The sequence below is a fragment of the Pseudoalteromonas sp. MMG013 genome (genome assembly GCF_018100885.1).
In the GTDB taxonomy this organism is placed as follows: Bacteria; Pseudomonadota; Gammaproteobacteria; order Enterobacterales; family Alteromonadaceae; genus Pseudoalteromonas; species Pseudoalteromonas aurantia.
The window spans coordinates 1-57,671 of sequence record NZ_JAGJEE010000017.1 but is presented as its reverse complement, the minus strand read 5'-3'; the positions used below and the strand labels follow the sequence as shown (position 1 = coordinate 57,671).

Sequence of the window (57,671 nt, the reverse complement as noted above, 5' to 3'; positions counted from 1 at the left end):
AGGATATATTCCACATACAGCCTTCCCTTCGTGATGAATTTGTAACATCACATCAGTTGCTCTTTCGCTATCCATATTAAAAAATGTCACTAAAATTTCGATTACAAAATCCATTGGAGTGTAATCGTCATTGTTTAAAATGACCTTGTACTTACGCGGAGGGCTAAGCTTTTGCTTCTCACTTTCACGTACCGTGTCTATAACACCTGAATCTTTTGTCCCACTCATAATTAAATATAGTCTTGTCTTGGTAACTCAAGCAAACTTGAATTAGAAAATAAATAAAATGTTAAAAAAAATAGTAAATAACTTGACTGACTGCCTATTTAAACTACAGTCGTACTAGATTGCTTTATATGGGCAGTCTAGCAAATTATAAAGTTTAGATTAACTAAATTTAGTCACTTATAGAAGGATGTAGAAGTATGGCTTGCGGAAAAGTCAAGTGGTTCAATAACGCCAAAGGGTTTGGTTTCATCGTAGAAGACGGCAGCGAGGAAGATATCTTTGCCCATTACTCGACGATTGTAATGGATGGATACAAAACACTTAAAGCTGGTCAAGGTGTAACATTCGAGCTGCAAGAAGGCCCGAAAGGGTTGCACGCTACCAACATCGCGCCAAGCGGTGAATTGTTAGTGTAACAGCAGCGATGACTATATAAAGCGAGTCGCATTCGCTGCTCGCTTCATTTTCTAAAACTTCCTTATATTTTTTCATTCTGGAACTTTAATTTTTTGAATTAGCCCCAATATGTAATGATTGATACAATTGCTACGTCTATTAGGTGGGTTAGATATTATTATTTTACCTAAAGTAAAAATATCTAACAAACTTGCTATACCCTTTTGCCTTAGGCAACATAGCGTTCCCTTTGCATTGTTGAATGGCTTTTAGAGGCCACAAATTCTAGGAATGATGATGACATCAAAAATTATTTACACTAAAACAGATGAAGCTCCAGCTTTAGCAACTTACTCTTTACTCCCTATTATTCAGGCGTACACTAACGTAGCCGGTGTAGAAGTCGAGACTCGAGATATTTCATTAGCTGGCCGTATCATTGCTAATTTCCCTGACTTTTTAACTGAAGAGCAACGTATCGGTGATGCACTTGCTGAACTTGGTGAGCTTGCTAAAACGCCTGAAGCAAATATCATCAAACTGCCTAACATCAGTGCATCTGTACCACAATTACATGCAACCATTAAAGAACTTCAAGCAAAAGGCTATCCACTTCCTGATTACCCAGCTGAGCCACAAGATGAAAAGCAAGCTGCGATTAAAGCAACTTACGATAAAATCAAAGGCAGCGCAGTAAACCCAGTACTTCGTGAAGGTAACTCTGACCGCCGCGCACCAGCATCAGTAAAAGCATATGCACGTAAAAACCCACACTCAATGGGCGCATGGGCTAAAGATTCACAGTCTTATGTTGCAAGCATGACTGATGGCGATTTCTTCGGTTCAGAGCAGTCAACTACGGTTGAGCAAGCCACTAATGTGCGCATTGAGCATGTTGCAAGTAATGGTGATGTAACTACGCTTAAAGCAAGCACTGCATTGTTAGCAGGCGAAATTATTGATGCTTCGCGTATGAGTGTTTCTGCATTGCAAGACTTCCTTGCCGCGGAGATTGCATCAGCAAAAGATAAAGGCGTACTATTCTCATTGCATATGAAAGCAACAATGATGAAAGTATCTGATCCCATCATTTTTGGCCATGCTGTTAAAGTATTCTATAAAGACGTATTCACTAAACATGCTGCACTATTTGCAGAGCTAGGTGTTGACGTAAACAACGGTTTAGGTGATGTATATACAAAAATACAACAACTAGATGACGCAAAGCGTGCTGAAGTAGAAGCTGATATCGCAGCCGTATATGAAAGTAGCCCAAGCATTGCAATGGTTGATTCCGATCGTGGTATCACAAACCTACACGTCCCAAGTGACGTGATCATTGATGCGTCAATGCCAGCAGCTATTCGTACAAGCGGTCAAATGTGGAACACAGCAGGTAAGCAGCAAGATACCAGCTTTGTTATTCCTGACCGTTGTTATTCTGGCGTTTACCAAGCAACTATCGACTTCTGTAAAGAACACGGTGCGTTTGATCCTCGTACAATGGGTACTATCCCGAACGTGGGCCTAATGGCACAAAAAGCAGAAGAGTATGGTTCTCATGATAAAACATTTGAAGCACCATCAGCAGGTACAATTCGCGTTGTAGATGCAAATGATACCGTGCTACTTCAACATGATGTTGAGCAAGGCGATATCTGGCGCATGTGTCAGGTAAAAGATGCGCCAATTAAAGATTGGGTTAAACTTGCTGTAAACCGTGCTCGCGCAACCGGTGTTCCAGCTGTATTCTGGTTAGATGCAAACCGAGCTCACGACGCTCAGCTTATTGAAAAAGTAAACACATACCTTGCAGATCATGACACTGCTGGTTTAGAGCTGCTGATCAAAGCACCTGTTGCAGCAACAGAGTACTCGTTAGCGCGCATGAAAGAAGGAAAAGATACCATTTCAGTTACAGGTAACGTACTACGTGATTACTTGACTGATTTATTCCCAATTCTTGAGCTAGGTACCAGCGCAAAAATGCTGTCTATCGTGCCACTAATGAATGGTGGTGGCCTATTTGAAACTGGCGCGGGTGGTTCAGCACCTAAGCATGTGCAACAATTTGAAAAAGAAAACCACTTACGTTGGGATTCTTTGGGTGAGTTTTTAGCGCTAGCGGCGTCACTTGAGCACCTGAGTCAAACTACTGGTAATGCCAAAGCACAAGTACTTGCTGATACGCTTGATCAAGCAACAGGCAAATTCTTAGATGAAAATAAATCACCTTCTCGCCGTGTAAATGAGCTGGATAACCGAGGTAGTCATTTCTTCTTGTCACTTTATTGGGCTCAATCTTTGGCGGCTCAAACAACTGATACTGAACTTCAAACTACATTCGCTGCTTACGCTGAAACACTAACAGCACAGGCACAAACAATCGTTGACGAGCTAAACAATGCTCAAGGCGTGGCTAAAGACGTTGGCGGTTACTTCCAGCCTAATGACGATATTGCCTATGCAGCAATGCGTCCGAGCAAAACATTTAACGATATCCTGGCAACCCTTGTATAATTGTTAATATTTCTTAATTTAAAGGGTAGCCATTGCTACCCTTTTTCTTTGATAGACTATACGCCTTGAGCAAGTCATATTTTACCTGTAAAAATTAAATCTGCGACCAAAGTCACAAAATGTGGGCACTCTTGCACGTCAATTGATATAATCTAGCTCCTCGACTTTCACGCTCGGTTATAACATGGTATACAAAGCACGTTCATCTTCTCGAAACACACCAAAATCCTCACGACCAAGTCACCGAAAAACAACAAAACCAAGCATTGCGCCAGAAGATGTCAAAATTGTTTTGTTCAATAAGCCGTTCGATGTGTTGTGTCAGTTCACTGATGATCAAAACCGTGAAACACTTGCACAATATGTGAAAGAAAAAGGAGTGTATGCTGCTGGCCGGCTGGATAGAGATAGCGAAGGGTTATTGCTACTCACAAATTGTGGTAAATTACAGCACAAGCTCACCGACCCAAAGAAAAAAACCGACAAAACATACTGGGTTCAAGTTGAAGGAGTTCCTGAGCAAAAAGACATTGATGCGTTATGTTCTGGCGTCGAGCTCAAAGATGGTTTGACACGCCCTGCGAAAGTAATAATAATTCCTGAACCGAGTATTTGGCCACGTAACCCACCAATAAGAGAACGAGCAAATATCCCAACGACGTGGTTAAGCGTCACCATTAATGAGGGAAAGAATAGGCAAGTTCGCAGAATGACCGCACATATTGGTCACCCGACACTACGACTAATTCGCTCCCAGATCGGTAAATTTACGCTCGACGGATTAAAAAACGGCCAATATAAAGTACTAAATAACCGATGATATTCATCTCGACTTTTAGCCACACACATTTGCGTGCTATAATCACGGCCTTTAAAAATCACATAGATTTACAGCAAAAATTATGAGCGATAATAGTCACATTAAAGTCATCGTTGGTATGTCCGGCGGTGTTGATTCTTCAGTTTCAGCTTACCTATTAAAAGAACAAGGCTACCAAGTAGAAGGCCTATTCATGAAAAACTGGGAAGAAGATGATAATGATGAATATTGCGCTGCTGCTGAAGACTTAAAAGATGCCCAAGCAGTATGTGATAAGTTAAATATTGAACTCCACACTGTTAACTTTGCCGCAGAGTATTGGGACAATGTATTTGAGTACTTCCTCGCTGAATATAAAGCAGGCCGTACACCAAATCCTGATATTATGTGTAACAAAGAAATTAAATTTAAAGCCTTTTTAGAGTTTGCCGCACAAGCACTTGGTGCCGATTATATTGCCACAGGGCATTATGTACAGCGTGAAGAACGTGACGGTAAATTTGTTATGTGTCGTGGGCTCGATGACAACAAAGATCAAAGCTACTTCTTATACACATTAAGTCATGAACATATCGCACAAACCCTTTTTCCGGTCGGCGAAATAGAAAAACCAGAAGTGCGCCGCATTGCTGAAGAACAAGATTTAATTACCCATGACAAAAAAGACAGTACCGGTATTTGCTTTATTGGTGAGCGCAAGTTTAAAGACTTTTTGCAAAAATTCTTACCAGCACAACCTGGTAAGATAGAAGACACGGATGGACTAACCGTCGGCGATCATGAAGGCCTTATGTACCATACCCTTGGTCAACGAAAAGGCTTATTAATTGGCGGCATGAAAGAAGGTAACGGCGAGCCATGGTATGTGGTAGATAAAGACATTGAACGCAACGTTTTAGTGGTTGGCCAAGGTAAAGACCATCCTCGCCTATTCAGCAACGGTTTAAATGCTGATCAGTTACATTGGGTCGATAGAGTTGGCCCACAAGGCACACTACGCTGCACGGTAAAAACTCGCTACCGCCAAACCGATATTGCATGTACCTTGCTCGTTGGTCAAGATGGGTTGGCTCGCGTGTTATTCGACGCGCCTCAAAAAGCTGTCACACCAGGCCAATCTGCCGTTTTCTATTTAAATGACGTATGCTTAGGTGGCGGCATTATAGACTCGGTGATTAAATAATGGCAGCAGAATATGTCATGCCGCTTGCGGCTATGTGTCAAATTACCAAGCTAGTTCAAAAGGTCTCTAAATATGGACAGTTTGCTGAAACAGATGTTGCAAGCTTTTTAAAAAGTATTGTGAATCTTTCCCCAGAAAAACCTTCCGATGTCTATGAAGACAGCTTTGCTCTGAAGTCTGGTTTACGGACTTTGGTTGAGCAATTAACCCCAGCTGGTGAAAAAGACGTTGAAATGGTCAAGTATGTTGGTGGGCTAATGCAATTAGAAAGAGCGCTTGCTAATAACCCTCAAGCGTTAAGTGAGCTGGCTCGCCGTTTAAAAGATGTAGAGCGTCAATTACAACACTTTGAGGTGTGTGATAGTACTATCATCGCCGCATTTGCTGACATATATAGTGAAGTATTGAGTCCGTTAGGACAAAAAATTCAAATCTTTGGCAAACCAGAGATTTTGAAGCAACCTGGCACTCAACAAAAAATTAGAGCGCTGCTCCTTGCAGGGATCCGCAGCGCAGTACTTTGGCGACAACTAGGTGGCAAACGCCGTCAGTTTTTCTTTGGTAAAAAGAAAATTATCGCTGAAGCACAAAATAGAATTTAAATATCGTTCAAAACCAATTAGTTTAGGAGAAATTATGGAGCTTTCAGCGTTAACCGCTATCTCTCCAGTAGATGGTCGCTACGGCAGTAAAACTGCTGAGCTTAGAGGCATCTTCAGTGAGTTTGGCTTAATTAAATACCGTGTAACGGTTGAAGTACGCTGGTTGCAAGCTTTAGCGAAAGCTGAAGGCATTGCAGAAGTGCCTGCATTTAGTGATGAAGCAAATGCGCTTCTAGACAGCATAGTGACCAATTTTAGTGAAGCCGATGCTGCACGCGTAAAAGAAATTGAAAGCACAACGAACCACGATGTTAAAGCCGTTGAGTATTTACTAAAAGAAAAAGTTGCTGATAACGCTGAATTACACGCTGTAAACGAATTCATTCATTTCGCTTGTACCTCTGAAGATATCAACAATCTATCTCACGGCCTAATGCTAACAGAAGCGCGTGATGAAGTATTGCTACCTTATTGTGACAAATTGCTTGCTGCAATCAAAGAAAAAGCGATTGAATACCGCTCAATCCCAATGATGACTCGTACGCACGGCCAACCTGCGTCTCCATCAACTATGGGTAAAGAGTTTGCAAACGTGTATGTACGCTTACAACGTCAGCGTAATCAAATTGCGGCAGTTTCTATTCTTGGTAAAGCCAATGGTGCTGTAGGTAACTACAACGCACACCTAAGTGCATACCCTGACTATAACTGGCATCAACATGCAGAACAGTTTGTGACAAGCCTCGGTTTGACCTGGAATGCATTCACAACTCAAATTGAGCCGCATGACTATATTGCCGAGCTTTTTGATGCAGTAGCCCGCTTTAACACGATTTTACTCGATTTTGATCGTGATGCATGGGGTTATATAGCACTAAATCACTTTAAGCAGAAAACCATTGCTGGTGAAATTGGTTCATCAACTATGCCGCATAAAGTAAACCCAATTGACTTCGAAAACTCAGAAGGTAACTTAGGACTAGCCAATGCGATTTTCTCGCACCTAGCACAAAAATTACCCGTATCTCGCTGGCAACGTGACTTAACGGATTCTACCGTGTTACGTAACCTAGGTGTCGGTATGGGTTATACGCTGATTGCATACCAAGCTACCCTTAAAGGTGTGAGCAAGCTTGAAGTAAACGCTGATCGTTTACTCGAAGAGCTAGACCAAAACTGGGAGCTACTTGCAGAGCCAATTCAAACTGTGATGCGTAAATACGGTATTGAAAAGCCATATGAAAAGCTAAAAGAACTGACCCGTGGTAAGCGTGTTAATCAAGAGATCATGGCTGAGTTTATAGACGGTTTGGAACTGCCTGATCACGCTAAAGCTGAAATGAAATTAATGACACCAGCAAACTACATTGGTCGTGCTGAAGCATTTATCGACGAACTAGTATAACTCGCTCGTAAGTTAAATTTTAAAGCGAAAGAGCTCCTCTTTCGCTTTTTTTATGGAATAACCATGTACGAATTGACAATAAACCAATTAAGCCAAGCTGAGTTTCTCTCACAATATTGGCAAAAACGTCCTTTACTGATCAAAGGTGGCTTTACTGAATTTGAAGACCCTATCGAGCCTGAAGAGCTTGCGGGGCTTGCGATGGAAGAAAGTATAGAGTCACGTTTAATCACTAATCATAATAACGATTGGCAATCGTTCCATGGGCCATTTGAAGATTTTGCTAAACTGACAGACCAGCATAGCACGTTACTTGTTCAAGCCGTTGATCATTGGCACCCAATTGCTGCGCAACTACTTGAACCATTTCGCTTTATACCTAACTGGCGCATAGATGATTTAATGGTCAGCTACTCTACACCTCACGGTGGTGTGGGACCACATTTAGATCAATATGACGTGTTTATAATTCAAGGACAAGGAAAACGCCACTGGCGTGTAGGTTTACCTGATGCAAGCCTAAAGCAATTTGCACAAAATAAAAGCCTACTTCAAGTTGAGCAGTTTAATGCCACTATTGATGCTGTGCTAGAGCCTGGCGATATTTTATATATACCACCAGGATGCCCCCATGAAGGCTATGCGGTAGAAAATGCACTTAACTACTCCGTTGGTTTTAGAGCACCGGACCAGAAAGATTTTTTATCCGGCTTTGCCGACCACCTCATTGACTCTGAAACTGGAAATACGCGGTATTCCGATCCTATGTTGTCTCTTCGTGATTCAAAGGGTGAATTGAGTTCACAAGAAGTAGCTGGTATTCAGGCACTTATGCAAGATGCCCTGAACGACCCTGACCAGCTAAAGCATTGGCTTGGTGCTATGCTCAGCCAACCTAAGCATGATATGGACTTGGCACCACTTGAAACCCCCCTACAACATACAGAGCTGGAAAGTTACATTACACCGAATGACATAATAGAACGTGCTGGTGGCGTCAGAGCAATTTATCAAAAACTAGCTGACTCTATCGTTTTAAGTGTTAACGGAGAAACCTTTAACCTAGCACTAAAGCACTTAGAAGCAATTAAGTTACTGACTGATTTTCCTTGCTTTTCAGCTTCTATGTTGGAAGAATCATTAAATTGCATTGAATTTGCACAAATGTTAACTAAACTAATAAATGAGGGAACGTATTTCTTACAAGAAGATGACTGATCTCGTATTACCTTACTGTATACGGATCACAGGTTTCCCCTGCTTTTTTAAGTTTAACTTATTCATCATTATGAATAAGTGTGGCTGTTTGCACTTAGTTAGCAGGTTAAAGCCATGGTTTTGTGCTTTGCGGAGGAATCATGAATTACCACGTCGACAGAGTCAATTGGCAGCAAACTCAAAAACAGTTAAAGCAAATAAGAGAGCGTGTCTTTGTCTATGAATTCCATATGCCTATGGAAGTAGAATTTGATGGATTAGACTCACATTCAGAACATGTAATAATCAGCGATGAAAAACATGAACCCGTTGGCACTGGTCGATTGTGTCCTGACGGACTGATCAGCCGTATTGCAGTGATACAGGCCCATCGAAATCGCTCTGCGTACAGCTCTCTCCTTAACTTCCTTGTGTACATCGCAAAAGAGAGAGGCTTAAATGATATCTTTGTGAATTGTATACTGCAAGAAGTGCCCAACTTCATTGAAAGTGGGTTTTTAAAGCAAGGTTGTGTTTTTATGGAAGCAGGGATCCCAAGACAAAAGCTCAAGTGCCCTATTTCTTCATTTAAAACGGACCCTTTTACGATGCTTCATTAGCCCATAATTGGTCATTATCGGCCACATCATACAAGCCATGGGCACGGCTAATTAGCAAGTTTGCAAACTCAACTTGAGATGGATCGTGCCCAGCATTCGCCATTATTGAATCCGCTTTTATTTGCCATTGGTATGAAAAGTGTTTCATCACCGCGCGTGCCGACGTCGCAGCTGTTACTTCAACATGATCTGTAGGTAACCTGCCCGTAATCACCCAATATGTTTTACCATTTTGTGCTTTCATTTTCCATACGGCACACAGTGGTGCTAAAAAACGACTGTCTTTGTCTATGACAGCATTGGGAATAATACCTTTTTCGGCTAGGTGTTTTTGGGCATTTTGAAAACACTCTCTTTGCCATTGAATTTCTCTTTGTTGTTTTTGTTCTTTTGTTAGTTCAGGTTGCTGCTGTTCACTCATATTATTACTTCTTAATACTAATTTAATGACATTAATGTAAGGGTTTGCCTAGCTACTTGCAACCAAAATGGTGCCATATATTTATCAGAGTTTTACTTTTGACAATATTTATACGCCACAAAACCTAATTTTCAGTAAATAACCTGAGCCAAAACGAGGCTAAAATCATAATAAGTGCGTTATATTCAGTATATAGCAGCATTTTATTGGTTCTTATGCCAACTCACATTAATGCGTTAAATTAAATACACAATCGCCAGCATCATAGTATCGGACATTAATGTCATCAAAACGGATAGCAGCTTTTGGTTTATAACCATACAAATAGCTCAAAGTGGCCTCGCTTTCAAAGCACTATTCAGTAGCGTTACCATCTGCTAGCTTGTCGGTATATGAGTAAACTTACCAGCACGTAATCCAAATCTTAACAAGCCTATCAGTATCGCTAACCGCTTGGACACAGAGTGTAACAAACTCAAAATTCCCATTCATTCGTTAGCAATACCGTCAGAAATAAGCATCTTCTGCTTGTTTTTAATTCTATAGTCGCGCCAATAAAAACGTAACATATACCCGAAGCAGCATGACAGAAAACCACCTCCAAAGGCAATGTTCATACGAGCTCGTAGCAGCTGAGTTATTAGTAAACTACTCAGCCTAATCCACGCTTTAGCCGTTGCCTAATACAGAGGCTGGTGCTGTTTTAGTTGCTTGCCAAGCGGGATAAACACTCGCCAGTAATGCCAAAATAAAAGTTACTCCTAACGTGACTAAAATATCAGACCAAATCAATTTAGACGGTAAAAATTCAACAAAATAGACCCCTGCCAACGGGTTATTATCAGTTTGAGTGAATATGGCATTGAATAAGTCAGGCAAATTAATCGCCAGTAATACCCCTATGATAGTGCCAAACAGGGCACCAATTACTGCATAGCCAACTCCTTGTAAGGCAAATGTTGCAAATATCGTTCGATCTTTGGCGCCCATCGTTTTAAGTATCGCTATACTTGCTTGTTTCTCTTTCACTTCCATCACCATTGAGGAAACAATATTAAAACTCGCAACTGCGATAATCAAAAATACCACCAAAAAAACGATGGTGCGTACCATTTGAATATCTTGATATAAGCTCCCTTGGGTTCTAAACCAGCTATTCACATACACTAAATCAGGCAAGCTACTACCAGCCGTCATGGCTATTTGATGTGCATTGAACACGTCTTGTACTTTCGCCCTTAGCCCTGTTGTTTGGTTCGGTTCCAAACCCAATGCGCTCTGTAAATCAGCCAAATTGACCAATGCAATAGATTCATCGATTGGACCACCCATTTTAACCAAGCCAATAAGCGTGACACCAATACGCTTTGGTGCTGAAAGTGGCTGCTCAGCCTGTTTATTGGCGACCAGTAACGTTACTTTATCGCCAAGTGTCAAATTCAAGCTCGCAGCAATACGACTACCTAAAATCAGCGTGCCCGCATCTAATTCATCTAAGTTACGTCCCTCAATATAACGCGATACTGAGGAAACCTTTGCATGAATATTCGGCTCCACACCTTTGACTTTTGCGGCTTTAAGTTGCCCTTTAAATTGCACCATAGCCGTTAAGTTGATTTCAGGCGCCGCAGCCGAAATAGCCTGATGCTGATTTAATAACTCGACTTTAGCGTGCCAATCATTAATGGGATCATAGGGTGCTTCGTAACTAACATGGGGCACAACAGACAATAATCGTTCTTCTAGTTGTTGTTCAAAGCCGTTGATAACCGACAATGCAATGATCAGTACCGCAACCCCCAGCATCACACCTAACGTTGATGCTTTACTTAACAAACTAACAAACCCAGTTTTTCGCTTAGATTGACGAAACCGCTTACTTAAATAAAGACTAAGCATGCTTAACTCCGGGTTTAACCGCAGCCTCTGACAGTACTCCATCATCCAGCTGTACACTTCGGCCTAACTTTGCCGCTAATTCCAAATCATGCGTCACCACCACAAAACTGGTTTGTAATTCACGATTCAATTGTGATAAAAGCTCGTATATTTTCATCGCGTTATGCTTGTCTAAATTGCCCGTGGGCTCATCCGCTAATACTAAAGCCGGTTTAGTCACTAAAGCACGTGCAATCGCAACCCGTTGGCGCTCACCACCAGAGAGTTCCGATGGTTTATGATCCGCCCTGTGCGCTAGTCCTACCTTATCTAGCATCTCATTTGCGCTGAGTTGTGCTTGTTGCTTTTTTATCCCTTGGATCAGAAGCGGCATCGCCACATTTTCTAACGCAGTAAATTCCATCAGTAAATGATGAAACTGATAAATAAAACCCAAATATTGATTTCTAAATTCAGCTTGATTGTTGCGAGATAAGGCAGCTACTTCTTGACCCTTAATTTTTACGTTGCCACTTGATGCTTTATCTAAAGTACCCAGAATATGTAAAAGTGTACTTTTACCAGACCCAGAGCTGCCCACAATTGCCAACATTTCACCTTGTGTCACTGATAAGTTAACGCCTTTTAAAACCTCAACTTGATTTTTCCCATCTTGATACGACTTACCCAACTGCTTACATTCAATTACCAAATTACTCATATCTCAAAACCTCAGCGGGTAATACGTTAGCTGCTTTTTTAGCAGGATATAGCGTTGCAATAAAGCTCATTGCAATGCTGGCGGTCGCCATTGAAATCAGTCCTATTGGCGAAAATAATACCGGAAGCTTAGCGCCACCTAATAAAGACAAGCCTAAAATATCCAACACTTCGTTGATATTACTTGCAACTATCAGTCCCAAGATCGAACCAATTACAGTCCCTACTAAACCATTATAAAGGCCTTGTACCATAAAGACTCTGCCAATCATGTTGGGTGTAAATCCAAGCGTTTGCAATATTGCAACTTCTCCTTGTTTCTCTCGAACCATCATAGATAGCGCTGATAATATATTAAATACTGCGACAATGACGATTAAGCCCAATAACATTGACATGACGCGCTTTTCCATCGCAACAGCTGCAAACAAAGCCCCTTGCTGAGTCTGCCAATCATCCTTTTCATACCGGCTCAATAAGTCCGTAACTGAAGCATAAAAAGGTACTAATGCAAATGCATCTTTTAACGTGATGCTTATATCCATGTCACTATTATCGGCTCGCCTCATCAATCGCCTCAAGCTTTTGCCATCTGAAAATGCCAAATGCATATCAGCTTCACTTTTTGAATTATATAAAGCGGCTACTGTAAATAAACGCTGCATCGGCACTCGACCTAATGGCGTATAACTGGTTACTTCGGGTAAAATTACCCGAACCTTGTCGCCGACACCAATGCCAAGCTTATTCGCTAAATATCGACTCAGCACCAATTGATACTTTTTTTTATCGAGTGTTTGTAATTTACCCAATTCAATATGCTTACTTACTGCATTATCATATCCGCTAAATAGTCCCTGTAATCTAACTCCCATTAATTCTTGGTTGGTTTGTAAAATCACATCAGACGTAATATAGGGTTGAGCACGCTCTACCATTGCATGTGTGTTTAATCGCGATAAGACTTGTTCTATTTGTGCATTCTCAGCATTATCTGCTTTTAATTGCACATGAGGAATGAGATCTAACATTGCACTTTTTAACGACTGCTCAAAACCATTCATAACTGAGCTAACCGTGATCAGAGACATTAAACCTAACGCAATTCCTGCGATAGAAAAAAAAGAAATGAAAGAAATGAAAGCATTTCCCTTCGCTGCTTTGGCATATCTTAACCCAACAAATAGGCTAACTGGTTGAAACATGGTTGATTATGTCTACATTCAAGGCTAATAGTAAGCGATACTACCACAAAGCAATATGGCTTGGGTACGCGGCAAATTGTAAAAAAATATTGAAGTTCTGATAGTTAAAGGGACAATTTAGTGTAAAATGCGTGAAATCTCGCGGTATGGAAGTCCAATGTTGTCTTTATCTCGATTTAAGCACATGAATTTAAAGGGAGATTTATTCGGTGGTGTAACCACTGCGATAATTTCTCTACCTCTGGCCCTAGCATTTGGTGTTGCCTCAGGTGCTGGCGCTGAAGCCGGTATGTGGGGAGCGATCCTCGTAGGCCTATTTGCTGCCTTATTTGGCGGCTCCACTTCTTTGATCTCAGAACCAACAGGTCCGATGACGGTTATTATGACCGCGGTGCTCACAACCATGATGGCCACCTATCCTGAAAATGGCTTGGCAATGGGTTTCACTGTGGTCATGATGGCTGGCGCATTTCAAATACTGCTCGGTACGCTCAAACTTGGTAAGTATGTAACATTAATGCCCTATAGTGTTATTTCAGGATTCATGTCAGGTATTGGCGTAATACTTATCATCTTACAACTAGCGCCATTATTAGGCCATAAAGCGCCTATGGGCGGTGTGATTGGTACCCTTGAAGCACTTCCAAGTTTACTGTTAGATTTACATTTTTCTGAATTGTTTCTCGGTATTCTAACCTTAGGGATTCTGTTTTACTTACCGCAGAAATACCGTCAGTATGTACCTGCTCAACTGGTAGCCCTCGTTGCTATTACTTTAGTCTCGATTATCTTATTTGATACTGACAGTATCCGTAGAATTGGCGAAATCCCCAGTGGACTCCCCTCTATCGTTTGGCCAACTTTTACCGCCGATTTGTTTACTGAGATGGTGATTGATGCGTTGGTCTTAGGTACATTGGGGTGCATTGATACCCTATTAACCGCTGTTATTGGCGATAGCTTAACGCGTACCGAACACGACTCCGATAAAGAACTTCGCGGTCAAGGTATTGCAAATATGATATCCGGTTTGTGTGGTGCACTCCCAGGCGCAGGCGCAACCATGGGCACCGTCGTTAATGTACAAGTTGGCGCACGTTCTCCACTGGCTGGGATTTTTCGTGCGTTAATTTTAATGGCTGTTGTCTTTGTTGCTGGTAGTTTAACCGAACCCATTCCGATGGCCGTACTCGCAGGTATTGCCGTGTACGTTGGTTTCAATATCTTAGATTGGAGCTTTATCCAACGTGCCCACAAACTTAGTCTAATGCAAATGGCTATTATGTACGGTGTCATGCTATTGACTGTTTTCGTTGACCTAATTGTCGCAGTTGGTCTCGGTGTGTTTATATCAAACATTCTGGTGATCGAGCGCTTAAGTCAAGTACAAGCCGAGCAAGTGAAAGCCATTAGTGATACCGACGACGATGTGCCAATGACTGAACTAGAGCGCAACTTATTTGAACAAGCCAAAGGACAATTGCTCTATTTTTATCTCTCTGGCCCCATGATTTTTAGTGTCTCTAAAGCGATTGCACGCCAACATCGTGATATCAACAAATACCAGGCTATGGTACTTGATTTAAGTGATGTTGCGATGCTTGATGTCACCGTAAGCTTAGCACTTGAGAATGCAATTAAGGATGCACTCGATGCCAATTGTAAAGTCTTTATTTTCTCACCAAACAAAGAGACTTGCGATCGCCTTCATCGATTTAACATTCGTGAAAAACTCGGTAGCGATGCTTTTTGTGATAGCCGTGAAGATGCGCTCAATCAAGCCCTCTCTGCGATGGAGTTTGCGGGTCAAAATGTGCAGCCAAATAATCCAGCAGCAAGCGTAAGCTAGTCGGCATATATTGTCTGGGCGGATAAACCGCCCAGATCCCTTCACGCTTTGGTTTAAAGCTTGGTAATATCTCTATCAGCTGCTTGTTTTCTAATGCTTTTTCGACATAGTAATGTGGCAGCTGGACTAACCCTAAATCTTTACACGCAGCATCGAGCAAAGCCCAACCACTATTACAGCTCAACGGTCCGCTGACTTTAATATTTCGCTCTTTATTCTTATCGAAAAAACGCCAATAACTGCTATTTCCCACTAAACAAGCATGTTCCGCCAATTCATTCAAGCTATGCGGTTGCCCATGATGATTCAAATACTCAGGTGACGCACAAACTAACGTATTTCGCCACGAAAGCCGCCTTGCTTTCAAGCTTGAGTCTTTCAAATGACCCAAACGAATTGCAATATCAAAGCCCATAGCCACTAAGTCTAGTTGCTCATTCGACAGTAACATTTCCACTTTTACTTTAGGGTAACTTGCCATAAAGTCGTGAACAATCGGCATTATATAGTGTTCACCATACATTACAGGCGCGGTCAGTTTAAGCGTGCCTGTTGGTTGCTGGTCTCTTTGGCGCAGTGCCAATGTGGCATCATCATATGCATGCTGTAAATGTCTCGCATGGGTTAGAAACACTTCACCCTCTTGCGTTAATGCCAATTTTCGAGTGGTTCTCGTCAGTAGCTGATGATCTAATTGCTGCTCTAGCTCTTTGACCCGTCGACTCACTTGTGCAACCGAAGTATCTAGGATCTTAGCCGCCTGTGTAAATGAACCACTTGTTGCAACCGCAACGAATTCATCAATACCAATCCATCTATCCATTATTACAAATCTGTAAAAGTATTTTTTATAATTAAAGATTATCAAAAATAATAAAGTAATTATACTGTTTACAAAATCAATGTAGATGGAAGTAATTATGTCTGAGTTTATTAAATCTAAAGCCGCTATTGCCTGGGGTCCGGGTCAACCACTGAGTATTGAAGAAGTGGATGTTATGATGCCTAAAAAAGGGGAAGTATTGGTTAAAATTATGGCTACGGGTGTATGTCATACTGACGCATTCACCTTATCAGGTGAAGATCCTGAAGGCATATTCCCAGCCATTCTAGGGCATGAAGGTGCGGGCATTGTCGAAGCCGTTGGTGAAGGTGTAACCAGTGTTGCGATTGGCGATCATGTTATCCCTCTATACACGCCAGAATGTGGTGAATGTAAGTTCTGTACCTCTGGTAAAACTAACTTATGCCAGCAAATCCGTGAAACGCAAGGTAAGGGCCTAATGCCTGATGGAACAACCCGCTTTTTTAAAGATGGTGAACCAATTTACCATTATATGGGCACATCCACCTTCTCTGAATTTACGGTATTGCCTGAAATTTCATTAGCAAAGGTAAACCCAGAAGCGCCATTAGAAGAAATCTGCTTGCTTGGATGTGGTGTAACCACAGGTATGGGTGCGGTCATGAACACCGCCAAAGTACAAAATGGCGACACCGTTGCTATTTTTGGCTTAGGTGGCATTGGCTTATCAGCCATCATTGGCGCAACAATGGCTGGGGCTAAACGTATCATTGGTGTTGATATCAATGAAGATAAATTTGAGCTGGCAACCAAACTTGGCGCAACCGATCTTATCAATCCTAAAAACTACGATAAACCAATTCAAGATGTAATCGTAGAAATGACAGATGGTGGCGTTGATTTCTCGTTTGAATGTATTGGTAATGTAGATGTGATGCGCTCAGCACTAGAGTGTTGCCATAAAGGTTGGGGCGAATCTGTTGTTATTGGTGTTGCAGGAGCTGGCAAAGAAATTTCTACTCGCCCATTTCAACTTGTTACTGGCCGAGTATGGCGCGGCAGCGCATTCGGTGGCGTTAAAGGCCGTTCAGAGTTACCTGAAATAGTCGAACGCTACATGGCCGGTGAATTTAAACTGAATGATTTTATCACTCACACCATGAAACTTGAAGGGATCAACGATGCATTTGATTTAATGCATGAAGGCAAAAGCATTCGTTCAGTCATCCACTTTTAGAGGGATAAGTTATGGAACTAGTCGCCAGCAATAAAGTCGTTGGCGGCTGGCATAAGCGATATCGCCACGCCAGCCAAACAACGCAATGTGATATGACCTTTGCCATATTTTTGCCAGAAACTGCGAACTCAGGTAAACAGCTTCCCGTTTTATATTGGTTATCAGGGTTAACCTGCACCGATGAAAACTTTATGCAAAAAGCGGGGGCGTTTAAAGTTGCCAATGAACTCGGTATCGCTATTGTCGCGCCAGATACCAGCCCTAGAGGCGAAAGTGTGCCAGATGACGAACATACGGCCTACGATTTTGGGTTAGGTGCAGGGTTTTATCTGAATGCTACACAGCCTCCTTATCATACCCATTACCAAATGTATGATTATGTGGTTAAAGAACTCCCTAACCTCATTGAAAATCATTTCCCAGTCAGTAAAGCGCGCGCAATTAGCGGCCATTCAATGGGCGGCCATGGAGCATTAACTTTAGGGCTTAAGAACGCAACGCGTTACAGCAGTATTTCAGCTTTTAGCCCGATAGTTCACCCTTCAGCATGCCCTTGGGGCATCAAAGCGCTGTCCGGTTATTTGGGAGATGATAAAACTCACTGGCAAAACCACGATGCGGTTTTACTCATAAAGAATAAGCAATATGCGCGCCCTCTCCCCATGCTAGTCAGTCAGGGGACCGCCGATAACTTTTTAGATGAACAATTACAGCCTTGGCATTTGCAAAAAGTGGCCACAGAGCAAAATTACCCTCTGCAACTAGAAATGTGTGACGGGTATGATCATAGTTATTTCTTTATTGCCAGTTATATTGAAAAACACCTAAAATTTCACGCTAAACACTTTTAACAAAAACCAAGAGTAAGAGCATTTATTAGCAATGCTCTTATTTTTAGAATCTATCATTACGCCACGCCTGCCCTCTTAATATTTTTTATTAATATCTGTGCTATTATATAAGTCCTTTTACCTTAAAGCTTTTTGCTTCTTTAGACTCTACAAACTCGCAACAGAGTCTGTCAGTAATACACATGGGGAACACTATGTCCGAACATGGCGTCAAAGCAAAGTTGAATCCACCGGTTTTCTACTGCGCGTCTGGTTTGATCATTTTCTTGGTCATCTTTACGGCATTTATGCCAAAAACCGCAGATACCTTATTTCAATCTTTACAAGCCAGTATTGTCCATACTGCCAGCTGGTTTTACGTTCTTACTGTCGCCATTATTCTTATTACAGTGGCGTACTTGGGGTTATCTAGGTTTGGCAACATCAAACTTGGGCCCGATCACTCAACCCCTGATTACAGTCATACAACCTGGTTTGCCATGCTATTTTCAGCCGGTATGGGGATTGGTCTGATGTTCTTCGGGGTTGCTGAACCGGTTATGCACTTCCTCTCTCCTCCCGTGGCGGAGTCTGGCAGTGTCGAAGCGGCGAGAGAAGCAATGAAAATAACCTTCTTTCACTGGGGTCTGCACGCATGGGCAATTTACGCCATTGTGGCCCTGATCCTCGCGTTCTTTAGCTACCGACATGGCTTACCACTGACGCTTCGTTCGGCACTTTATCCTCTGATCGGCGATAAGATCTATGGCCCAATTGGTCATGCGGTCGATATTTTTGCTGTAATTGGCACTGTATTTGGGGTTGCAACTTCTCTGGGTTACGGTGTTCTACAAGTCAATTCCGGTCTAAATTACTTATTTGATGTGCCTGTGGGCTTGACAACTCAGGTTGTCTTAATTGCCGTAGTGACTGGTTTAGCTATTTTGTCAGTTACCACGGGTCTAGATAAAGGGATCCGTCGTTTATCAGAACTCAATATGGGTTTAGCTGTGCTCATGTTGCTATTTGTGCTCATACTGGGCCCTACTATTTATTTACTACAGGCATTTGTCCAAAATGTAGGCGCCTATACCGCTGATATAGTGCGTAACACCTTTAATTTGTTCGCTTATGAAAAAACTGAGTGGCTAGGTGGCTGGACAATCTTATATTGGGGTTGGTGGATGTCTTGGGCACCCTTTGTGGGACTTTTTATCGCCCGGGTGTCTCGCGGTCGAACTATCCGTGAATTTGCCATGGGTGTGCTCTTCATTCCAACAGGCTTCACGCTCATGTGGATGACCTTTTTTGGTAACTCAGCCATTGATTTAATAATAAATAAAGGCGTGACAAGTTTAGGCGATGCCGTTTCAAAAGACGTAGCTGTCTCTATTTTTGTATTTCTTGAACAATTTCCCATGTCAGGAGTACTTTCATTTGTCGCAACGTTAATGGTGATTATATTCTTCGTAACGTCATCTGACTCTGGTTCAATGGTTGTAGATATGCTGTGTTCAAACGGTAACGACAATACGCCTATTTGGCAGAGAATTTATTGGGCAGGCGGTGAAGGCGTTGTTGCTGCAGTACTGTTAATTGCCGGGGGTCTTGGTGCATTGCAAACAATGACAATCGCCAGTGCTCTGCCCTTCGCTGTCATTCTACTTATTGCCACATGGGGCTTAATTAAAGCACTCAGAGTTGATGTCGCCAAACGTGAAAGTTTACAGCTTAACATTGCTCAGCTAACACCTGCTAACGGTAATACCGCAACCAGTTGGCAAGAGCGCTTAGGTAACATCGTAGATTTTCCAAGTAAGCCCAACGTTAACAAGTTTATCAATAATGCTGCTTTGGCGGCCGTTAACTCCGTAGCAAGTGAGTTAAAACAACATAATATTGAAACGCAAATAGAACAAGATGAAAAGCTTGGCCGAATTAGCTTATTAGTACTACTTGGCGAAGAGCTTGATTTCAAATATGAAGTACGTAGAAGATCATCAGATAAACCAAGCTACGTTGAAGAAGAAGATGATGATAGCGAAGATAAATATTATCGTGCCGAAGTACATTTACGTGAAGGTGGGCAAGACTACGATATTATGGGTTGGTCAAAAGAGGCCGTTATTAACGATGTTTTAGATCAGTACCATAAACATATGCATTTTTTACATACCGTACGTTAACGCGCATGAACTTTAATAAGCAAAAAGGCGCTCATTGTGAGCGCCCTGCTTTGCTTAACATAGTTCTTCAAAGGTTACTTTAAATCACCATATTGATTATTTACATTGAGCTTCACTGCCTTACTAAAGCCCGGAAGTGTTAATTCATTAGCTTCTATCTTGAGTGCTGTTTCATCCAGCATACCATTGCCGAACTTATAAATAAGTTCGTATTGACCTAAATCAGCAGCTTGTTGATACTGAACTTGCTGTGCGTGTGTTTGCGTTACTTTATCGCTATAACGCTCCCAAGTACTTTTATCATAACGTTTACTTAACAGCTTTTTAGTCTGAGTCGGCGAAAATATGGTTGCAGTGGCATTATTACCACCAAACCCTTTTGAATTAACAAATGCAATGTCCATGGGATCACACTCATAATGGGCGGTGCGAATATCTAAGTGCTGAGCGTGCACATCATCAGCTACTTTACTGATTGTGGTAATACCCGGCATAATATTATGACTGAAGACTCCTAATGCCATCGCTAATTGGTCACCACTTGCTGGGGCTATTGTGTGGCCAACGAACGCTTTTGGTGCAGCCAGCTTCCAACCATTAATAGAAAATGCTTCAGCAACCTTATGGTAAATCATAGACTCAGTCACACGGTTTTGTGGGGTACTTGAACCATGCGCTAAAATAAAGCTGCGCTCTCGCAATGCTTCTGGTCCAGCTATTTGCTCTGCCAACGCGACCGATTTTGCCATCGTAATATAATTGCCAGGCCCTGGAGCCGTAATGGATTTTTTTACACCGTCTGCATTAACGAATACATCAACAACCGATCCCATTATGTCTGCGCCCAGTTCAAGCGCCAACGCATCATCCATTAAAATAACAACTTGTGCACCTTCTCCAATCGTAAAGCCGCAATTATCTCCAAATGGGCGACTGGTTCTACGATGGTCGGCAGTATCTGTATTATCAAGTTTACGTAAGCCTTCTTCATTCGCCAACGCGCCCATCGTACCGAAGCCTTCAATAACTTCAGGCGTCAGCGCGCATTCAACACTGGCTACCACTGCAACTCGAGTACGCCCAGCTTGAATATCATTAACCGCAGCACGCAAATTATATAAGAATGTTGCACAGGCACCTGACGCTGTAAATGTGGTACCCACACTACCGGTTACATACGCATTAATAAAATCAGTCGACATTGTATTTAAACCCAGTGCCAACTGTTTAGTACTAACACGCTCTCCTTTCATACGGCTGCGAACCAAGCCACCAAACCCTTCATCATTCATTTGTCCGGCAATCGACCCCGAATACGTGCCGACTTTGTCTGGCTCAACACTATTCATAACTGTTTGCCAATCTAATCCTGTTGAGCGAATTGCATCTGTCGCTGCAAAAATGGTCGCCTGTAATCCTCGCGGTTGATAACGACTGTTGTACATTATTGCTGGGTCGAACCCTGTCGGAAATTGACCGGCAGCTTTAATAGGATTATCTCGATAGCTATCATGCTTAACATCGAGTTGATCAGGCACGACCACATTTGCAGTCTTTTTGTCTATTTCAGTCACTTGCCATGACGTTGGAATTGGATTTGGTAAGTCTTTAATGCGGCACGTAAAACGTAAACCTTCTTCGCTATTAACTTTAATTGCCAATTTTTGCTGCCAATGGGTCGCATCAACATCAAAATGGTTTTTTTCTATTTTTCGAATCAACGTGCCAGCTTTAATTTGTTCACCGAGCACTCTCTCGATATCGGTAACAGCTATTACCTCACCATCAGGCGTTACGAGTTGGTCATTTTCATATTTTACTAGGTTCATCAAAGTCGCCAAACCTAAAAAGGTCTCTTGACGGGCTTTTTGGCCTAATTTATCTAAAACAATACGTCTGAACCCTTGATGGAAAGATGTTCGGCCTGCAGCGTTGATACCGCCCATGCCTACAATAATTGGTAATGCTGTCATGATATTCTTGTCTTAATAACCGCTAATAACTTGATTCTAGTTGGAAGAGAATAAAAAATTTTATAATATAAGCCAAATAACGTGCAATACTCGCCAAACTTGAGTGGTCAGTCCAGATGAAGCAACCAATAAATATCGCATTTACACTATATGAACATATGTTGTTCACAAGTGTCACACTTCCAGCCGAAATGCTCCGAGCTGGAGAAGCCTATGCTAAGCGGCATTTAGGTCCCAAATTTAGACCTTTAAAACTCAATTGGCTTGCTCAACACGACACAGCAATTGAAAATAATTTGGGAATGCAGCTCAGTCCAAATGGTGATTTAAACATGCTGGCTGAGCAAGATTATGTCATCGTGCCAAGTATTTGGCGTAACCCAAGACCCGTACTTAGGCGCCATAATGACATTGCGATACAACTGGCATCAACATGGCAACAAGGTGGAACCATTATTGGCGTTGGTACCGGAGTATGCTTTTTAGCTGAATCTGGACTGTTGAACAACCACCCAGCGACGACTCACTGGCATTACGCAACGCAATTTGAACGTAACTACCCTCTAGTAAACTTAAAACCCGACTTTTTCATTACACAGTCTGAACGTATATACACCGTTGCCAGCCTAAATGCGTTAGCAGATGTGATTGTTCATTTAATTTCACAACTCTATGGTGTGGCTGCAGCCAACCACGTGCAACAAAACTTCTCTCATGAAATTCGCAAGCCTTATGAAGAACAACGCTATTTAGAAGGTGCCGTTGATAAACATCCTGATGAACAAATCGCAGCCATTCAATTTTGGCTGAAACACAATTTCGCCAGCGATATACTTCTGGCCGACGTAGCCAAACAGTTTGATATGAGTTACAGAACCTTTAATCGCCGCTTTAAAGCAGCCACAGGGCAAACGGCTGCTGATTATTTACAAGTACTACGATTAGAAAATGCCAAAGAGCTGCTTGCCAATAGCAATCTTTCAATTCAAGACGTTGCAATCTCTGTTGGATTTAATGCACAAGGACTATTAACACGTGTGTTCAAAGCTCGACTTCAGCAAACACCAAGCGAATACAGAAAAATAGTCAGAAAAAAATTATTCTTCTAACCGATAAGCACTCCTTTTTAGGTCAACGTACGATCACAAGATTGAATTCATGTGCTTATTACTCCAAGAACATACCCTTGGTATAGAGTGTTGCCCATGTCTTACTTACCGAATGCATTTTTGACTGTTTGCAGCTCAAAAGTGCAAGGGTAATACGTCGGCGTTTACCTCCTGTTATTTTTCGAAGTAATCATCGTTATATATAGCTCACTTAATTACAACGTGAATAGGAAGGAAACCATGAAGCGGTTAACAATAGCACTCGCTATTTTGAGTCTGATCAGTACATTCAGTATCTGGGCAACCCCATCGGAAAGAGCCATTTACAACCCATATATTGACTTTGAGTGGGGCAATTGCCCCACGCAATTTAAAAGTTACGACAATAGAAACTTATGTAGTTTGGCTGAAGTCCCCTTGGACTGGGAAGCGCCCAATGCTAAAAAAATAGACATTCTAGTATCTAAATACCCTGCAAAATCTGGTAATAGCCAAGGTCAAATTTGGTTTTTACAAGGCGGGCCTGGTGCCTCAGCAAGTTTTTACGTTAAAGAGTTTGAAACTAACCTCAACCATTTCACCCAAGACTACGACTTATATGTCATTGAGCATCGTGGTGTTGGGTGGTCAACACACTTAGCATGCACAACTCCACCCTCCGCTGATTACGCAGCGTATTCACAAGCCTGCTTTGACGAGCTCCACCAGCAATGGGGTGAAGGCCTTTACAAATTCACCACGACCTCTGCTGCAAAAGATCTTGATTATGTGATCTCCAAAAGTAAAACGATTGATTGGCTGCCCAGTTACGTTTATGGCGCTTCATACGGTACGTTGTGGGCACAAAGGTTTAGTCAAATCGCACCAACAGGCGCACAGGGGATCATTTTAGACTCAGTCGTACCGGGTGAAAAATTTGGTCTTGATTCATGGGATGAAAACTTCAATGATATTTTCGCCGATATGTTTACATATTGCCAAAATGACGACTTTTGTCGCTCACAATTAAGTCTCAGTTCACTCGATGAGCTCAAAACGTTAGTCAACAAAGTTTATTCAGGTCAACACTGCCCCGCGACAAATTTTAAGCGCTTTGAACTACAAGCTATATCCCTGATTGCATTAAGTCGCTCTGTTGAGCAAATACTCATCCCTATGTATCACAGACTAGCTCGATGTAACACGAGTGACGTGATTGCACTCAATAACCTACATCGCTTTATGTTTACAGGTACAGGCAAGCAGTTTATTGAATTGGCTGCCAAAGACCCATTTGACTCTTCCCCAATCGTATCGAAACTTATTGTACAAAATGAAATCAACTACAACGAACGTGATATTCATACAAAGCTTGAATATTGTAAGGATGCGATTTCATGTATTCCAGAATATATTCTTTACCAAAAACATATTGATAAACAAGTATGGGGAAATCGCTATATCGACCCCTATGCCTACCAGCCAACACAGCACTATATGCCGACACTGGTGCTCAATGGTGATTTAGACCCACAAACGCCCCATTACTATATACCCATTGTCCAAAGTGCGTTTACCAGCAGTAATCAGCGCTATGTTGAATTACCAGAAACAGAGCATGGGGTGATCTTTGTATCACATAGCACCAAAGAAAATGCCAATACTTGTGGTGTAGATATTATGCAAAGCTTTATCAATCACTTGTGGTCACAACCAGACACCAGTTGTATCAAAGACCTACAAGGCTTAAATTTTAAAGCGTCACAATTTGAAAGCCAAGTCATCTTTGGCAGCTCAGAGGCATTTAACGGTAACGCTATCACGCAATCATTACATGATTTAAACGTATTAAAAAACAGTAACCCGAATATCTATATACAAGCACGCGATACATTTTTACGACTGGCCGATTTTTAATTAAATCAATCAACTTACCTTTATGGGCTCTTCTCATTATCGGATCAGATGAGCTCAATCAGCTACATGACCTTATAAGTCTTCAGCAATCACTTTATAGCGTGCTAAAAATCCTCTGTAACACTTTTTTCAGAAATCATAACACCTGTTGAAACTTAACTAGGATATAATCATGCCGCGTTTAAACCATACTATTGAACTAACTGGCAGCATATGTACGAAACTATTAAATTAAATCTGAACAATCTAAAAAACAACAAAATATTTGAGCTCACCGTTGTTGCAGTGATCATCATTTCCGCACTAGAGATTGGTGCAAAAACTTTTTCATTACCCAACACTGCAATTTCAATCACCCATGTACTCGATATTTTTATCACCCTCTTTTTTCTTTTCGAGATCTCTGTCCGCTTTATTGCTGATGACGATAAAAAGCGCTTTTTCAAAAAAGGCTGGAATGTTTTTGATACTCTGGTCGTTGCTATCAGCTTAGTGCCTATCAACGACAGCGAAATGGCCTTATTGGCAAGGTTGATCAGAGTATTCCGCGTACTCAGAATGGTATCTGTGGTCCCCGAGCTAAGAATTCTTATAAATTCATTGATAAAAGCACTGCCACAACTAGGGTATGTGATCTTATTAATGTTCATCATTTTCTACATATACGCAGCGATTGGCAGCTTTATATTCAATGACATAAACCCTAAGTTATGGGGCGATATAGCGATATCTATGTTAACGCTGTTCAGAATAATGACATTCGAAGACTGGACTGATATTCAGTATGAAACAATGGAAGTCTATCCAATGTCTTGGGTATTTTATTTATCATTTATCTTCTTTACCGCATTTGCATTTTTGAATATGGTCATCGGCATTGTGGTCAATGTAATGGAAGATGAACGTGCAAAAATGCGCCAAGAAAAAGAGTCAGCTAAAAATATCCCCACCATAGAAGACCTGCACAGTGAAATTCAGGAGTTGAAAAAGCTGATCCAGCAGCAATCCGAAAATCGCAAAGATATTTAACCTCAGCTCTGGATAAGCGAATTTGCCCAATAAAGCTATTTTTCTCACTCTCAGCGTTGCTTTCATTTGTAATAGCCCGCTATTACTGTATAAAAGCGCCTTGATATTGAACAAAATATCATCATTGGATTGTACATAAGTTTGTTTTCAAAACATTTTCTATTCCAAAACCCATATCCAAACCTGAGGTTACTTAGATAAACGAATGCAAAGAGCGAGGTGTACACCTCGCTCTTTTTGCAATCGTAACTTGAGAGCAAATTCCCGCCATCATCATAAAAATGTACTGTTTAACTCGCCATACTACCTTTAGGGTGATTTCCCCTATTAGCAGCTTGCCTTATTTGCGTTGCTAGTGGTTTTTCAAAGAATCGATATGATACATACGCCGCACAGATACTTAATACTAAAGACACCAGTAATTTCATTTCCACCGATAGCGTAAATTGATCCACCTTTACAATAATGGGCATATGCAACAAATATAATGAGTAAGATATTTTCCCCAAAAAATCCCCCAATTTATTTGCTAACAATATATTGTTATTCGGAACCAAAAAGACAATACAAAAAAACACCGTGCTCATCACAAACAAAACTTCATAGCTCAGCCACATTCTTCTTTTTGCATCAGAAGAAACAAATGAAAACTCAGGATACATAAGTGGGATCAGGCCTAGAACCAGTATAAAACCATGCTTTCTTAAATAATCTGGAACCTTAAAGGAGTGATAATGCATGCCGAAAATCACTCCTACGAAAAAGTAAGGTAAGGATCTCAATACATTAAAGATATTATAAGGGATCTCATAGATCTCACCATATAGCCTTGGAAAGTTGGTAAGAAATAATAAAACCATTACACCAACAATAGATGCATAAATATATCCACTTCTTTGATTCGCGAAAAACCAAAAGATCAAAAAAATAAAATAAAACTGAATTTCAACGGGTATTGACCAAAATACACTTTCACCATAGACCAAGAGCAAATGGCCTAATAGCGAATTGAAGTCCGGTATGTGGTATAAACTATCATTGCCAGATACCGTTAGAAAATACGCGCTAAGGACAACCACAAAATAGAGCGGTAATACCCGCGCAAAGCGTGCGAATAAATAGTGCTTGATGTTTGACTTTGTAAAAGCTTTATTTAAATACAAATAAGACATCAAAAAGCCACTAAGTAAAAAAAACAGCATGACACCATATGCACCAGCGCCACCACCTAAAGCCCCATCAAGCCAATGCGTTATATCACTAAAGTGAGTAAAAAAAACAATCAGTGCCGCGAGTCCTCGAAGCGTATTTAATTTCCTGATCTGCATATCTGATATCTTCAAACGACTTTAACTTGCGACAGTGAACCCACTTGGATATGGGTTTGAAAATAATATTTTTCAGTAAGCTTACCGTTCGATACAAAGTATATTTTCACCCGTTTTGCCTCTCCAGTAACTAATATGGTTTTATTAATAAAGTAGCTTTCAGGGTGAGCACCAAATTTTGCAATAAAGTCACGTATGACTTTTGGGTGAAGTGACACAGAGATATTTCTTCTGTCTCGATAATCTAATTCAGTATTTAAATAAGTCGTGCGATGTTGCGTTCCCGATGCTTTTATAGGGAGCTGAAATGTCCCTTTTAGCCCATCTGGTGTGTTTCCTTCACTCAAAGCTATAATGTCCATCACATTGGTAAAGTACACATTTTTAGAAACATTAGGCGTGCTGCATGCACTGAGAAAAAAAACAGCGATAAATAGTAAATACTTCAATTGTATAATTTCCTTATTAGTATATTTAATGAGCACAACAAAGCCCATTCTCACATTGATTTTTAACACCCCAATATTAATTCATTTATGATTTATAATCAAAAAGTTAGATTAAAAAGCAGCACTCATAAAAAATAAAGGCACATTTATGTGCCCTTATTTACTTATTTTGTGACACGGCATAATTCTACACTGGGTGCGCCCTTAAACGGGCCGAGAAGCTAATCATTTTTTCCGTCAATAGGTAATTTACCGGCACCAAAATTAAGGTAATGAGTGTGGCGAAAATAATGCCGAACCCAAGAGATACCGCCATGGGTATTAAAAACTGAGCTTGTGTTTGCTGCTCGAATAATAGCGGCATCAAACCACAAAAAGTGGTGATACTGGTCAACATAACAGGTCTAAACCGAGCGGCGCCCGCATTCAGTACTGCAGTCATTGTATCAAGCCCTCGCTGACGTTGCTTATTGATGTAATCCACCAATACCAATGAATCATTCACGACAACGCCTATCAGTGCCAACATACCTAATAAACTCATTATCGTTAGCTCCATTCCCATGATCCAATGACCTACCACCGCGCCTATCATGCCGAAAGGGATGACACTCATTACAATAAGAGGCTGCAAGTAAGATTTAAATGGGATAGCCAACAGCGTGTAAATTACAAAAAATACAAACAGTAACGCCCAGCCTAATGAGCTAAACGACTCTCGCTGCTCTTTTGCTTCGCCTTCTAATGAATGACTGACACCTGGGTACTGGATCACCAATTGATCTAAGTACACTTTCAGTTCCTCTTGCAGCACGGTCATATTGGTATTTTCTTTTTCAATGTCTGCCGTCACGTTCACGGTTCTATATCTGTCGATTCTATAAATGCTCGAAGGGCTTTGCCCCGGCGTTAGCTTGGCGATATGGCTAAGCGGAACAGTTTGTCCATTTGGTGTATTAATGAGAATATCATTGAGGGTGGTTAAGTTACTGCGCTCAGTTAAGGGTAACCTCACCATCACGCGCACATCATCTCGACCACGCTGAATTCGCTGTACCTGAGCACCAAAAAATGCACTGCGGATCTGACGTGACACATCTGTGCGAGTTAACCCAAGCGCTTTCCCCTGTTCAGTCAAATCGATTTGTAACTCTTCTTTACCATCGCTCAAGCTGTCAACAATATCGAACACTGTGGGATAAGTATTGAGATTCTCCTTCACTTTATTTGCCACTTCTTTCAACACAGTTAAAGAAGTCCCCGTTAACTGAACGTCAATTGGATCACTTGAACGACCAATCTCAGCTCTAAACGTCAAGCTTTCTGCCCCTGGGATTTGACCGATGAGCTGCCGCCATTCGCTGACTAATGCGCGTGAGCCAATATTCAATGCACGTGTCTCTGGTGGTGTGATCTCAAAACGTACTCTACCCACATTACCAGCACCGCCGCGTCCCCCTGTGGTTGCCAAAATATGCGTTATTACACTCTCCCCGGTCTCAGGATCTCTATATTTATCTTTTAATATCTGCGCCTTATCAGACATTAAATCGATATATTTTGCCGTTACTTCAAAGGGGGTTCCCGTTGGCAAGGTCAAATTTGCCCTGACGGTTTCACTGGGGATCCGCGGGAAAAATATAAACTTAGTCCAACCACTGCTGATCAGCGCAATAATAATGAAAAAGACCCCAATAAAGGCGCTTAATGTTACGCCTTTGTTGGAGACCGCGCGCTTTAAAAGTGGGTGGTAATACTTTAAGATTCCACGTTCAAACCCATCTGCAAAATTTTGTTGAAATTGACTAAAGCGACTTACTTTTCCCTTTTCTTTTCTTAACTTAAGATATTTAAGATGAGCAGGTAAAACAAACTTAGATTCAACCAAAGACATCAACAAGACGGGAATAACCACAACAGGAATTTGCGCAAACAAAGCACCTCTTGCTCCGTCAATAAAAGCCAACGGTAAAAATGCCGCCACGGTGGTTAAAATACCAAAAGTCACCGGAGTGGCCACCTCAGTCGTACCACGGATGGCGGCTTGCTCACCTGATTCAGCACTATTAAGGTGGGTATAAATATTTTCTCCGGTTACAATTGCATCGTCTACGACGATACCTAACACCAGAATAAATCCAAATAAACTCATTATATTCAGTGTGATACCAAAGAATGGCATCGCTAAGAAAGCCCCCATAAAAGACACCGGTATACCAATAAAAACCCAAAAAGCAATCGCAGGTCTCAAGAACAAGGTTAATAAAGCCAATACCAAAATCCCGCCTTGCATTGCATTAGAGGTCAAAGTTGAGATACGATTTTTCACAATGGTAGAATCATCATCCCAATAGCTTAACTCATAGCCATAAGGCAAAGTATCTTGACGGCTTTCAATATAAGCCTTTATTTTATCCGCGACTTCAATGGCACTCTGCTGGCCAATTCTATATACCTCAATAAATGCAGCTTGTTTACCATTAAAGCGTGTTCTGACTGGTGTTTCTTCAAAATCATCTAAAATGGTAGCAATATCATCTAAACGGATCACAGAACCGTCCGCATTGGTTTTAATGGCTATCTGTGCAAATTCATCTTTACGATACGCTTGTCCTTTTGAGCGTAATAAAATATCGCCTCCTGATGATTTTAAATTACCGGCCGATACATCGGCACTAGAGCTCGCGATCAGGTTAGAAACCTGATCTATGGTTAAATTGTATTGCCGGAGTTTGTCTTGGCTGACTTCAATGGCAATTTCATAGTCTCTCACACCATCCAGCTCAATTTGTGTCACACCATCAATACGCAACAAATCATCTCTGACTTGCTCAGCAAGCTCTCGAGTTTCTTTCTCGCTATAGTCTCCCGAAACCGTTACCGTAATAACGTCTCGCTTGCGTTGTGCCAACGAGATCACCGGTTTCTCCGCATCTGCGGGAAAGGTATTTATCGCATCTACTCGACTTTTTATATCTGCCAACATGTCTCTGGCATCGTAGCCGGTATCCACTTCTATTGTAACGGACGCAGAGCCTTCTGCTGAGCGACTCGATATTTTTTTAATACCCTCTAAGTCTTGTACAGCTTCTTCAATACGAATAGCAACACCCTGTTCAACATCTTCAGGGGTGGCGCCACGAAGCGACATATTGACACTAATTCGATCCGTTTCAAATGAAGGAAACACCTCTAATGGTATTTGTGTTGAGACTGAGAACAACCCTCCGAGCAAAATTGAAATCATCAGCAAATTAGCCGCCACATGATTTCGTGTAAACCATGCAATCATAAGTCAGCTCCTGGTGCGTTGTTTCGTCGCTCTTGTCTATCACCCTTTGTTTTGCGCTTATCAGCAATATGAGGTTCACTGTTATCATTAATAACCACCACTTTAGTCCCTGAACTCACTTGGCCAAGCGGCGTTGTTACCAAACGCATGCCTGCGTCTAAACCCGATTTTACAATGGCGATTTCTTTATTTTGCCAAGCTAACTGAACGTCCTTTCTCATCAGTAAATTATCGTTATTTAACACATACACATAACTGCCCTGATAAATGGCATTATTGGGGATTATAATTACATTACTGAGGGTTTTTCCGGTGATTTGCGCATTAACATACTGACCAATTTTAATCGAAAATCCAGCCATTTTGTCCACTGAATAGGGGTCTTCAATTTGAGCAACAACATACAATTGTTGAGATTGCTCACTGATAGCCCCTTCCGTTCTGATTATTTGCCCATGCCATTGCTGGGTGCCTACCAGATCTGAGGTCAAGGTCACTGGGGTTTCGAGCCCATTATGGGTGCCCTCTCTAGAGCGTTCTGGTAAATTAATAAACGCCAAATCACGGTTATTAATTGGTAGTCTTATTTCAACATAGTCTATGGCATAAATTTCAGCTATTTGGCCATTACTAGACACAACCTGACCTAAATCGACTTTTTTCGATAATACTCGGCCTGAGAATGGCGCTACAACAGATGTACGCTCCAAAGCCAACTGCGCTTTTTCCAATTTAGCCTGTGCCGACAGTACATTAGCGTGTTGTGCTGCCAATTGTGGCTTACGTAAAACCAACTCACTGGCTTGACTACCATTACCTAAACGCAGCCAATCTTCCTTCGCTTGCTCACTGCGTGCCTGTTCTTCTAATAGAGCCTGCTCTGCACTTAGCAAAGTCGCCTGTGATATTTTTACTTCTGCTTGGTAATCTCTATCGTCAATACGCAGCAACACATCTCCTTTTTCAAAGAACCCACCATCTCTAAAACGATCGTTTATGTAACTCACTTCACCTGAGACTTGCGCAACCAACATACTCTGAGTTCTCGGTTTTACAACGCCATAACTGGCAATGTTCAAGGTAAACTCGCTAGATTGAAGTTGTTCAATTTCAACCAACATCTGCGCTTGAGGTTTGCTTTTTGAACGACTATTCTTTGGTGGGTTATTAACAATCAACATAATTGCAGCAACCGATATAACCAATACTGCGACTGGCAATAAAATGCGTTTTCTCTTATTCATTGACTGTGCCTTTTACCTGTCCTGATTGAAAATCGCCGCCAAGTGCTAAGTGTAGCTCTACGCGATTTTTAATGATTTGATTCTTAATTGAGATAAGTCCACTTTGCGCTTCAAATGAGCGTTTTTGAGCATCTAATACGGTTGTATACGACACTAAGCCTTTTTGATATTGCGCGAAAGATAATTGCTCAGCTAACTTGGCATTTGTTGCAGCAGCAGAGGTATTTTCGTATTGGCGTTGCAATGACTGTTCATTGGTGATGCCATTTTCTACCTGTTCAAAAGCGTGATGAAGTGCTTCTAGATAAGATAATTCTGTTACCTGTAATTCAATTCGCGCCTTTTCTTCATTGGCGGCCAATTTTCCCGCATTAAATAACGGCGCTGTAATACCAGATAATAACGACCACCCCACACTAGAAGACGACAATAAATCAGCCAAGTCATCACTACTCGTCCCGTATTTCGCGGTTAAATTAAGACTTGGAAAGCGCTGTTTATGAGCGTACGCAAGCGCAGCATCTTGCGCTAGCAGTTGATGCCAACTTGCACGCAGTTCAGGTTTACGACGAATAAGCTCTGAAGGTAAACCCAATAGTAATGCCGAATCTATGACCGGCAACGTTGCTTCTACTTCAATAAGACCTGCTGGGTAATGCCCCAATAAACGCTCTAATTCGCGTTTTTTTTGCACACTTAACGCACTTTGACTGGCTAACTTGGCTTTTTCATTACTCTGCTCATTCCGTGTTAAATACACATCTAAAGCATTATTTAAGCCTTGTTTGTAACCATTCTCAATAATATCTAAGTTTTGCTTCGCCAACTCCACTCTCTCTTGTAGCAACGAGAGCTGACCTTGAGATTCAATGACCGAGAACCATGCTATAACAACTTTGGCGACTAAGTCATAGGTATGCTGAGATAAAGTTTCTTGCTGTGCTAACAACGACAAATTATCTCTGCGTTCGCCAGCAGAGAGTTTACCCCATACATCTAATTCATAACGCAGTGTTAAGTCTAATGCGTGACTATTTCCAGTGGTACCTGACGAGGCATTTTTCCGGCGGCTACTATCCAAAGACATATCGAGAGAGGGCCACAAAGCACTACCTGAGACAATAAGCTGCTGCTTTGCTGATTCGACCGCCAGCTGTTGCTGCTTGAGTACGCGATTATTTTCTATGGCGATGTCAACTAACTGATGCAAATGTGATGTTGAGAACTGTTCCAGCCAGTTTAAATCAACTGGTTGTAAAGTTTGTGGGTACTGCCATGCACTCGGAATTACCAAATTTTGCTGATAATCGGGAGAAATATCAAACGTACTCGTACACCCAGTTAACACTATTGCTACCGCGACACTGACTGCGGTTATTTTTAGCATTATAATTCTTTCCTGTTAGTTTATAAGACGCTAATTAGTTATTTCTAGTGTAATTTGCTTAATCGTCAAGTCTCAACAAACTTTACAAAGACTTACATTCAATATTGCTCAACTTAGACTATTCTCTAGCAGTAAAAAGCATACGATTTGACCTGATTATTCTAAGTATTCAGGGAAAAATACAAGCACTATTAGTGCCGTTTAGTTATGAATACGATATACAACAAAGGGAAACTGGCTGGTAAAAATAACCATAAGAAACAATCGATATGATGCTATAAACATCACTTTCAAATAACGGACAGCAGAACAGCTGTAATAAACGACGTTATGTATAGTAAGAATACAAACTCAACACGGCACAAGCTTGGGGTTAAAGTTACTGTACATTGGGTAATATACGTACTTTAACCACAATCACGCTAACTCATGCTTAGTCACATAATACCTCATAGCCCCTATTAAATTTAGGTGCTACAAGCTCTAATACAGGTTAACCTTCAGCTTTACTCACAATTACGGAAAACGCTTTGCCATCCATATTTATACTTGCTTCTTTGCCAAGCTCAACCACTAAAGACGGTGACATCTGTTTTCCACCAAGCTCTAACTCGCTGACTATACTAACCGTGGAGTCATCGATCGGTGCTACCGTTAGTGAAAAACGATACAATTCACTGACTGAAATTGACCCTGTTTCATTTGAATCCACAATTAACGTCGGTGCACCAATTAAGTGCTTATCGTTATAGATTTTTGTATTTACGACGAAGCGTTCACTGGCATTTGCAATAGACACAAAACCCAATAGCGTCACTAGTCCAATTAGTTTTTTCATTATTATCTCCATAAATGCTGTTAACCACTGCGATAAAGCTCACAACTGTGGTGTTGCCTCTCAAAACAATAGGCCATTACTTATAAAATGTATCGACATGCATAAACATCACATAGCGCGTCATATAATCAAGCCATAACCGTTACTTGGTTGAGCCATATCACAGTACTTTATTAAACCCGCTGTATAATAAAACACCCCGTACAATTAATATATACCAGCCTATTATTTTGTTTACATTTTTGTTGCAATACCTTGCACCACGGCGCCTAGCCCAGTATGAAATACCCCTTCGACTACATTGCGTTCCAACTCTACGAGTAAATTAAAGTTTAATGATGGCAATTCAGCGCCCAGTGATTGCGCCGATTGCATTGTATCCACTGAAGTTCCACCACCAGTACCAAACCTCACTTGTTCTGGCCTGTAAGCCTCAATCAAGAATACCCCTTGGTTTTTAAGTCCATGCTGAACTTGTTTGTACAGTGTTTTTCGCAGTAATGATGGCAAGGGGAAAAATATCGAAATAATGCCATCCCATTGTGCTTGCCCTAAGTCATACTCGTTCAAGTCAGCATGAATAAACTCCACCACTGCCCCTTGCTCTTTTGCCAACTTCTTACCTTTATTTAGACCCACTAATGAAGAATCTACCGCCGTGACTGAATAACCCTGGTTAGCTAAAAAAACGGCATTTCGACCTTCCCCTTCACCTAAACTTAAAATTCTTCCTTTTGGCAATGCGCTAACATGTTTTTTTAAAAAATCGTTCGGCTTTGTTCCATAGGCGTATTCTTGTGAATTATAACGTTCATCCCACATCGTATCTTTCCTCTTCAGTGTTCACATTTAATGATATAGTGAATGCTAATACTTCAAGTCGACTTGAAGTCAAGAGGAAAAGTTATGGATATAGGTAAAGTTGCAAAAGCGTCTGGACTGCCCACGTCAACATTACGCTTTTATGAAGAGAAAGGCCTTATAGAGTCAATTGGTAGAAATGGCTTAAGAAGGGTGTTTTCGCCAAAAGTAATTAATACACTCGCACTCATTTCATTGGGCCGTAATGTTGGCTTATCACTTGATGAAATAGGTGCAATGTTACACCCAAAAGGCGTGCACATTGACAGGCCTCTACTGTTATCAAAAGCGGATGAATTAGATAAAAAAATTACAGAAATGACAGCAATGAGAGACGGTCTTCGACATGCCGCCGCTTGCCAAGCACCAAGTCATGCTGAGTGTCCAAAATTTCTTCGGCTACTCAACATTGCTGGTAAAAAGCGATATCGGCCTAAGAGGCCTCTTTAAAGTATGTGCTGATAATCTCATTTTACATTAATTCATCTTTATCACTGCTGGGTGTTTCTCTGATGCATATTCGTGATAAATGTCATCAAGGTAACTACTTAATTCTGTCTGTTGAAGCTCAGGAGGAAGAACAACATCATAAACACGTACCCGTAGACTTGTATCGGATTCATGATACAACTGCCATTCTTGCCCACACCTAAGCACTGACATATGCTTGCCAAATACATTGAACTTAATGACCATCTCCTTACCCTTTCACCCCGTTAATTTGATTCATGCACGTACCAACATCTGAGCTGACCCCATAAGCCGGCCATATAATTTGCGGTGAGCGCCATCGTGATACTAAATAGGCTTTTTCTGCTCTATACCTAACACATTGATTACAAGAAAGTGCTTAATGATAATTTTATAACTCATTTGATTAAGTATGTATATACAGTGCAACTGCCAAACATATTCAACGTATTATTTACATAAAATAAAACCCCTCCTCCGCTTTTGTTTTTTTGCCCATTGATGTTCGCCTTTTTGAACAAAAAGAATAAAACCCAAAATATCAGCTACCGTGAATAGCGCAGTAACACGATTTGAACGCCTAAAAAATCAAATGAATCAACTACTAAAATTAACAGTCTCGCTGGTACTCGTTTGTTGTAATGGCCTGTAATACAAATAATCACTTTAAGCACCTACATTCACTTGAGCAATATGAACTTGGGTACCCCCCCCCAACAACAGCCCAATAGCCACTGAGAAAGTTCCTGACCATCGGCCAAAGGAATATAGATTAAGTAAGTTAAATGAGGTGAATAAATGCGCCATGAAGCAACAACCCTATTACCAACGGAACTAGGCACTTTTAGTGTCAGAATCTATCGGAACAAGCAAAATCAAGAAGTCACAGCTATTTGTGCCGGCGATATCAACGGCCAAAAAGATTTGCCAGTTCGTGTTCATTCAGCCTGCTTTACAGCTGAAGCCCTCGGTTCGCTGAAGTGTGATTGTAAACAACAACTTGATTTTGCACTGGACTATATTGCCAAAAACGGGGGCGTTGTATTGTACTTACCGCAAGAAGGCCGTGGTATTGGTCTGAGTAATAAGATCCGTGCGTACGCACTACAAGAAAAAGGTCACAATACCATAGAAGCAAACCGCATACTTGGCTTACCGATAGACAGTCGAACCTATGAAGATGCCCGAGACATCCTCAATCACCTCAATGTCATTTCGATTCGGCTACTGACCAACAACCCATTGAAGTTGAAAAACCTCAGTGAACTTGGCATCACTGTATCAGGTCGAATTCCCATCGTCTGTGAAGCCAATTTTCACTCAGCGGCATATCTAGAAACCAAACAACAACACATGGGCCACCTCATAAAAACAGAGCAACACAGCGCAAGCTCAGTATCAGATAATAAGTCCGCCACTGACCGCCCTTTTATTCACGTGAATTTTGCTATTGATAGCCAAGCTTGCACCGCGGGTAACAATGGTGAATCTATTTCCATCTCATGCCCGAAAGACTGGCAACGGGTTCATGAGTTAAGAGAAAAATATTGTGCTGTCGCTGTTGGCGCAAAAACTTGGCTAAACGATACGCCAAAACTAACAGCTCGACACAATATTTTAGGCAGAGAGCCAATAAAACAACCCGCTAGGATCATTTTTTCCGGCCAACATTACTGCTCCTTAAACAACGAACAAAACGAGAGAAAAACCTATATTATCGGCCATGTCAAAAACACACTGACCACTGAACATACTTTGATCACGGCGTTAGATCACCAACTCGCTCACCCATTGGCACAACTCAATGAACACGGCATTCAGTCAATCCTAGTTGAAGGGGGGCTACAGCTTGTTAATTCCTTTATCAAGCAAGGTGTGGTCGATTTACTCACCATTTATGTACGCACAGTCTGTATTACAAGTGCGATTAGAGCTGCCACCGAAGTACTTCCAGGGCTCGCTGCCGATGAAATAACAGCCTGCTCGTACGGTGAAGGGATCTTACTATCAGCGTCTATGTCACAGTCACTCCATACCCAAACAGAATACGGGGTGGCCATATAATGAATGAGCTAATCTTTGCACTACTCAATCAGGAATCACAGCAAGCTAAATATGACCAGAAAAAGCTAAGAGCGCTGACCCTCGCTTGGTCACGCTATGGCTATCATGGCAATGTGATAGAACACAACAATATTGATCAGCTCCTTACAGAAGCCGCTCACACTTCTGCACATTATTGCTTGATACAACATGTTGGTCATGTTATCGATGAGCAATGGTATTTATCTCATTGGCGCCAAGAGGGTTTCTATCAAGGTATACAGCGTATAATCAGCGGTCCCAATTTTCTTGTCGCCGGCGAGCCCATTATCACTGAGCACGACACCTGTGGTCTAAATACTGATTGTCTACTCGTGAACTTAGCGTGCTATCGACAACTAGCACATCCTAAATTTGGCGATACTGAAGCAAAAAACCATTGCATCACCCATCATGCCGGGTGGCACTTTATTCAAGCCAGTTTCGAGCACAACTTACCCTTGATCCGATTTGGTGAGTCAATTAATAACTGCCGATTTGATCTAGCCAAAGAATCACAGAACAATCAATTTGGCCAACTAATAGGCCTGCCCGTTGATAAAATTGACGATACCAAAGGCCTTTCTCGAGCCCAAACTGAGTTTATACAGCGGATCAAAAAGCAGCTAAACAATGCCCAAAAGGGCGCTTTCTTATTTAATATTGAATCTTATCAAGATCTGGTTCAAACAAAGAATAATCCCCTTGATGCGGTATTTAGTGTCGCTGCTGGCTTTAAACCTTATCGCATATTGTTTACACAAGGATTTCATGAAAACACACACGTTGTGCTATTTGACTACAGCTTAAAAGCTCTAGAAATTCGCCGCTACATTATTGAGCATTGGGATGGAAACAACTTTCCTGATTTTGTTCGTCAGTTATTTAAACACTTTCCGGAACCAGAGGTATTTTATCAGCTCTGGTACGGCGCAACGCCCAGTACACTAGACTGGCATGATATGGAATCTCTCTGGCAGCAAGAATTAGAGAAATGGGGCGGTCCAGACGCATTCCAGACGCATTGGCAGCAGTGCCGCCAGTTACCACATCAATATTTACATTGTGATTTATTGCAAGATAGACAAAATTTGCTGAAAGCATTGAGTGAGTATAACGCCAGTTATATTTGGTGGAGTAATGCGTTTTTTACCATTTACAGTCATTGGCACTATAGCGCAGCAGAACGCAAGGCACATTATTTGGACTGGATAACTGAATTGTCAAACTCCGCACCTAATTGTCAAATTAATGGTGCTGACCACAATAATATCGCTGTAAATAGCCTAAGTGCACAACAATATTTTCAAGTGTTTAATCAGCAACAATATGATCAATTAACCCCTCAGAAACATCACCACATTGAGATGCTATTTTAGCAAGGAGTTATATATGGAAACGACATCATTTGTACGCCACCGAGGCCCTATTACCTGTGCAGCACAGATCCCTAATAGCACCAAAATTATCACATCAGGGTATGACAGTGCTGTTGCTCTTTTCGATATAAACAGTGCGCAAGTGAATTTGTTAGGGTATCACGCGCACTTGGTTAATCGAGTTACCGTCAATCAAACCGGCAGTCATGCGGTCACTGCCTCATCAGACTATAACTTATACCTTTGGGACCTTAATAAACAGGAACTCGCTTTGGTGCTCAAAGGACATGACGATGATGTAGAAGACTTTGTTTTTATTAGCGATGAGCTTGGTGCCTCTGTATCACGAGATTGGCGCATCATTATTTGGGACCTGACCCAAGGTGCCATTAAACGTATTATTCTCGGCCATGAAAAAGATGTACTGTCAATTAGTTACCTAAACGGCAAACTCTACACGTCGGGTGATGATATGACTTTGCGAATTTGGGATGTAGAAACAGGTGAGGCGCTGGCAAAAATAGGGCCTTTTGACACTGAAACTGACACCTGTGCAATAGATGCGTTACATAATCGGGTGGTATTGGGTTGTGATGATGGTGTCATCCGAATTTTTAATATCAATGATAATCAACTAATTGCAGAAATTCCGGGGCACCATTCAGCCATTAAAAAAGTCGCGGTGTCACCCGAAAATGGGGATATTCTTTCCGCCGCCTACGATCAACAGATCTTAATTTGGGATCACACAACGTTTCACCAAAAACAAAAACTGGCCAGCCACCCAGCCCTATGGGAGCGCTCTTTTAATTGGTCTACAGACGGTAAAAATATCGTCGCGGGTACTTTTGATGGCACCGTAATAGTATGGAATGCGCACTCAGGAGAGTGCATTCATGAGTTGGGTGAAAACTCACAATCACCAGGTAACCCTTGCTTTAACGATCTGGCTTCTAAAAATGACCAGCAGCTTGTCATGGTCAGTGATGACGGCGTGGTCCGTATTGGTGTGTTAGATGAACATAACGCCAGTTGGCAAGCCAAACAGCCTCCTGAACTCGGTAGAGTTTTAATGAATGCCGTGGCTTTTTGCCCAACCAGACAAAATGTCATTACTGGGGCACATAATCAACATTTATACCTGTTTCAGCAAAACGCAGAAAACCTCAAGCAAATCTCATGTATTGCGCTCAATGAAGGCCCTGTTAACAGCATTCGAACTTCACACTTAACCGCTCATCAAGGTGAAATTTTTGTAGCTTGCTACAGCGGGACACTTGCTCATTTAAGTCATGATGGGGAGTTACTCAATAAGATCCCCGCACATGATAATGCAATTAAAGCGTTGGCACTTCATCCAACTCGTGCCATTGGGGTTAGCTGTTGTGCCGAGGGCACTCTCATGAGCTGGGACTTTAATGGCAAATTGTTAAAAGAATATAAAGGTCATACTGCTATCATTGATGATGTTGACATAGACCCTTCTGGTCGATTTATTGCTAGCACAGGGCGAGATTTTACTCTAAAAATACATGGTATCGACGATGGTATTTTATATCACACCATACATTTAGGGCGACGCTCGCCTAAATCATTGTGTTTCATCTCTCCAGAAGTGGTTATTGTCACCAACTACTGGGGAGAGTTATTGCGCGTTTCATTAAAAGATGGCGCTATTATCAGAGAAACAATCGCCCAAAACGGGATCAGTTCTATCATTAAGCATGGCAAGCATTATGCTGTATCGTCTTATGATGGCGCGATTTATCTCATTGAGCCACAAAAACTCAAGGTACTAAATTCGTTACGCTCGATGACACAACAAGTGGAGGCACCCGCCTTTGCGTGATTATAAGACACCACATTGCCGCTTTATCATATTAGCCGCGCCTCGCAGCGGCAGTAATATGTTAAGTAGCATGCTTAACTCACATCCCTCAGTATTATGCCATCACGAATTGTATAACCCTGAGGGAATTCATTACGCATTGTCACTCAGAAACACCGAGTTCAGCTTAGCCATCAACCAACAACAGCGAGATAAAGATCCACTCGGTTTCCTTGCACGAACTTGGGCACATGCTCAAGGTATGCCTTGCGTCGGGTTTAAGATGACGCATAAACAAAATCAGCAGGTGTTTGATTATGCGTTAAATGATCCAAGTATCAAAAAAATCGTCTTGCATCGTAACAATCAAGTAAAAGTCCATGTCTCGAAATTGATTGCTGAAAAAAATGGCATATGGGAAAGCTATGGTCTGCAAGAGCACGCCCCAACAGTACGCACTTTGCCGATTGGAAATACCAGTACGCAAGTAACCGTAGAATTAACCAAGCTAGAGCAAGACATCGCGATGAATCGAGCATTTTATCAAGAAATAACAGACCGCTTGACGCAGTCAAAACAGCCTTATCTTAAATTAGAATATGAAACCCTCACACAGCAAGACACCCTAGAAAAACTGTTTTATTTTTTAGCAATAGCGCCTCATGCATTAACAACGCGCAGCCAGAAACAAAACCCAACGGATCTGAAACACAATATCGACAACTTTTCAGCACTATTACGTCAAGTCCAAGATGATGAACTATATCGTCAACTCACAGATAACATCACTTAACAGGAGTTTACCTTGCACCCACAAGCCACAAAAATCAAAATAGTCATTCTCGATATTGACGGTGTTATGACAAATGGCCAAGTAGGCTACGGCGCTAACAACGCTATCAAGTTTTTTGATTCCAAAGACGATCATATGATCAGAATGACCATCAGAGAAGGTTTGCCCGTTGCGATCATTTCCGGTCGTAATGATCAAGCAAACCGTAACCACGCTGACGAGCTCGGTATATCGCCTTGCTACTTTGGCGAAAAAGTAAAGCTGAATGCATTTAATACCCTCCTGAATGACCTCAACTTAACCGCCGAACAATGTGTGTACATAGGCGATGATGTCATGGACATTCCGTTGCTAAAAAGATGTGGTATAGGCATTGCGGTGGCCGATGCCAGTGACGAAGCCAAACAATACGCAGATATCATCAGCCAAAACCGCGGCGGTCACGGTGCTGTACGTGAAATACTCGTGCAATTACTCAAAGCACAAAACCGCTGGGATAGCGCTATGGCAAGGTATTTAGACTAATAATGATCGTTTCAATCATAAAACACCATAAATAGAAATTGGGGCCTTATTCCTATGAGTTATCAAAAGTTTGTTATTATTTCCTATCTTCGCTCTGGGACACATTTACTGCGTACCGCATTAGAGTCGCACCCTCATATCGTTTGTCAAACGGAAGTGTTTAATTCAGATAACCCAAACTTGCCCTACTCGTTAAGCCTGCCTTCACAGCAAGTATTGGATGATTGGGTATATAATAAGATCCCTACTCAAACGAGCCATGTTGGTTTTGTATTGCAAGCCTACCACCCTTTTTCCTTAAAAGCGTTTCCGGGTATTAAAGCCAATGCACGATGGAATGATATTTGGACTATTCTCAAAGAAATCCCTGATTTGAAGGTGATTCATTTACGTCGAGAAAATTTGCTACGACGGCATTTATCCCATGTTCGAGCCCGAGATAGCCAGCAATGGCACAATTGGGACGCACGACAATTACAACATATCAGTTTACTAGAAGCCCCACCTAACGCGCATATTGATCAATATAAAAAACCAAGCACTTCTTTAACATTAGATGAAAATAGACTGCATCAAGACTTTACCGAAGTTAATGAGTGGCACCAACGTGCCAAATTGCACTTTGGGGAGCACCATACTTGTGATGTGCTTTACGAGTCGCTGCAACATAACTTTCAAAATGAATGCGCGCGTGTCCTAAAGTTTTTAGGGGCAAGCCCTTACACACTTTCTGAAGGTGTACGTAAACTAGAAAATAGACCATTATCTGAATGCATAACAAACTATCACACACTTAAAAACACATTCTCAGGCAGCCCATGGCAACATTACTTCGAAGATTAAACTCTTAATAACTTAAATGACTTAAATGACTTAATAGGCTAAGACGATAAAAAACCACGGTAGCTTGATCTACCGTGGTTTATGATATCACTGCAATCACTTTTCAACATTAAGTGGAGTAATACTGCTAAATATATGGCTCACATCAAATGCTTCTTGTGGTGGTGTTGAGGTAGACGGTAAGGTAACGCCATGACAACCAAAGCAGTTAATTGGCTTAAAGCTCACCGGTGATGTTGATGACGCCTGATGGAATGTTTCCATTGTGGTGTTGGCTAATGACAAGGAGCCACGTAACTCGTCGCTGCTACCATTTTTTGGGATCTCACCTCTTGCCGTCCAGATACTCCCTACTTGGAAGTAATTGGCACGCACGTCTCCCACACCTTTCAGCCAAGGTAAAATAGAGTGGTTCAGCGAGATCAAATCTGTGTTGTTACTCACTATCTCTTTGTCTTTATTGTTTGGCTCACTTCCCCAAGGGTCTTGACGAATAATATTGTTTTCTTGGATTTTGCTATCATTAATAGCAACAATATCACCAACATTGCAGGTTTTTGCGATTACACAGTCCGTTTTACTACCAGCAACAACTTGATACTCATTCACTTTGGTGGTCGACTTAGTATTACTTTTTGTAAAGGTCCACTTTCCTTCTGAATCAAACTCATGTTCAACACGCTTACCTTTATTATTGGTGTAATAGAAGTCTTGATCAGGTACATTGTCTAAATGTTCAAATGTGGCCCATACCATTTCAGGGTGGCCATTCACTGTACCCACAACATGCATGCCCACTAGCGCTAGCTTTTTACTGACAGCAGAATCTGCTTGCAGGGCCCATTTGGTATCACTGACTTTTTTATACCAAGGCACCATAGCATCTATGACTAAATACTGACTGGCATCAACAGTGCTAGCATCAACCCAAGAAGTTTTGATCTCCATCACCAACGCTTCACCATCTTTAAAAGAGCGCCCTGCAAAATCTTCAACTCGGCGCAGCCCCTGAATTGTGTTGGGGAATTCGGTTGCAATGTCAGTCCCTTTAAATGCGCCGGCTTGCTCACCTGTGCGATAATAAGCAAACACATCATTGACGTTAATGCCATAATAAGTGAGTGAATCTTGCTGTGAAATAAGAACCCCTGAGCCACCCGCTTGCCCCGTACTATCAATCGGATCGTCATCTTTTAAAGTGCGTATATTAAAGTTGTTATTCAATGTATCAACAGAATTGCTGAGCATTTTAAAGCCACTACCTGAGTGAATAACATCATAGAAGCTAGGGCCATCAAATACATAAGCATTACCCACCGGCGATGACAGCCACAAAAACATTTGTGCACCCCATTTATAAAAATCACAACGGGAGTTACCATCAAAATCAGCAAACACTGGGTCTAAACTATTCGCAGGCCACACCATACCCCCTTTTGTAATATCACCTTGTGCGAACCATTTATTTAAGGTTGTTTCAGACACCGTGCAGGTTTCTTGTGCATCGGTGGGAATTTGAGTTTCAGCCTGACTCACTGCGCTTCCTACTAACAAACTTGTGTAAATAAGGCCCAGTGACGGTTTAAAGAATTTTCTAGCCATTAACTTTCTCCATGAATATTAACACTATTTCAAAGCTACATTGCTGGTAACGAAAAATCAGTTTCATTGGCTGATCTTCCCTTGTGTGGTTATCTGAGATCAAATAAATAGGAAGTCACAATACATATGCAGGTGTGGGTGTGGGTGTGGGTGTGGGAGCTAGATAAATCAGAACGACAATATGTGTTCGATAATGGTTTAGTTTCCCTACATCGACAATGCACTTGCCAAATTGCTTGGCTTCCATATCATATTAAAATCTCTAAATAAGCATAAGCGCTAGAGTTGGAAAAAAGTATTACAGGCAATTACAGGGGTAAAGTGAGTGAATTTACTAGAAACTTCGGCTGTGCAGCTCCACTCACAAATAGAAAGAAGAAATCAACATGAGGGGCCGGCATGTTGAGAAAATACAATCAAACACGAAAATATCACTGTAAGCGCCATCGATAAATTGATGGCTCTCATGCCCATTAACCGCTTTTTATCGTCACCTTAAAGTGTTGCTGGTCGTTGATATCTGGTTCTTCAAAATACTGAGTAACGTGATGAAACATGGCTTCAGTATCAAAAGCAGCCCGAGCGGGTTGTTCAATACGTCTTTGTGCTATTTGCTTTAAACAGGTTTCATCGCTGACTTTTAAATATATAAGCTCGGCTTTTGCACCCACTTCTGAAGTTAGCGTGTTAAACCATGCACGTTGCTTTTTAGTATTGCCTGGAAAATCCATGACCACATTCGACCCAGCGCGCAATATATTTTGCACATGTTGTTTTATTAAAGGTCTCAATCGCCCCGAGAAGCTAATATAATCTTCAAATGAATTAATTTGACTCGGATATAGTATTGATAACCACTCATCTTCACTAATAAGCACCGCATTACGCGTTAAAGCTATGGTTTTCGATAACGTTGACTTTCCAGCTCCCATTTTAGCGCAGAAAAATATCAACGTGCCAGTATGTGCGGCCATAAACTTCCCTATTCCATCGCATATTAATTTAAAAAATGGGTGCAAATAAAATAATAACGCAGCAGGCATCATTATCGTGTTATTGAAGTAAGGTTCAATAACCACTGTATTCATCCACCTAACACTCGCATAATATGTAACTAATACTTAACTAAAATTAGCAAACAATACGCAAAACCAGTATTTCACGTCATTTTTAATATATTTATTATAAGCTAAATTTACCACATCTAGCTGTTGTTAAATTAAAATTAGCAAACATGTCTACAGAGTTTCCCTCTATATTTAAGTCAACTTGAATTCGCTTCCCTGAACTTAAATATTTTTCGAGTACTTTGTTCTTACAAGTAAACTTCAAGGCTTGCTTTTTATAAAGGCTTTTCTTTGCTTCAAACTGTCTTTCATCACGATTTAGGCCATTAATTCCGATCTTTAAAACTATGACTTTCCCCGAATCATAAAAGGACGTGAGCATGGCTGTATCCCCATCGTTCAAATGTATCCGGGAAATTCCCTGTTCAAGCCTCTCCAACTCATCATTACTGTATAACTTACCGTATATTATTGAGCAGATAAGAGCTGAAAACCCAATCAGAATTCTTAATAATTGCATATTTTTTTTATTTAACAAAAATCCTTCACCTTGCTTACTTTGTAAGTGTCTATTACTTAACTTCTTTGCTCTGACTGGGGGAGTTATACACTTGCAACGACCTCACAATCTTCAGCGTTGAATCATCTATCGTGGTTAAACGAGCTTCTGAAACAGCCAACTTAACCGTGTAATCCACCAGAGCAGAGCCAAGTTTAACTATATTTAAAAAATACGTCTTCATCTCGCTCAAAACAAACATAATTCTACACCGTTTCTGCAATAATTCAATCCATCGGTGCTTGCTATGAACACTTACATCTTACAAGTAAACATCAAACTTATGATTGAAATTTGCAACTAAGGATCAATCATCAAGCGCGCTACTCGTTTAGCTTAAGCACCTGCTATCTCTTTAAGCACTTTGGTTAGAATAAAGAAACACCATCAAATGACATTGAAATGATTAATAGAGACATTAAAAAATGAGTTTCATTAAACTTATAATCATTTGATTAAAAGTGCTTATCAGGATTTACATCAACATTCATTCTCTGACAAAAAAGGAATAACAGCAGGCAATAAAATATCGCATTTTATGCCTGTCTCACCTTACTTTTCAATGTACCTTTTTTCCATTTAATATTTTTTAGAGAAAATTAATCAGCATACTTTTTATTAGCCTCAAATGCTTCAACTTCAAGGGGGGCTTTATCATAACCATATTTAGCAAGGTCAGATAAATGTTGAAAAGTAACATCCGCAAAGTTGGATCGCTCGATTTGCAAAACATGGACGATTTCATGCGCTAACCTAGGTCTATCAAGCTTATAATCATTTCTAGCATATATTGAGTAACCAAAGGCTTGTGCTTGAACGGTAATGTTGTCCCCTATAAACCCCACTGATTCACCTAACATTTTTAATGCGAAATTATCGTGTGGGAACGGGACCTCATCAACATAAACAATTCTTATTTTTTCTGGTGATTTTATGCCGATATGTTTTGCTAACTTTAACTCCTCCTCATCCAAAGGGATACCAACTTTAAGGCCCTGAGCTTCGGTTTCATACCCCCACTCTATATATTGAGGAAGCAATATCTTTGATATAATATCTTCATAAAACACCGTCAACCCAATTAAAGAAATAATTAAACTTACGAATATTGATTTCACTAAGGTCATATTTATATACGCTCCATTTTTACCTAATGAATCTGCTGAATTACTCGTTTTAGATTCACCGCAACGAATATACCAACCATAGCGGAATTCCTATTTACATTCAATTATTTAGTTATTTTCTGCTTTGCTAGTCATTACTCTATTTGAGTGTTTTTTAATGGATAATTAAGCTGGACTCTCATCAATGATGATCATCGTTATTGATACAAAAAAGCGACTTATGCTTTAGAGTGACTTTGATATTGCATGAGTATTTGCTTTTGCAACCGAGATCAATTGACTGATAGTTGCAACCACTAAGCTCGGCTGTTCCACCGGAATATTATGCCCAACGGCATCTGATACAATATGAATCGCATTTGAATTCTTTCTAATTAACGAGGCATGGAGAGTTCTCCATATCTCTTTGCCTTTTGCACTATGGCCAATCCACCAATCACTCTCACCTAACTTACTCGACGTAACAATCGCCGTCGGTATGGTCATTATTGCACCTTTGTCAGAGAGTGAGCCCTGCTTATATATGTCTTGTAACATAGCCCATTCACGACTCCCAGCCATCATAGCGTTCAATTTAATATCGTCACGTTCAAACCAAGCACGATCTAATTTACTAAGCTGATCAGAGAAAAGTTCATGGCTCGGATCTAATAACACAATCCCCGTGATGTGTTCAGAGAAAGCCACCGCGTACTCTCTAACGTGCAAACCACCGTAAGAGTGACCAACTAGGACAATATTATTTTTTATTTTCAATGATGTAAGTAATTCATGTAAACGTTGATTTGAGCGAGTTATTGATACATCCGTTGAATCTGTAGACCGGCCAATTCCAGCTCGTGAATAAATAATAATCCTGTGAGGTAGTTTGCGCAGCTCACTCAACACAGGCTGCCAGTAACTAACGCCCATACCAATACCTGATTCAATAACTATATTGAACTCACCCGTTCCAATATCAATGTATTCAAGGTCCATGTATTTATTTTGAGCTATGTTTAGTTCCACTTTCCCCAAAGAATAAAAGCTAACCAATAATAAACAAAATACATTCAGCAATACAATTATTTTCACTGTTTTCCCTTCACTGACTCACTCTCATATAAATATTTAACGACTTTATTAAAATGCACGCTTAAAAATTATCGGTAGAACCAACTACACTTTAGTCACAGTGTTAATAAGCTTTAAAATATATAATACTAAACAATAACACCATTATGGTGAAAAATAACAATTGAAACCCTCGCTTTCTATATTTATGCGCACATTGGGCTACCGTTTCATTTGACATTCCACCTAAAAAATTCATACTTTTTGGTCGTAAAAAAGCAAACGGAATATTAACATGCTTGGGGGAGCCAAGCGCGCGCCAAATATCGGGTTCTAATAGCTTTACCGATTGATAATATTTATATTCCGCAATACATGAGCGAAACATAAGAAAAACCCACATTAAAGCAACTAAACCTACAACCCACATAATAAACCCCACCCTAAATAAGCATTAGTCATACCGTAACATCAATACCCCTTCTTCTTATATTTTATCCCACAGTAAAAAAACCAAACACAACTTAGCAGCGATAAAATTAAAAATGCTAAATATGGGGTTAAAAAATCCATGTGACCCCAGTGCAGTCAAACAAGGGGTCGGTCCAACACCATTGACAGAACAATGAAATATTAAAAGAAAATATGATAAAACCGTTGAAAATACCGCATATAACATACCACGACCTTTTCTTTATTGCAGACCCGCATCAATACTTTCACATATCGACTTTTTTAAATAATTTTCAGAAGCTTTAAAACATCCATCATCAGCTGCTTTCTTAAAGCCAAGTCAGATCTTTGCTTTATTACCATATGGTGTGCAAAAAACCATGTTTGCTTGTTACTCACCAGATAACCCACATACCAGCCATCTTTGCCGGACCAACCTGTTTTTGACCAAATCTTTATTTTGTCATCGCTCTTTGACAACATAAGCTGTTTCAGCGTACTTATATATCGTTTTTCTATCGGTAAGTTCTGTGCATCCAATTTACGTAAAAAACGAATTTGATCTTGTACAGATACTCTTAGGTCACCATCAAGCCAAAACCGCGTAACATCACGCCCTGTTAATTGGTTTCCATAGCCAAACGCCTTAAGATATTCGAGATACTTTACGGTGCCTAGTTTTTTTGCATAACGTTGATAACACCATACACATGAAAATTGAAACGCCGTTTTAAGAGTCTGATCTTTATTCCACGGCGCATATTCACGGACTATACCGTCCCAAGTAATCACTTCAGAGGTGTCTTTTATCAATCCTTCCTCTAATATTATCAACGTATTGGGAATTTTAAATGTAGAAGCGGGAACAAAACTTGCATTACTATCAATATTGTATTGATATTTGAGCGTACCATCAGTAGATTCAATGAGCATTGAGCCTATCGCATTATGAGCCTTGAAAAGGCTATCAATCTGTTGTTCAACCGCATATATATTGGCAGAATAAACCCATATAACGCAGAACGCTAAATACTTCATACTTCTCCCTGTTTTAATCTGTAATGAGTAATGCTTCAATAAACAAAACAGCTCACCCAGAAGCGTTATACACAATCATAAAGACTTCACTTTTTGGCCGCTATCGTGTGATACATATATTGAAGCCCAACTTGAATCCGCTCAGACTTTTCTCATAAACTTGCCCATTGCCGCTTTAACCCTATGAGGTGTACAACACCAAAAAACAAACAAATAATAGAGCTCCATATCCAAAACTCAGGCGAACGCCCCATTGGAGAAGTAATGAAGAAAAACCCTGCCACCCCCCGAGCTAAATAAACCATTGTGATCAATATAAGCGCTAAGCGAATTAAAGGCAGCTTGAAAATAACACCTGCCGCAGAAAATGCGTACAACGACCACGTAGAAAGAACGAATACTATTCCGCTCGTGATTAAGGTTGGCTGAATACTTCCTTGTTCAGAAAGAAGCGCCATTTGTTCCCCTGCACCAAAGAAACGATACCAAGTTGCACCAAAATAGATACAACCTAAATGCAAGAGCGCTGCAATCGCACTCAATGTGCCAGCAGCGATTAAAAACATATTCATATCTTAAAAACCTCCCTGTAATTTAATGAACCAGTGCAACTACCCGCACTCATATGGCCTTAATTTATGGATTCACCATAGCGGAGTTCCTATTTTTATTCAATTGTTTAGCTATTTCTTGATAGTGACTATCAAACCTCAAAATTAAAACAAGACCTCAAATTAAGGCATGACGGCACATAATGATCACTTTTATTATCTGTTTAATATTATGACGCAAGCCGTTTGATCCTTTTCAGCCATATTTTATGTATGAGATTTTAGTGATTTATAATGAATAACCTTGCTTGGAAAACAGTTAATTAACATTGAATGCCTGTTGACAGACTTAAGGCTTCTATATGCTATGCATCATTTTTCAACAACCTGTACAAGGTATCCATACGTTTATTTATCCGCCTACTTTCATGGAATATTTCAGCTGAAGTGCCAAAAATCAGCAGAAGTAATACATATGAAACCGGTTGGTCTATAACCTCAGGGAATAACCAAACGACAAAGATCAACGATATAATTGTACTCAGCAACCTCAAAACGCTACCTCGTAAACTGGGTCTAAGGTTTTTAAATTCGCCCTCTAAAGCGAGCTTTTTATTGAGCTTATCCAACTTTATTTGGGCTTCAACTCCATGTTTATCCATACCTAACAATCCTTCAACACTTACAACATCATGATTACATGAAAAAATACAGTTAGTTAGAGTAAATGACGAAGGAACGAAAGCCAACTGTATTTTATTATTGTTTGATTTATTGTGCCACTACAATGCGGCCCAAAAAGCACGCCTTCTTAGAAAGATTACGGTCTGTAAATTATTTATAGCAACGGCTCAACACGAACATGAGTAGATGTATATCGGGTACAAAAGCAGCTAGATATAAATACTAACCACGCAATTGTGATGTAATAGACGCTTGAACTGATTTTTCATATTCATTATCGCTAACCAAATCGAGACACAACTCCTTGGTACAATAAGAAACAAACTTTATCGGTTTATTATCAGAGTTTTTCGCCGTTAGTTCATAGAGCGTATAAGACTTAAACTGACTTTTATTGACGACAACATCAGTTGAACTCTTCTTAAAATCAGCCACTAAATCTATATCATTTAAACGAAAATTATAAAAATACATACGCTGGAAAGAATCTTTACAGGCATACAAAATTGAAAAATCTTGCGCAACTAAATCTGCCATTGCTTTACAGCTTGAATCTAAAGTCAAAGGATCTGGCAGTATTTTTACAACAACGCCTCTCTCCTCTTTAGCTGATAGATTAAAAGCTATGAACAGTAGTGCTATGGTGAAAACTTTCATTGAACCTGCCTTGTATTTATAACCCTCAATAAGGGGAAATCTACTAACGATAAATCTATAGTTTCTAAAATGTTGAACGCAGTGAAAACGAGAGTGTAATTTAACTGCTTTATAGCCTTATTCGCCAAGCCATTTAAATTTGGCATCTTTAATTATTTTATTAAATTCAGCCTGAGTGATTTTACCATCAGCTAAATCATCTTCTGCGGGCCAAGCAACCTTCTGATATTCATATTCTATAGCAGCAAGAATATAACCCAATTTTCTTTCGGAAATAAGGTTCTGATGGAAATAATGCATCGCTAGTTTTTTATTCCACAACTCATCTTCTGGTGGTTGTGGCAAAGTAAAGTCAAGAGTAAGAAGCCTTTCGTCTGATATATTGAACCCTTTTGCTATTGACTCTTTGGCGCATTCGTAAAGCATATAATCAATAGAATCTTGAAGACCATAAAAATGCCAATCAAAACCAGCATTACATGCACCTACGATTTTTCCCTCTTGGTCTGTAATATCTATGACTCTTTCGGCGCAACCTGAAAGGAAAAATAAGACTACAGTTATCTTTAACAAATTTCGATACATCAATAAGCTCTTATAAACACATAACGAGCCAGTAGGATTACTCGTTTTAATTTATTTTTATTTATGTCTCAACTTTAGCCAAATCTCTACTTTCACTCAATAACTTAGCATCTAAAAACTTATAAAAAGCCCTGTCCATAACAATTAAATGGCCGTTACACAGAACCTGTTACAGGCTCGTTATGTTCGACTTTTTACGAAGCGACTCATTGCGTTTAATACTTCTAAACCGTTTAATTTATTAGCTGGTTTATCTAAGTTTGCAATTTTATTTGCTACATTACTAGGCTTATCGGACTTAATGAACTCAACAGAATTAGAACTTACACCACGCATAGCTTCAAAGTATTCAGATTGTGGCTCAATAAGATGCAAATGTTTATCAAAATGTCTTCTAGAACGTGTTAGATCAGACTCCTTTCTTTTACTCAACTCAGAATGCGATGAATTAAGTACAATATATTTATTTGGAAATTCGATATCGCCCTTCTGAATTTTACATTGGTAAAAATCAAACACCTCATTTAATGGTTGAAGGCCGTCATTAGCAAATATCCAGTTATACCAAACAGGTTGAAATGGATCTCCATCTAATACTGCAACACCTCCTTTTTTTGATACTTCTCGTGCCAGTTTCCACCTATCTATTTGGCGCTCAAAATACCAAGTGCTTGATTCGTTTGTCGACCTTTTAAAAAGTTCATTTACTTCAGCGACTCTTATATAGCCAAATTTCTGTTCTAATAACCTACTCACTGTAGTTTTGCCTACGGCACTCGCGCCTTCAAGGCAGATAATACTCATGAACTCTCCGAAGAACATAACGAGCCTGTAGAATTACTCGTTTAAATTTATTTTCTTGAGGTATCAACCTTAGCTAGATTTCTATTTTTATTCAATTATTTAGTGACTTTCTAGAGTGTTATTCATTATTTTATTTGAGCGCTGTTTTATAGGCCTTTTGAGGCTGGTTTCCGTGGCTTTATTTTAATTAAAAAGATCCTACTCTTTTAAGGTACCCTGTTTTGTCGCTTTTTCTATATTATGCACCAAGCAATACAACTGCCGTAGCGCGTTTACTCTCGATTGCCACCGTAAAATCCGTTTACTCATATCTGTGTTGAGCGTAATATTTCGCTTATTACCTTAAGGAGAGCAGACTCGATGTACTCAACTGATGAGCACTCCTATGTAAAAAGCACTTTTCGCCCCATTGGGCTATCTATTTTAGCCTTCATTTTAAAACAACACGTGCCGACATATTTTCATTAGAGTTTTTCACATGCATTACTGTTGCAGTAGGTCTATTTGATAGTCTTTTAAATAACCACGGACTTGTGTATATTTTCGACTATGACTTTTTACATTAACGCCGCTTCACCAGCCTAATCATGGTTATATCGTTGGCCATAACAATTTACCGAGGGTGAATGCTCTCTAATTAATCACAGTAACATGCGCGTTCAAGTTTAAAAAAGAACAACCTAGAATGCCGAGAACCAATTCCTTAAAGAATTCGTTCTACAGCCTCATAGCCATAAGCGGTGAGTGATTGTTGACTAAAATGGGAGGATTACCGAGCCAACCGTTACGAATCTGACTTTAAGGCTCTGTTGTCAATACAAAGGTAGGCTTTACAACTTCAATTGAAAAAACTTTTCCACTAGAGGGAGTTTGTTTTAATAAAAGGTTCAAATGGCAGTGCAATGATTGAATACGCTCAAAAAATCAATAAAAATTAAAGAATTAAAAGGTCTACTAAAGTTGACCTGTAATACACTTTAAGCGTTTGATTTAAGCCTATTGAAGACGTAACCCAATAATTTTCCGGCTTTGCCGAAAGTAATTTAATTGATGCACCTTTTATTGTATAATGTATACAATAAAGACTGTATCCGTTAAATAAGAGGAAATATGATGGAAACAAATAATACAGATTGGCGATATACGGTTATGCCGGCCGTGTTTACTTGGCTTAAAGAGTCAGAAAACGGTGCCCTTGAAATTGACTTTGATGCAACACAAAAATACGCAGCAGATATTTTAAAAGTTCAGGGAAAAGGCGGAAGCCGAATGGGTGGACTTGTCGGCTCTGGTACCCTAGGTGAGAATAGCTACCTAAGCTCTGAACAGCGTCTTTCTTTACTTAAAGCCCTTTCTGATATAGCTAAAGAGTTCAATGTGCCATTAATCAGTGGAGCAGCGGCAGAAACTAAAGAAGAGATTGCCAAAATCGTTAAAGAACTCGCAACAGTTGGTGTAGATACCGTGATGGTCATGCCACCAAAGACTAAAGAAGTGCCTTCTGATGAAGAAATGTATGCATACTATGCACTTTCTGCAACAGCTGCAAAAGAAGCAGGCGTAACAATTATGCCTTATAACAACCCCGATGCAGCGGGCTATCATGCAATTTCAACTGACCTTCTAAAAAGACTTGCTGCTCTGCCTGAGGTAACTGCGCTTAAAATATCGACGACAGACGTTTCAGTAATTGAAACACTGATGTTAGAGAATAAAGATTTAAAAGTCTTGGCTGGTGTTGACACTGTAACTGTACATGCAGGACTTGCTGGCGCATGTGGTGGGATCACAGGTGTTGGGTGTATATTTCCAAAAGCCAGTGTCACTATGCAGGAATATGTCAATAAAGGGGAATGGGCTGAGGCAAACAAAATTTCTCAGGCTATGAACTCCATATCATACCTTGATGCTCAACCGTTGCTTTTAGAATATCTTAAGTTTGCGTTTGGTATTCACCATAATGATGCGACTGGAGGGCTTCGTACCCTTGGTAAAAAGTTAACTCAAGCGCAAATTGATGATGTACGTGCAAGATATATTCTCGCAAAAGAAAGGCTTGAAACTCTAGGTTTAATAGATTGATCCTGTCAAATATTCAAAAAGAGAAAGCTTCGTTTTTACGGAGCTTTTTTATGTCCGCCTGCGAATTAGCACCTTGCTTTTTAGATTTCAAAGTATCAATGCGCTTATTTCAGCCTCAGGTTGGCTGGACTTCTAACAAGATAAATGCGAGAGAAATTTGTGCCTGTCCTTTTTTACTTCCTCTGTCTACCAATGAATCACCATTATAAAGTTGATACCAACGCCTAATAACCTCATCATCTGACCAATCAAGCGCGGTTTGCTTATTTACTTTCACAACAAGATGATAATGGTTGCTCATAATCGCATAAGCCGCTATCTCTATTGCGAATACACTACTGAGTAACTGCATTCTCTCAACCAACCATTCCCTTCTGTGGTCAAAGTTCTTTCCTGAATACTTATCTTCCCCACACAAAAAAGCACGGCGTACACACCCTGCTATTAAATGGTAATAAGGCGTTGCAGACAAATCAATTAAAGCATTCCTTGCTCTTGTCATTTTAATCACTCAAACAAACTGGATGTATAAACAGTAGTTAAACCACCCAATTATGCAAGAAATTTATGCCTGTTCTTTTTCTCTTTTATGTGTTTGCCATAAGTAACTTGCTTAACAGCCGCATCGACAGATGAAATAAACGAATTTGTTTATTGATTTATATTTGACTGCCACTGCAAAAATCGGTCAAAAAGAACACTATTGCCTATTGACAGAATTAAGACTCATACATGTTATATGATTCATCATTTGGGTCTAAGTGCCTCAATAATTTTCGCATCCACCCAGAACATATCTCCTTTTCCTGTGCTAGCAGGGTTCATAAAGAAAAGATATTTTCCATCCGGTGTTACGTATCCTCCACGTTGTGAGGTACTTGTGTTTATCTTATCACCTAAGTTAATAGCAGCTCCCCAAGAGCCGTTTTCTTGTCGAAAACTAACATAGATATCACTACCACCATAGCCATTATCTCTTGTACTATCCCACAAAATATAGGATTCATCAGGTGCAATGAACGGATGGACGTTCTGTTTCCCGGTATTTATCTCTTTACTAAGTAGCTTTGGGGCTTCACGTTTGCCATTTACTAGTCGAGAATATCGAAGAACAAAATCTCCTTCTTTAGGATATTCATCAAAAACATAAGTGCCTTTGGATGAAGCCGTAAGACGCATGATGTCGAAAACTTCAAACGCTGAACCAAGACTTTTAAACGCTGACCATCCCTCATCAGTTCGCTTCCTATACTGGTTTTTAAAGAACATCGTTTTACCATCAGGAGAGATAGACCCACCCACACCAGGTTCCACTTCTGACGGGTACCATCGGTTATTTTCGTATTTAAGAACAAAGTGCGTATCTATTCCACTTTGGTTGTTTCTCCTGCTAAAGTAGAACTCTTTCATATCGGGTGAGAAGATAGCCCCCCACTCATGATGCTCTGTTGAAACAATACCAGGAGCGAAAACTTCGGGAGTTAAGCCCGGTGGCTTTTGCCCAAGATATGGGCCTACAGGAGCTGAAAATGTATCCTGACTATGACTTTTGCTACTCATAGTTAGAACCGAAAGTAGTAAAATAACTGAAATACAAATACGCTTCATGACATGTCCTTATTTGAATATAATTAAAGAAGTCGTCAGTTTAATCAAACCGGCTTTTAAAAAACTGACGTCCTTATGACTTTAAGATGATTTTTCTCTAACGGCGATAATCAACCTATAAGGTGCATATAGACATAATGACTGCCACACGGTGTTAGCCTTCGCTTTCGTGGGTTAGCTTAAAGAAGCCAGAGCCATAATTAGTTTGTCAAATAACTAAAACAGCAGAGGCTAACATGACTAAACATAACATACTTTTCATTGGCTTAAAGGATAAAATGGGACGGGATAAAATCGGACAGGCGGGATAAAATCGGACAGGCACATAATTGTACATTCACAATTGCAAGCCACGTTTAATCTGGAAGTGCA

Annotated in this window: 51 protein-coding genes and 1 pseudogene (1 of these 52 running past the window's edge); 23 read left to right on the top strand and 29 right to left on the bottom strand. The window is 40.5% G+C overall.

Annotated elements, in window-relative coordinates:
• A protein-coding gene (gene clpS, locus J8L98_RS15480; RefSeq protein WP_192507735.1) for an ATP-dependent Clp protease adapter ClpS crosses the window boundary here: on the bottom strand, window positions 1–228 show its 5' portion. 90 nt of this gene lie to the left of the window's left edge; 228 of the gene's 318 nt are visible here — the first part of the coding sequence; it begins with the start codon at window positions 226–228; its stop codon lies off the left edge, out of view.
• Between the two features lie 197 nt (window positions 229–425).
• On the opposite strand from clpS, the gene cspD reads away from it, so the two are divergent.
• The 8 genes from cspD to J8L98_RS15440 all read left to right on the top strand — a co-directional run bounded on the left by cspD (window position 426) and on the right by J8L98_RS15440 (window position 8,971).
• Complete coding sequence (gene cspD, locus J8L98_RS15475) at window positions 426–644, top strand: cold shock domain-containing protein CspD (protein ID WP_010363137.1); 219 nt, start codon at window positions 426–428, stop codon at window positions 642–644.
• A gap of 277 nt (window positions 645–921) precedes the next feature.
• On the top strand, window positions 922–3,144 hold the full coding sequence (locus J8L98_RS15470; RefSeq protein ID WP_210997173.1) for an NADP-dependent isocitrate dehydrogenase: 2,223 nt from the start codon (window positions 922–924) through the stop codon (window positions 3,142–3,144).
• A gap of 184 nt (window positions 3,145–3,328) precedes the next feature.
• Window positions 3,329–3,964, top strand: a complete 636-nt coding sequence (locus J8L98_RS15465) for a pseudouridine synthase (protein ID WP_210997172.1) — start codon at window positions 3,329–3,331, stop codon at window positions 3,962–3,964.
• A gap of 82 nt (window positions 3,965–4,046) precedes the next feature.
• Window positions 4,047–5,147 carry a tRNA 2-thiouridine(34) synthase MnmA gene (gene mnmA, locus J8L98_RS15460; RefSeq protein ID WP_192507738.1) on the top strand — a complete coding sequence of 367 codons (1,101 nt, stop codon included), beginning with the start codon at window positions 4,047–4,049 and terminating at the stop codon, window positions 5,145–5,147.
• The gene (gene hflD, locus J8L98_RS15455) at window positions 5,147–5,749 is read left to right on the top strand and encodes a high frequency lysogenization protein HflD (RefSeq protein WP_192507739.1); all 603 of its coding nucleotides are present in this window, start codon (window positions 5,147–5,149) and stop codon (window positions 5,747–5,749) included. The genes mnmA and hflD overlap by 1 nt, the downstream gene beginning before the upstream one ends.
• A gap of 34 nt (window positions 5,750–5,783) precedes the next feature.
• The gene (gene purB / locus J8L98_RS15450; protein ID WP_210997171.1) at window positions 5,784–7,154 is read left to right on the top strand and encodes an adenylosuccinate lyase; all 1,371 of its coding nucleotides are present in this window, start codon (window positions 5,784–5,786) and stop codon (window positions 7,152–7,154) included.
• 63 nt (window positions 7,155–7,217) lie between these two features.
• Window positions 7,218–8,372, top strand: coding sequence for a cupin domain-containing protein (locus tag J8L98_RS15445; RefSeq protein ID WP_210997170.1), 1,155 nt, complete (start codon window positions 7,218–7,220; stop codon window positions 8,370–8,372).
• Window positions 8,373–8,512: 140 nt separating this feature from the next.
• Window positions 8,513–8,971 (top strand): GNAT family N-acetyltransferase, encoded by a 459-nt coding sequence (locus tag J8L98_RS15440; protein WP_192507742.1) that lies wholly within the window; start codon window positions 8,513–8,515, stop codon window positions 8,969–8,971.
• Here the strand turns inward: J8L98_RS15440 and J8L98_RS15435 are convergent.
• The 4 genes from J8L98_RS15435 to J8L98_RS15420 form a co-directional block, all read right to left on the bottom strand.
• Window positions 8,955–9,392 (bottom strand): DUF4826 family protein, encoded by a 438-nt coding sequence (locus tag J8L98_RS15435; protein ID WP_192507743.1) that lies wholly within the window; start codon window positions 9,390–9,392, stop codon window positions 8,955–8,957. The two genes, J8L98_RS15440 and J8L98_RS15435, sit on opposite strands and share 17 nt — an antisense overlap.
• A gap of 669 nt (window positions 9,393–10,061) precedes the next feature.
• The gene (locus tag J8L98_RS15430) at window positions 10,062–11,291 is read right to left on the bottom strand and encodes a lipoprotein-releasing ABC transporter permease subunit (protein WP_210997169.1); all 1,230 of its coding nucleotides are present in this window, start codon (window positions 11,289–11,291) and stop codon (window positions 10,062–10,064) included.
• Entirely contained in the window at window positions 11,284–11,991 is a 708-nt protein-coding gene (gene lolD, locus J8L98_RS15425; RefSeq protein ID WP_210997168.1) for a lipoprotein-releasing ABC transporter ATP-binding protein LolD, read from the bottom strand. The genes J8L98_RS15430 and lolD overlap by 8 nt, the downstream gene beginning before the upstream one ends.
• Window positions 11,984–13,195 (bottom strand): lipoprotein-releasing ABC transporter permease subunit, encoded by a 1,212-nt coding sequence (locus J8L98_RS15420; RefSeq protein WP_210997167.1) that lies wholly within the window; start codon window positions 13,193–13,195, stop codon window positions 11,984–11,986. Before J8L98_RS15420 ends, lolD begins: the two co-directional genes overlap by 8 nt.
• A gap of 157 nt (window positions 13,196–13,352) precedes the next feature.
• Between J8L98_RS15420 and J8L98_RS15415 the strand changes: the two genes are divergently transcribed.
• Window positions 13,353–15,044 carry a SulP family inorganic anion transporter gene (locus J8L98_RS15415; RefSeq protein WP_210997215.1) on the top strand — a complete coding sequence of 564 codons (1,692 nt, stop codon included), beginning with the start codon at window positions 13,353–13,355 and terminating at the stop codon, window positions 15,042–15,044.
• Here J8L98_RS15415 and J8L98_RS15410 read toward each other — a convergent pair.
• Window positions 14,968–15,867 carry a LysR family transcriptional regulator gene (locus J8L98_RS15410; protein ID WP_210997166.1) on the bottom strand — a complete coding sequence of 300 codons (900 nt, stop codon included), beginning with the start codon at window positions 15,865–15,867 and terminating at the stop codon, window positions 14,968–14,970. The two genes, J8L98_RS15415 and J8L98_RS15410, sit on opposite strands and share 77 nt — an antisense overlap.
• Window positions 15,868–15,964: 97 nt before the next feature.
• Between J8L98_RS15410 and J8L98_RS15405 the strand changes: the two genes are divergently transcribed.
• The 3 genes from J8L98_RS15405 (at window position 15,965) to betT (ending at window position 20,102) form a co-directional block, all read left to right on the top strand.
• Entirely contained in the window at window positions 15,965–17,086 is a 1,122-nt protein-coding gene (locus J8L98_RS15405) for an S-(hydroxymethyl)glutathione dehydrogenase/class III alcohol dehydrogenase (RefSeq protein WP_192507748.1), read from the top strand.
• A gap of 11 nt (window positions 17,087–17,097) precedes the next feature.
• Window positions 17,098–17,937: an S-formylglutathione hydrolase gene (gene fghA / locus J8L98_RS15400; RefSeq protein ID WP_210997165.1), complete on the top strand. Its 840-nt coding sequence runs from the start codon at window positions 17,098–17,100 to the stop codon at window positions 17,935–17,937.
• Window positions 17,938–18,131: 194 nt separating this feature from the next.
• Entirely contained in the window at window positions 18,132–20,102 is a 1,971-nt protein-coding gene (gene betT, locus J8L98_RS15395; protein ID WP_210997164.1) for a choline BCCT transporter BetT, read from the top strand.
• Between the two features lie 74 nt (window positions 20,103–20,176).
• Here the strand turns inward: betT and J8L98_RS15390 are convergent, their stop codons facing one another.
• Window positions 20,177–22,075: a beta-ketoacyl synthase gene (locus tag J8L98_RS15390; protein ID WP_210997163.1), complete on the bottom strand. Its 1,899-nt coding sequence runs from the start codon at window positions 22,073–22,075 to the stop codon at window positions 20,177–20,179.
• 116 nt (window positions 22,076–22,191) lie between these two features.
• Between J8L98_RS15390 and J8L98_RS15385 the strand changes: the two genes are divergently transcribed.
• From J8L98_RS15385 to J8L98_RS15375, 3 genes are all read left to right on the top strand, one after another.
• The gene (locus tag J8L98_RS15385; protein ID WP_210997162.1) at window positions 22,192–23,184 is read left to right on the top strand and encodes a helix-turn-helix domain-containing protein; all 993 of its coding nucleotides are present in this window, start codon (window positions 22,192–22,194) and stop codon (window positions 23,182–23,184) included.
• A 240-nt stretch (window positions 23,185–23,424) separates the two neighbouring features.
• Window positions 23,425–25,080, top strand: a complete 1,656-nt coding sequence (locus J8L98_RS15380) for an alpha/beta fold hydrolase (protein WP_210997161.1) — start codon at window positions 23,425–23,427, stop codon at window positions 25,078–25,080.
• Window positions 25,081–25,293: 213 nt separating this feature from the next.
• Window positions 25,294–26,109: an ion transporter gene (locus tag J8L98_RS15375; RefSeq protein ID WP_210997160.1), complete on the top strand. Its 816-nt coding sequence runs from the start codon at window positions 25,294–25,296 to the stop codon at window positions 26,107–26,109.
• Between the two features lie 290 nt (window positions 26,110–26,399).
• Here J8L98_RS15375 and J8L98_RS15370 read toward each other — a convergent pair whose 3' ends face one another.
• The 7 genes from J8L98_RS15370 to J8L98_RS15340 all read right to left on the bottom strand — a co-directional run bounded on the left by J8L98_RS15370 (window position 26,400) and on the right by J8L98_RS15340 (window position 35,469).
• On the bottom strand, window positions 26,400–27,437 hold the full coding sequence (locus J8L98_RS15370; protein WP_210997159.1) for an acyltransferase: 1,038 nt from the start codon (window positions 27,435–27,437) through the stop codon (window positions 26,400–26,402).
• Between the two features lie 11 nt (window positions 27,438–27,448).
• On the bottom strand, window positions 27,449–27,886 hold the full coding sequence (locus J8L98_RS15365) for a hypothetical protein (protein ID WP_210997158.1): 438 nt from the start codon (window positions 27,884–27,886) through the stop codon (window positions 27,449–27,451).
• A 187-nt stretch (window positions 27,887–28,073) separates the two neighbouring features.
• Entirely contained in the window at window positions 28,074–31,178 is a 3,105-nt protein-coding gene (locus tag J8L98_RS15360; RefSeq protein WP_210997157.1) for an efflux RND transporter permease subunit, read from the bottom strand.
• Complete coding sequence (locus J8L98_RS15355; protein ID WP_210997156.1) at window positions 31,175–32,422, bottom strand: efflux RND transporter periplasmic adaptor subunit; 1,248 nt, start codon at window positions 32,420–32,422, stop codon at window positions 31,175–31,177. Before J8L98_RS15355 ends, J8L98_RS15360 begins: the two co-directional genes overlap by 4 nt.
• Window positions 32,415–33,809, bottom strand: a complete 1,395-nt coding sequence (locus J8L98_RS15350; RefSeq protein WP_210997155.1) for a TolC family protein — start codon at window positions 33,807–33,809, stop codon at window positions 32,415–32,417. The genes J8L98_RS15355 and J8L98_RS15350 overlap by 8 nt, the downstream gene beginning before the upstream one ends.
• A 493-nt stretch (window positions 33,810–34,302) precedes the next feature.
• A complete protein-coding gene (locus J8L98_RS15345; protein ID WP_210997154.1) occupies window positions 34,303–34,647 on the bottom strand; it encodes a hypothetical protein in 345 nt (114 codons plus the stop codon).
• A 234-nt stretch (window positions 34,648–34,881) separates the two neighbouring features.
• Complete coding sequence (locus J8L98_RS15340) at window positions 34,882–35,469, bottom strand: class I SAM-dependent methyltransferase (RefSeq protein ID WP_210997153.1); 588 nt, start codon at window positions 35,467–35,469, stop codon at window positions 34,882–34,884.
• A gap of 84 nt (window positions 35,470–35,553) precedes the next feature.
• On the opposite strand from J8L98_RS15340, the gene J8L98_RS15335 reads away from it, so the two are divergent.
• Window positions 35,554–35,958 (top strand): helix-turn-helix domain-containing protein, encoded by a 405-nt coding sequence (locus J8L98_RS15335; RefSeq protein WP_210997152.1) that lies wholly within the window; start codon window positions 35,554–35,556, stop codon window positions 35,956–35,958.
• Between the two features lie 27 nt (window positions 35,959–35,985).
• Here J8L98_RS15335 and J8L98_RS15330 read toward each other — a convergent pair whose 3' ends face one another.
• Complete coding sequence (locus tag J8L98_RS15330) at window positions 35,986–36,204, bottom strand: hypothetical protein (RefSeq protein WP_210997151.1); 219 nt, start codon at window positions 36,202–36,204, stop codon at window positions 35,986–35,988.
• 573 nt (window positions 36,205–36,777) lie between these two features.
• Between J8L98_RS15330 and ribA the strand changes: the two genes are divergently transcribed.
• The 6 genes from ribA to J8L98_RS15300 are packed head-to-tail and all read left to right on the top strand — an operon-like array spanning window position 36,778 to window position 43,429.
• Entirely contained in the window at window positions 36,778–38,043 is a 1,266-nt protein-coding gene (ribA, locus tag J8L98_RS15325; protein ID WP_210997150.1) for a GTP cyclohydrolase II RibA, read from the top strand.
• Window positions 38,043–39,440, top strand: a complete 1,398-nt coding sequence (locus tag J8L98_RS15320; protein WP_210997149.1) for a hypothetical protein — start codon at window positions 38,043–38,045, stop codon at window positions 39,438–39,440. The genes ribA and J8L98_RS15320 overlap by 1 nt, the downstream gene beginning before the upstream one ends.
• A gap of 13 nt (window positions 39,441–39,453) precedes the next feature.
• The gene (locus J8L98_RS15315) at window positions 39,454–41,289 is read left to right on the top strand and encodes a WD40 repeat domain-containing protein (RefSeq protein ID WP_210997148.1); all 1,836 of its coding nucleotides are present in this window, start codon (window positions 39,454–39,456) and stop codon (window positions 41,287–41,289) included.
• Window positions 41,282–42,061: a hypothetical protein gene (locus J8L98_RS15310; protein WP_210997147.1), complete on the top strand. Its 780-nt coding sequence runs from the start codon at window positions 41,282–41,284 to the stop codon at window positions 42,059–42,061. Before J8L98_RS15315 ends, J8L98_RS15310 begins: the two co-directional genes overlap by 8 nt.
• A gap of 12 nt (window positions 42,062–42,073) precedes the next feature.
• Complete coding sequence (locus tag J8L98_RS15305; protein ID WP_210997146.1) at window positions 42,074–42,586, top strand: HAD hydrolase family protein; 513 nt, start codon at window positions 42,074–42,076, stop codon at window positions 42,584–42,586.
• Between the two features lie 54 nt (window positions 42,587–42,640).
• Entirely contained in the window at window positions 42,641–43,429 is a 789-nt protein-coding gene (locus tag J8L98_RS15300; RefSeq protein ID WP_210997145.1) for a sulfotransferase, read from the top strand.
• A gap of 96 nt (window positions 43,430–43,525) precedes the next feature.
• Here the strand turns inward: J8L98_RS15300 and J8L98_RS15295 are convergent, their stop codons facing one another.
• The 12 genes from J8L98_RS15295 to J8L98_RS15240 form a co-directional block, all read right to left on the bottom strand.
• Complete coding sequence (locus J8L98_RS15295) at window positions 43,526–45,031, bottom strand: hypothetical protein (RefSeq protein ID WP_210997144.1); 1,506 nt, start codon at window positions 45,029–45,031, stop codon at window positions 43,526–43,528.
• A 473-nt stretch (window positions 45,032–45,504) separates the two neighbouring features.
• Window positions 45,505–46,119 (bottom strand): ATP-binding protein, encoded by a 615-nt coding sequence (locus J8L98_RS15290; RefSeq protein ID WP_247682578.1) that lies wholly within the window; start codon window positions 46,117–46,119, stop codon window positions 45,505–45,507.
• 94 nt (window positions 46,120–46,213) lie between these two features.
• On the bottom strand, window positions 46,214–46,636 hold the full coding sequence (locus J8L98_RS15285; RefSeq protein WP_210997143.1) for a hypothetical protein: 423 nt from the start codon (window positions 46,634–46,636) through the stop codon (window positions 46,214–46,216).
• A 34-nt stretch (window positions 46,637–46,670) separates the two neighbouring features.
• Window positions 46,671–46,859, bottom strand: a complete 189-nt coding sequence (locus tag J8L98_RS15280) for a hypothetical protein (protein ID WP_210997142.1) — start codon at window positions 46,857–46,859, stop codon at window positions 46,671–46,673.
• A 397-nt stretch (window positions 46,860–47,256) separates the two neighbouring features.
• Window positions 47,257–47,784: a hypothetical protein gene (locus J8L98_RS15275; protein ID WP_210997141.1), complete on the bottom strand. Its 528-nt coding sequence runs from the start codon at window positions 47,782–47,784 to the stop codon at window positions 47,257–47,259.
• A 225-nt stretch (window positions 47,785–48,009) separates the two neighbouring features.
• Window positions 48,010–48,858 carry an alpha/beta hydrolase gene (locus J8L98_RS15270; protein ID WP_210997140.1) on the bottom strand — a complete coding sequence of 283 codons (849 nt, stop codon included), beginning with the start codon at window positions 48,856–48,858 and terminating at the stop codon, window positions 48,010–48,012.
• A gap of 714 nt (window positions 48,859–49,572) precedes the next feature.
• Window positions 49,573–50,328 carry a class D beta-lactamase gene (locus J8L98_RS15265; RefSeq protein ID WP_210997139.1) on the bottom strand — a complete coding sequence of 252 codons (756 nt, stop codon included), beginning with the start codon at window positions 50,326–50,328 and terminating at the stop codon, window positions 49,573–49,575.
• 152 nt (window positions 50,329–50,480) lie between these two features.
• Window positions 50,481–50,900 (bottom strand): hypothetical protein, encoded by a 420-nt coding sequence (locus J8L98_RS15260; protein WP_210997138.1) that lies wholly within the window; start codon window positions 50,898–50,900, stop codon window positions 50,481–50,483.
• A 344-nt stretch (window positions 50,901–51,244) separates the two neighbouring features.
• Window positions 51,245–51,541 carry a hypothetical protein gene (locus J8L98_RS15255; protein WP_210997137.1) on the bottom strand — a complete coding sequence of 99 codons (297 nt, stop codon included), beginning with the start codon at window positions 51,539–51,541 and terminating at the stop codon, window positions 51,245–51,247.
• A 244-nt stretch (window positions 51,542–51,785) separates the two neighbouring features.
• Window positions 51,786–52,220 carry a hypothetical protein gene (locus tag J8L98_RS15250; RefSeq protein WP_210997136.1) on the bottom strand — a complete coding sequence of 145 codons (435 nt, stop codon included), beginning with the start codon at window positions 52,218–52,220 and terminating at the stop codon, window positions 51,786–51,788.
• Window positions 52,221–52,337: 117 nt separating this feature from the next.
• Window positions 52,338–52,805 carry a hypothetical protein gene (locus J8L98_RS15245; RefSeq protein ID WP_210997135.1) on the bottom strand — a complete coding sequence of 156 codons (468 nt, stop codon included), beginning with the start codon at window positions 52,803–52,805 and terminating at the stop codon, window positions 52,338–52,340.
• A gap of 180 nt (window positions 52,806–52,985) precedes the next feature.
• Window positions 52,986–53,609 carry an AAA family ATPase gene (locus tag J8L98_RS15240; RefSeq protein WP_210997133.1) on the bottom strand — a complete coding sequence of 208 codons (624 nt, stop codon included), beginning with the start codon at window positions 53,607–53,609 and terminating at the stop codon, window positions 52,986–52,988.
• Window positions 53,610–54,722: 1,113 nt separating this feature from the next.
• On the opposite strand from J8L98_RS15240, the gene J8L98_RS15235 reads away from it, so the two are divergent.
• Window positions 54,723–55,691, top strand: a complete 969-nt coding sequence (locus tag J8L98_RS15235; RefSeq protein ID WP_210997213.1) for a dihydrodipicolinate synthase family protein — start codon at window positions 54,723–54,725, stop codon at window positions 55,689–55,691.
• A gap of 181 nt (window positions 55,692–55,872) precedes the next feature.
• Here the strand turns inward: J8L98_RS15235 and J8L98_RS15230 are convergent.
• A pseudogene (locus J8L98_RS15230) lies at window positions 55,873–56,193 on the bottom strand (hypothetical protein); the annotation flags it as partial.
• Between the two features lie 245 nt (window positions 56,194–56,438).
• Window positions 56,439–57,299 carry a PD40 domain-containing protein gene (locus tag J8L98_RS15225; protein WP_210997131.1) on the bottom strand — a complete coding sequence of 287 codons (861 nt, stop codon included), beginning with the start codon at window positions 57,297–57,299 and terminating at the stop codon, window positions 56,439–56,441.
• Window positions 57,300–57,671: the final 372 nt, after the last annotated feature.

Coding starts and splice junctions, on each gene's coding strand:
- cspD (WP_010363137.1), top strand. CDS start 426: ATGGCTTGCGGAAAAGTCAAGTGGTTCAATAACGCCAAAGGGTTTGGT.
- J8L98_RS15470 (WP_210997173.1), top strand. CDS start 922: ATGACATCAAAAATTATTTACACTAAAACAGATGAAGCTCCAGCTTTA.
- J8L98_RS15465 (WP_210997172.1), top strand. CDS start 3,329: ATGGTATACAAAGCACGTTCATCTTCTCGAAACACACCAAAATCCTCA.
- mnmA (WP_192507738.1), top strand. CDS start 4,047: ATGAGCGATAATAGTCACATTAAAGTCATCGTTGGTATGTCCGGCGGT.
- hflD (WP_192507739.1), top strand. CDS start 5,147: ATGGCAGCAGAATATGTCATGCCGCTTGCGGCTATGTGTCAAATTACC.
- purB (WP_210997171.1), top strand. CDS start 5,784: ATGGAGCTTTCAGCGTTAACCGCTATCTCTCCAGTAGATGGTCGCTAC.
- J8L98_RS15445 (WP_210997170.1), top strand. CDS start 7,218: ATGTACGAATTGACAATAAACCAATTAAGCCAAGCTGAGTTTCTCTCA.
- J8L98_RS15440 (WP_192507742.1), top strand. CDS start 8,513: ATGAATTACCACGTCGACAGAGTCAATTGGCAGCAAACTCAAAAACAG.
- J8L98_RS15435 (WP_192507743.1), bottom strand. CDS start 9,392: ATGAGTGAACAGCAGCAACCTGAACTAACAAAAGAACAAAAACAACAA.
- J8L98_RS15430 (WP_210997169.1), bottom strand. CDS start 11,291: ATGCTTAGTCTTTATTTAAGTAAGCGGTTTCGTCAATCTAAGCGAAAA.
- lolD (WP_210997168.1), bottom strand. CDS start 11,991: ATGAGTAATTTGGTAATTGAATGTAAGCAGTTGGGTAAGTCGTATCAA.
- J8L98_RS15420 (WP_210997167.1), bottom strand. CDS start 13,195: ATGTTTCAACCAGTTAGCCTATTTGTTGGGTTAAGATATGCCAAAGCA.
- J8L98_RS15415 (WP_210997215.1), top strand. CDS start 13,353: ATGTTGTCTTTATCTCGATTTAAGCACATGAATTTAAAGGGAGATTTA.
- J8L98_RS15410 (WP_210997166.1), bottom strand. CDS start 15,867: ATGGATAGATGGATTGGTATTGATGAATTCGTTGCGGTTGCAACAAGT.
- J8L98_RS15405 (WP_192507748.1), top strand. CDS start 15,965: ATGTCTGAGTTTATTAAATCTAAAGCCGCTATTGCCTGGGGTCCGGGT.
- fghA (WP_210997165.1), top strand. CDS start 17,098: ATGGAACTAGTCGCCAGCAATAAAGTCGTTGGCGGCTGGCATAAGCGA.
- betT (WP_210997164.1), top strand. CDS start 18,132: ATGTCCGAACATGGCGTCAAAGCAAAGTTGAATCCACCGGTTTTCTAC.
- J8L98_RS15390 (WP_210997163.1), bottom strand. CDS start 22,075: ATGACAGCATTACCAATTATTGTAGGCATGGGCGGTATCAACGCTGCA.
- J8L98_RS15385 (WP_210997162.1), top strand. CDS start 22,192: ATGAAGCAACCAATAAATATCGCATTTACACTATATGAACATATGTTG.
- J8L98_RS15380 (WP_210997161.1), top strand. CDS start 23,425: ATGAAGCGGTTAACAATAGCACTCGCTATTTTGAGTCTGATCAGTACA.
- J8L98_RS15375 (WP_210997160.1), top strand. CDS start 25,294: ATGTACGAAACTATTAAATTAAATCTGAACAATCTAAAAAACAACAAA.
- J8L98_RS15370 (WP_210997159.1), bottom strand. CDS start 27,437: ATGCAGATCAGGAAATTAAATACGCTTCGAGGACTCGCGGCACTGATT.
- J8L98_RS15360 (WP_210997157.1), bottom strand. CDS start 31,178: ATGATTGCATGGTTTACACGAAATCATGTGGCGGCTAATTTGCTGATG.
- J8L98_RS15355 (WP_210997156.1), bottom strand. CDS start 32,422: ATGAATAAGAGAAAACGCATTTTATTGCCAGTCGCAGTATTGGTTATA.
- J8L98_RS15350 (WP_210997155.1), bottom strand. CDS start 33,809: ATGCTAAAAATAACCGCAGTCAGTGTCGCGGTAGCAATAGTGTTAACT.
- J8L98_RS15345 (WP_210997154.1), bottom strand. CDS start 34,647: ATGAAAAAACTAATTGGACTAGTGACGCTATTGGGTTTTGTGTCTATT.
- J8L98_RS15340 (WP_210997153.1), bottom strand. CDS start 35,469: ATGTGGGATGAACGTTATAATTCACAAGAATACGCCTATGGAACAAAG.
- J8L98_RS15335 (WP_210997152.1), top strand. CDS start 35,554: ATGGATATAGGTAAAGTTGCAAAAGCGTCTGGACTGCCCACGTCAACA.
- J8L98_RS15330 (WP_210997151.1), bottom strand. CDS start 36,204: ATGGTCATTAAGTTCAATGTATTTGGCAAGCATATGTCAGTGCTTAGG.
- ribA (WP_210997150.1), top strand. CDS start 36,778: ATGCGCCATGAAGCAACAACCCTATTACCAACGGAACTAGGCACTTTT.
- J8L98_RS15320 (WP_210997149.1), top strand. CDS start 38,043: ATGAATGAGCTAATCTTTGCACTACTCAATCAGGAATCACAGCAAGCT.
- J8L98_RS15315 (WP_210997148.1), top strand. CDS start 39,454: ATGGAAACGACATCATTTGTACGCCACCGAGGCCCTATTACCTGTGCA.
- J8L98_RS15300 (WP_210997145.1), top strand. CDS start 42,641: ATGAGTTATCAAAAGTTTGTTATTATTTCCTATCTTCGCTCTGGGACA.
- J8L98_RS15295 (WP_210997144.1), bottom strand. CDS start 45,031: ATGGCTAGAAAATTCTTTAAACCGTCACTGGGCCTTATTTACACAAGT.
- J8L98_RS15290 (WP_247682578.1), bottom strand. CDS start 46,119: ATGAATACAGTGGTTATTGAACCTTACTTCAATAACACGATAATGATG.
- J8L98_RS15280 (WP_210997142.1), bottom strand. CDS start 46,859: ATGTTTGTTTTGAGCGAGATGAAGACGTATTTTTTAAATATAGTTAAA.
- J8L98_RS15275 (WP_210997141.1), bottom strand. CDS start 47,784: ATGACCTTAGTGAAATCAATATTCGTAAGTTTAATTATTTCTTTAATT.
- J8L98_RS15265 (WP_210997139.1), bottom strand. CDS start 50,328: ATGAAGTATTTAGCGTTCTGCGTTATATGGGTTTATTCTGCCAATATA.
- J8L98_RS15260 (WP_210997138.1), bottom strand. CDS start 50,900: ATGAATATGTTTTTAATCGCTGCTGGCACATTGAGTGCGATTGCAGCG.
- J8L98_RS15255 (WP_210997137.1), bottom strand. CDS start 51,541: ATGGATAAACATGGAGTTGAAGCCCAAATAAAGTTGGATAAGCTCAAT.
- J8L98_RS15250 (WP_210997136.1), bottom strand. CDS start 52,220: ATGAAAGTTTTCACCATAGCACTACTGTTCATAGCTTTTAATCTATCA.
- J8L98_RS15245 (WP_210997135.1), bottom strand. CDS start 52,805: ATGTATCGAAATTTGTTAAAGATAACTGTAGTCTTATTTTTCCTTTCA.
- J8L98_RS15240 (WP_210997133.1), bottom strand. CDS start 53,609: ATGAGTATTATCTGCCTTGAAGGCGCGAGTGCCGTAGGCAAAACTACA.
- J8L98_RS15235 (WP_210997213.1), top strand. CDS start 54,723: ATGGAAACAAATAATACAGATTGGCGATATACGGTTATGCCGGCCGTG.
- J8L98_RS15225 (WP_210997131.1), bottom strand. CDS start 57,299: ATGAAGCGTATTTGTATTTCAGTTATTTTACTACTTTCGGTTCTAACT.